Genomic DNA, 57,671 nt, shown 5'->3' with positions numbered 1-57,671 from the left:
AGACCAACGACGCGCTGAAAGATCCTGACCATCTCCATCAAATCTGGCTGTCGCCGAAAGTACAGGCGGATTTACAAAAAGTGCCGGCGCTACGTCAGCAAAACCCGGATCTAAAAGTCCTGCTCTCCGTCGGCGGCTGGGGCGCGCGTGGATTTTCCGGCGCGGCAGCCACGCCGGAAAGCCGGGCGGTGTTTATTCGTTCGGTTCAGCAGGTCATTAACCAGTATGGCCTTGATGGCATCGATCTTGACTGGGAATTTCCGGTTAACGGCGCCTGGGGATTAGTGGCTAGCCAACCGGCGGATCGCGATAACTTTACCGCGTTGCTTAAAGAACTGCGTGCCGCCGTTGGCACTAAGAAACTGGTGACCATCGCCGTGGGCGCTAATGTTGAAAGTCCAAAAAGCTGGGTCGACGTGAAAGCGGTCGCCCCGCAGCTGGATTACATCAATCTGATGACCTACGACATGGCCTACGGCACGCAATATTTCAACTCCAATCTGTATGACTCCCGCCACTGGCCGACGGCGGCCGCAGCGGATAAATACAGCGCCGATTTTGTGGTTAATAACTATCTGGCTGCTGGTCTCAAACCCAGCCAAATGAATCTCGGTATTGGTTTCTATGGCCGGGTACCGAAACGTGCCGTCGAGCCAGGCATCGACTGGAGTAAGCCGGATGCGCAGAAAAACCCGGCCACCCAACCTTACTTCGGGGCGCAGCAAATCGAGTTGTTTAAATCGCTGGGTTATGACCTGAGCAAAGATACCTATGTGAAATACAACGATATTGTCGCCAAACTACTAAACGATCCGCAGAAACGCTTTACTGAGCATTGGGATGATGAAGCGAAGGTGCCGTGGTTATCGGTAAAATCAACCGATGGCAAAGCGCTATTCGCCCTGTCCTACGAGAACCCTCGTTCGGTGGCGATCAAAGCCGATTACATCAAGAGCAAAGGGTTAGCGGGCGGCATGTTCTGGGAATATGGCGCAGATGATAAAAACCAGCTTGCCCGACAGCTGGCCGAGTCGCTAGGTATCAAGACGCAGTAAAGCGCGAGCCCCGGAAGCACGACGCGACCGGGGTGACTTAAAGAGCCGCCCGGTTAAACCGGGCGTTCAGTGCAGCAGATTACTGCGGTTTGAACGTCGCAATCGGCTTCGGCACGATTCCGAAATCCTCTTTCAATTGCTGTTTGCTCTTCATCACCATCTGACCGTTGGTGTCGATGGTCATATGCTGCGCATCCGTGTTGTTGCGCGCCTGCCACAACATCACCAGCTGCATGCTGTTTTCTTTTTGTTCCGGGGTCAGCGCAACGCCGTCCGGCCATTTTCCTAACTCCACCGCGGTGGCTAAACGTTGGTACAGTTCCGGCGTCATACTGGCAATAATTTGCTCGATATCCATCTTCTGCTCATCCGACTTGGAATAATTTGCTGAATCGTTTCTTAGCCTTTGGTTCGCTCGCCGTTTTGGTCATCGGTGAAGCTTAATGAGGCCGAATTGACGCAAAAACGCTCGCCGGTCGGCTGCGGGCCATCCGGGAAGACATGCCCCAGGTGCGCATCGCAATTGCCACAGCGAATTTCCGTACGCTGCATACCGTGGGAGTAATCATTGAGATAACGAATCGCGTCGTCGCTCACCGGCTCATAGAAGCTCGGCCAGCCACAGCCGGAGTCATACTTGGATTGTGAGTGAAACAGCGGCGCATCGCAGACCAGGCAGTGGTAGATGCCGTCTTTTTTGTTATGCAGCAACCGACCGGTAAACGGCGGTTCGGTACCGTGATTCTGCGTCACATAAAACTGCATCTCGCTCAATTCTTGTTTGAGCTCGTCAGGAGATGGTTTATTAGCCATGTGATTACTTCTCGCTTTGAAAGGGCAACTTTACCCGTCGATTCTAACAAAACATTAACAATGAAACCTGTACTTTTGTTCTAAACTTATCCGATGCCATCAGGCAGCCAGATAATTGTGATACTAATCACATTTTTATCTTATATGACCTTTAAAATTCCGGACGCAGTCCCCATATGGAATTGGGCTCAAAGGGAGAGTGAGGCAAATCAATCGCGCAAAGGTCTGCTCAGGATTGATTTGTCGCAATGATTGACACGATTCCGCTTGACGCTGCGTAAGGTTTTTGTAATTTTACAGGCAACCTTTTATTCACTAACAAATAGCTGGTGGAATATATGACTATCAAAGTAGGTATCAACGGTTTTGGCCGTATCGGTCGCATTGTTTTCCGTGCTGCTCAGAAACGTTCTGACATCGAGATCGTTGCAATCAACGACCTGTTAGACGCAGAGTACATGGCTTACATGCTGAAGTATGACTCCACTCACGGTCGTTTCGACGGCACCGTTGAAGTGAAAGACGGTCATCTGGTCGTTAACGGTAAAAAAATCCGTGTTACCGCTGAACGTGACCCGGCTAACCTGAAATGGGACGAAGTTGGTGTTGACGTTGTTGCTGAAGCAACCGGTATCTTCCTGACCGACGAAACCGCTCGTAAACACATCACCGCTGGCGCGAAAAAAGTCGTTCTGACTGGCCCGTCCAAAGACAACACTCCGATGTTCGTTCGCGGCGCTAACTTCGACACTTACGCAGGCCAGGACATCGTTTCTAACGCATCCTGCACCACTAACTGCCTGGCTCCGCTGGCTAAAGTTATCAACGACAACTTCGGTATCGTTGAAGGCCTGATGACCACCGTTCACGCTACCACCGCAACTCAGAAAACCGTTGATGGCCCGTCTCACAAAGACTGGCGCGGCGGCCGCGGCGCAGCTCAGAACATCATCCCGTCCTCTACCGGCGCTGCTAAAGCTGTAGGTAAAGTACTGCCAGAACTGAACGGCAAACTGACCGGTATGGCGTTCCGCGTTCCGACTCCGAACGTATCCGTTGTTGACCTGACCGTTCGTCTGGAAAAAGCAGCGTCCTACGAAGAAATCAAGAAAGCAATCAAAGCGGCTTCTGAAGGCGCAATGAAAGGCGTTCTGGGTTACACCGAAGACGACGTTGTATCTACCGATTTCAACGGCGAAGTTTGCACTTCCGTGTTCGATGCTAAAGCTGGTATCGCACTGAACGACAACTTCGTGAAACTGGTTTCCTGGTACGACAACGAAACTGGTTACTCCAACAAAGTTCTGGACCTGATTGCTCACATCTCCAAATAAGTTGAGATGAACAAGTAATTAATAAGAGCGGCTTCGGTCGCTCTTTTTTTTGCCTGAAAGAGGATGGCGTAATGATTAATAAAATTTTTGCTCTCCCGGTGATTGAACAACTTTCTCCTGCTTTATCCCGCCGCCAGCTGGACGATCTTGAACTTATCGTCGTTGACCACCCGCAGGTAAAAGCTTCCGTCGCCCTACAGGGCGCTCACCTGCTCTCCTGGCAACCGGCCGGTGAAGAAGAAGTTTTGTGGTTGAGCAACAATACCCCATTTAAAAGCGGCGTCGCCCTGCGCGGTGGCGTACCCATCTGCTGGCCGTGGTTCGGCCCATCAGCGCAACAGGGGCTGCCGTCGCACGGTTTCGCACGTAACCTGCCGTGGGCGCTAAAATGCCAGGACGAAGATGAAAACGGCGTGATGCTGACCTTCGAACTGCAGAGCAGTGACGAAACCCGCAAATACTGGCCGCACGACTTCACGCTGTATGCGCGCTTCAAGCTGGGTAAGACCTGCGAGATCGAACTGGAAGCCCACGGCGAGTTTGAAACCACTTCTGCCCTGCACACCTATTTCAACGTTGGCGATATCGCGGCGGTGAAAGTTAGCGGCCTTGGCGATCGCTATGTTGATAAAGTGCTGAATGCCGAAGAAGGCGTGCTGAAAGACGGCATCCAGACCTTCCCTGACCGTACCGACCGCGTTTATCTGAACGCCGAAGCCTGCAGCGTGATTCATGATGATGTCCTGAAGCGCAACATCGATGTGGTCCATCGCCACCACGGTAACGTCGTTGCCTGGAACCCGGGCCCGGCGCTTTCCGTCAGCATGGGCGATATGCCGGATGATGGCTACAAAACTTTCGTTTGCGTCGAAACCTGCTGCGTGACCGTGCCGCAGAAAGCCAGCGAAGAGAAACCCACCCGCCTGGCGCAGACCATTCGCGTCGTGAAGCGTTAATCAACGCGCAAACCCTGTACGAAAACGCCCGATAACCGTCGGGCGTGAGCGGGTAGCCTATGTGCGCCTGATGGCGCTTCGCTTATCAGGCCTACTTTAATGGGGCGACAGGGGGCGGCCAGTCGCCACCAACACCGGCAGTGTCAGTAACCATAGGTACGAGATAGAGATTTAAGCTCACAATGGCACGGACCGTAGGCCGGATAAGGCGTAGCCGCCACCCGGCATAAACGCGAATTGTCGTGGGAGTTCGCCACTTTCGCGCCACCGTATAGCAAAACAGGGCATAACGCCCTGTTTTGATGCACAAAAAAGTCTGTCGTAGTGCGCTGTTAGAAGGAGTAGGTAATCCCGGTCGAAATCAGGCCGCTCCAGGATTTGTCCACCATCGGGCTATCGGTGATTTCGTCAGACAAACGAGTGTAGCGGGCGATACCGTAAACGCTCCAGTCGCCGAGGAAACGATAGTTCGCCGCCAGCTCCAGATACGGGTTCCAGCTGCTGTCAGGATCGTAGCTGCGCATGCCGCTGCGATTAGACTCATGCTTCGAGACGCCGTAGTAGTATTCGTTTTGATTATCGCTGTTCCACTCCACGCCAATACCCGGCGTCAGGGTCAGGTTGCCGTTGGTATAACGGTACAGCCAGGCCAGATCCCAGGTGATACCGTTGCTGTTGTCCAGCGTATCACCGGCAAGCGTCGTACGCAGGAATCCGTACTGAGTGTTATGAACGTAGCTCAAACCCGCCATCATGGTGGATTTGCGGCGGTCCAGCTTGCGCATCTGCGAATTGTCGCTGTCGCCCGGCTTGAAATACATCGGCGACCAGTAAGCGGTCACGGACAGTTTGTCGTTGGTATCATTCCACAGGTAGTAACCACCACCCAAACCGTGGAACCAGAAATTATCACTTTCATAACTAATGACAGGTACCGGATAAACATCTGCATCATATTGTTTATAAGGATGCTCGACGACGCCCACGCCGGCCCCCAGCGTTAACTTCCCGTCAGCGTGCGCTGCGCTAGCTGACGTCGCGATGAACACACCCAGTGCCAGAAGTTTGATTTTAGTCACGATCCATATTCCTGTTGTCAAATAATTAGCGCGTGCAGTTTAACGTCGTAGAGGTCATGCCTCAAATGCTTTACTTGCTCTTACACTAAACCGAACAATTTCCCACTGCTTGATGACCGCCCTCTTGCAACTTCATGACGCATTGATGAACGGCTTTGGCAAGATATGCGAAAAATTGCCTGGTTTCCGGATGAGTTATTGATATGTCATTGAAATTGAGTTTTAGCGGCATGCAAGTTTTCTAAATGCATCTACGCTTAAATTTAGAAGGTGTAGTCGCAGAGCACGTTATCCAAATCGCTTCTGTAACCTGGCACGAGGGTTGCTGAGAAGTGAAGGATGTCGTTCAGCCTGCTCCTTCCGGGGGCCCCTACTATTCATATGAACGGCTCTCAACCTGTGCTAAAAAACGAAAGGACGGCATGCCATGAATATATTCGATCACTATCGCCAGCGCTATGAAGCTGCCAAGGACGAAGAGTTCACACTGCAGGAGTTTCTTACCATCTGCCGGCAAGATCGCAGTGCTTATGCCAACGCGGCTGAGCGGCTATTGACGGCCATTGGTGAACCAGTCATGGTCGATACGGCCCTGGAGCCGCGGCTGTCCCGCCTCTTTTCAAACCGGGTTGTTGCACGCTATCCGGCGTTTGAAGAGTTTTATGGTATGGAAGATGCCATCGAGCAGATTGTTTCCTATCTGAAACATGCTGCGCAGGGTCTGGAAGAGAAAAAACAGATTCTGTATCTGCTGGGGCCGGTCGGCGGTGGTAAGTCCTCGCTGGCGGAACGACTGAAATCGCTGATGCAGCGAGTGCCAATCTATGTACTGAGCGCCAACGGCGAACGCAGCCCGGTCAACGATCATCCGCTGTGCCTGTTTAACCCGCAGGAGGACGCGCAGATCCTCAACAAAGAATACGGTATTCCTAACCGTTATCTCGGCACAATTATGTCGCCATGGGCGGCGAAACGCCTGCACGAGTTCGGCGGTGATATCACTAAATTCCGCGTCGTGAAAGTGTGGCCGTCAATCCTCGAACAGATTGCCATCGCCAAAACGGAACCCGGTGATGAAAATAACCAGGATATTTCGGCGCTGGTGGGGAAAGTGGATATCCGTAAACTGGAACACTATGCGCAAAACGACCCGGATGCCTATGGTTACTCCGGCGCGCTGTGCCGCGCCAACCAGGGGATCATGGAATTCGTCGAGATGTTTAAAGCGCCGATTAAGGTACTGCACCCACTGCTGACGGCGACCCAGGAAGGCAACTATAACGGTACCGAGGGGATCTCCGCCCTGCCGTTCAACGGCATTATCCTCGCGCACTCCAACGAATCCGAGTGGGTAACCTTCCGTAATAACAAAAACAACGAGGCGTTCCTTGACCGTGTCTATATCGTCAAAGTGCCTTATTGCCTGCGCATCTCGGAAGAGATCCGTATTTATGAAAAACTGTTGAATAACAGTGAGCTGACCCATGCGCCATGCGCCCCAGGAACGCTTGAAACGCTGTCGCGCTTCTCTATTCTGTCGCGCCTGAAAGAGCCGGAAAACTCGAGCATCTACTCGAAGATGCGCGTCTATGACGGCGAAAGCCTGAAAGATACCGACCCGAAAGCGAAATCCTACCAGGAGTATCGTGATTACGCCGGCGTCGACGAAGGGATGAACGGTCTCTCTACCCGTTTTGCCTTTAAAATTCTCTCAAGGGTGTTTAACTTCGATCATGCCGAAGTGGCGGCCAACCCGGTCCATCTGTTCTACGTGCTGGAACAGCAAATCGAACGCGAACAGTTCCCGCAAGAGCAGGCCGAACGTTATCTGGAATTCCTTAAAGGCTATCTGATCCCGAAATACGCCGAGTTTATCGGCAAAGAGATCCAGACGGCGTATCTTGAGTCTTATTCCGAATATGGACAGAACATTTTTGACAGATATGTCACTTATGCGGATTTCTGGATTCAGGATCAGGAGTACCGCGATCCGGATACCGGGCAATTGTTTGACCGTGAATCGCTGAATTCGGAACTGGAGAAAATCGAGAAGCCTGCGGGGATCAGCAACCCGAAAGATTTCCGTAATGAAATCGTCAACTTCGTGCTGCGCGCCAGAGCGAATAACAGCGGACGTAATCCGAACTGGACCAGCTATGAAAAACTGCGCACGGTTATTGAGAAGAAAATGTTCTCCAATACCGAGGAGCTGTTGCCGGTCATTTCGTTCAATGCCAAAACGTCTACCGACGAGCAGAAAAAACACGACGACTTTGTCGATCGCATGATGGAAAAAGGCTATACCCGTAAACAGGTGCGCCTGCTGTGCGAATGGTACCTGCGGGTACGTAAATCGTCCTGATAGCGACAAACCCGGTAGCCGCGGCTGCCGGGTTTCAGCACCACGGCTCGTATAATGAAAGACATCTACCCTAATCAACATCAGGGTACAGTTGGCAAATGCAGTACAGGAGGGCATATGACCTGGTTCATAGACCGACGCCTGAACGGGAAGAACAAAAGCGCTGTCAATCGTCAGCGCTTTCTGCGCCGTTACAAGGCGCAGATAAAGCAGTCGATCTCCGAAGCCATCAATAAACGTTCGGTGACCGATATCGACAGCGGTGAGTCTGTCTCTATTCCGACGGACGATATTAACGAGCCGATGTTTCATCAGGGGCGCGGCGGGCTACGTAATCGCGTCCATCCCGGCAACGATCACTTTGTGCAGAATGACCGCATTGAACGCCCTCAGGGCGGCGGCGGCGGAGGCGGCGGTGGTCAGGGGCAAGCCAGCGCCGATGGCGAGGGCCAGGATGAATTCGTCTTTCAGATTTCCAAAGATGAATATCTTGACCTGCTGTTTGAAGATCTGGCCCTTCCCAACCTGAAGAAAAACCAGCAACGCCAGTTGAACGAGTTCAAAACCCATCGTGCGGGTTTTACCGCCAACGGCGTGCCGGCCAATATCAGCGTGGTGCGCTCGCTACAGAATTCGCTGGCGCGGCGAACCGCGATGACCGCCGGTAAACGGCGCGAACTGCGGGCGCTGGAAGACGATCTCGATACCATTGCCAAAAGCGAACCAGCGCAGTTGCTGGAAGAGGAGCGGCTACGTAAAGAGATTGCTGAACTGCGGGCTAAAATTGAGCGCGTGCCGTTTATCGACACCTTTGATTTACGCTATAAAAACTATGAGAAACGACCGGAGCCTTCAAGCCAGGCGGTGATGTTCTGCCTGATGGATGTTTCTGGTTCAATGGACCAGTCCACAAAAGACATGGCGAAACGTTTTTACATTCTGCTGTATTTGTTCCTCAGCCGGACCTATAAAAACGTTGAGGTGGTCTATATTCGCCACCACACCCAGGCGAAAGAGGTGGATGAACATGAGTTTTTCTATTCCCAGGAGACCGGCGGCACGATCGTTTCAAGCGCCTTAAAGCTGATGGATGAGGTTGTTAAAGCCCGCTATGACCCGGCGCAGTGGAATATTTACGCCGCGCAGGCGTCGGATGGCGATAACTGGGCGGACGACTCGCCGCTGTGTCATGAACTGCTGGCGAAGAAAATATTGCCGGTAGTTCGTTACTACAGCTATATCGAAATCACCCGCCGCGCCCACCAGACGCTGTGGCGCGAGTATGAGCATCTGCAGGCGACGTTTGAGAATTTTGCAATGCAGCATATTCGCGATCAGGAAGATATTTACCCGGTCTTCCGCGAGCTGTTCCATAAACAAGGCGCCACCAGTAATACTTAGTCTCATAAATCAGCCAGATAAATACCCATTCTGGCTGATTTATCTGTCACGAAAACACATTGCCAGGCAGATTCTGGCTCCGTACATTTACATTTTGATAATTGCCGAATTAATCCTTTACGCATCGGGCCTCCGGACGGCTAAAATAAAGGTTGCACTATTTTTTCTACTATGCGTTAATGGTTACGTCGATTTGAAAGACAGAAATATATTACCCAAGCAGTTACTCACACCTCCAGGCGCTATCGCTGATACCACCTTTCCTGAGTCTCTCCAATAGTATTAAGATTCTTCTGCAAATCAAATCCTGTATGCTTTGATACATTAAAAACTGGATAGAAGATGACTAATAAGAGTAATGGCTTAGTAAGACGGTTAAACGCTGGCTGAATTTGATGCGAACTTCTGATTTACGATAACGATGACGGCCTTGACCTGAGTAGATAAATAAGAAGCATCTCATTCAAATCAACACAAAATGGCATAAATTGATAACATAATTTGTCAGGCATGCTATTTTTAGTAGTAACGCAAACGATATTTCCGTTTTGCAGTTCAGCCCATCAGAAATTTACATATTCATCTGTGGGTCAGTGACAAAATGTAAAAAACATAATAATATAAAAGGATAAAATTATGATTAACAATATTCATTTCCGATGCCCGTGCTGCCATGGGTCACAGTACAGAACCTCACATTTTGATGTGAGCGAAAAAAACCCCTTCGGCGCGAAATGCATTTTTTGCAAATCCGACATGGTGACTTTTGACAATATCGAATCTATCGATGTTTATCAGCCTGTCATGTCACAAGTCGCCGGAAGCAAAATGTTTGCCTCCGCCGCCTCATGAGTGGCCTTTGGCCAGTCCTGCGCACTCTTCAGACACGCGTCATGAAGAGTGCCGCATTTTAGTTAGTCTGCCCTGCCTCGTTCTCCACACCTACACTATCTGTCAGCATAGTTAATCTGACCAGCCGTTCGTTCACCCACGCTCTGGTAGCCTGTTTATCCACTATGATAAAATCAGCTAAACGGGTAAGACGAATCCAAACATCATGAAATTACAGAATAAATTACTGCGACATGTTATTTCCGCAGGCGTTGTGGTGTTGACGTCTTCATTTCTTGTATACGAATTAATCGCTACCCATCGCGATATGTCAGGCTATATGCGATACATCATAGAAAAAGGAGAATCGACCTTTCTCTATGATAAGTATCAGAATCAACTCATCATCTCTCAATTTCTGCGCAAACTGGATACTCCCCCAAATCAAACGGAGCTAGAGCAGGTCTGCAATAGCGTACAACACAACGGGGATGTCAGTGGTTTGAATATCGCCGGATATACCTATCCCCAACTGCATGGCACGCTAAGCGCCGCGCATGCCGACTGCCGCAAGTGGCGTGGCGATATTCCTGCGCTCCAGGCATTCGATCGCGCGGTTGCCAGGAATGATAGCTGGCAGCCAGAGGTTCCTGCGACGCTCAAATCAGAAAAACGCTTTCGCTATTACATAGATCTGGTAAATAAATATATCTATTTTTATGCACCCGTCAGAATTAAAAGCAATCCGATACAGAACTGGAATTTTCTTCAGGACAGTAAACTGGGTATTAGCCAGGCCAGCCTCGATGGTTTAGAACAGGGTCGCTCGCTCATCTCAACCGTGTATGTTGATGCGATGACGGGAAAGAATATTTTATCGTTTTTAACGCCGGTGTATTTCAAGGATAAGCTAAAAGGCGTAGTGATGGTCGATGTGACCGCGCAAGAGATTGAGGCGTTGTTATATACCAGCGACCGGCCTTTAGTGTGGCGCTATCTGGATATTACCTTGAAGGATTCCGATACCGGCGCCCTCATTGAGGTACATCATAGTAAAACACATCTGTTGAATTACGCCCATTACACCCATCAGGTGGCAGAAAACTTACGGATAAGCTTATCTCTTGATATTATGTATTTTCTGCTCAGTTCGTGGAAACTCTTCCTGTTTTATTTACTCTCTACCGCCGCGTTACTGCATCTGGTGCGGGTTCATTTCCGCCTTTATAACTCGGTATCGAAAGAGAATATCAGCGATACCATGACCGGCCTTTATAATCGTAAGATCCTTACCCCGATGCTGGAGTCGCGCCTGCAACGGCTTACCGCGCAAGGGGTTAACGTGGTAACGATAGCGCTTGACTGCGATGGACTGAAAAAGATCAACGATACCTGGGGGCATAACGCCGGCGACGAAGCGATTATTCTTCTGGCGCGGGCTATTTCCGCTTCCATTCGTAGCAGCGATTATGGCGTGCGCTTAGGAGGCGATGAGTTCTTTCTAATTCTGATCGATTATCCGCACGATGAAGCGGAAAATATCCCGGCGAAGATCCGGCAATATCTGGCGATTCATGACCATCAACAGCGCGTCGATTTTTCCTGGGGCGGGGAACATCTCGCGCCAGAACAATCACTCAGCGACGCAATGAAAGCTGCCGATGCGCGCCTGTATATGAACAAAAAGCAGAAAAAAAGCCCCGACCTTCGCAGATAAGTTTTCATTGCCATCGCGCGGGGTTAAGCTTTGCCTTTTCTGTAGAGGAACTATCGCAACATGCAATCGCCAGAGACCGCAGACATACACCAGCGGTTATGTCGCCTCCTTGATCGGCAACAGGCTCGCTACCGGGTTATGGAACATGAAGCCGTTGGTAAATGTGAAGCCGTATCTGCAATCCGCGGTACCGCGCTGGGACAGGGCGCCAAAGCGCTGGTCTGTAAAGTGAAAGGTAATGGGATAAGCCAGCACGTGCTGGCTATCCTTGCCGCCGATCAGCAGGCCGATTTATCCCGCCTGGCGCAGCATATTGGCGGCAGTAAAGCGTCACTCGCCAGCCCGGCAGAAGTCGATGCCCTTACCGCCTGCGTATTCGGCGCTATTCCGCCGTTTAGCTTCCACCCTAAGCTAAAACTGGTCGCCGACCCGTTGCTGTTCGAACGTTTTACAGAAATAGCCTTTAATGCCGGACTGCTGGAAAAATCGATCATTATGAATACCGACGATTATCTGCGTATCGCCCGTCCTGAGCTGGTAGCGTTCCGTCGCGTCATTTAACGCATCGCCGGTATGCGACAAGGTTCACGGGCAGCGCTGGTAGTCTTATTTGCAGCAAATAAATTAAAAGCCTGTTTATTCACGCGATTATGCGTAGAGTAAGCAGGTTTTCTTTTTTTATTTTGGCAAGGATCTCTGGCATGTTCGATACAACCCTGTTTATTTTGCTGGGGCTGGCGGCGCTCGGCTTTATCAGCCATAACACCACTGTCGCTATCTCAATACTGGTGCTCATCATCGTGCGGGTGACGCCGCTTAATGTTTTCTTCCCCTGGATTGAAAAGCAGGGGCTGACCATTGGTATCATCATTCTGACCATCGGCGTGATGGCTCCCATCGCCAGCGGAACGTTACCGCCCTCGACGCTTATCCACTCTTTTGTGAACTGGAAGTCACTGCTGGCGATTGCCGTGGGCGTGTTCGTCTCGTGGCTTGGCGGACGCGGAGTCGCGCTTATGGGTTCGCAGCCTCAGCTGGTCGCCGGGCTGCTGGTGGGTACCGTGCTGGGCGTGGCGCTGTTTCGTGGCGTCCCGGTCGGGCCGCTTATCGCCGCCGGCATTATTTCACTTTTTATCGGAAAGGCTTAGATAAACTGGCGTGGTAGCGGCCAGGCGTTTGCCCTAATCCTTTTTTAAACATGGTGATAAAGGCGGTTGTTGAATCATAACCGAGCGTCTGGGCGGTTTGCTGTACCGTCTGTCCGCGCACCAGCATCTGCAGCGCCAGAATCAACTGCAGCTGATGCCGCCAGCGGCGAAAGCTAAGCCCGGTCTCCCGCACCACCAGCCGCGCCAGGTTGCGTTCGCTCATGGCGAACGCCGCCGCCCACTGCGACAGCGTCTGCCAGTGCGCCGGATCGCGGGCCATGGTGTCGGCCATCCGGCGGATCTTCGGATGTCCTGAAACCGGCAACTGCAGGTGCTCCTGCGGTTGTTGCGGTAGCTCATCAAATAATACCTGCACCAGGCGCTGCGTAGGCGGCGCGTCAAGCGCCTCCCTGCCGCGTTCGGCAAGGGTCATAATCAACTCTCGCACCAGGGGTGAGATTTTTAACGTGCAGCAATGCTCAGGCATCGGCGCCGCCCCCGGTTCGATGAACAAAAAGCACACCTGCGCCCCTGGCGTTGCACGATTGCTGTGTGGAAGCTGACCCGGTACCCACACCGCATACAGCGGCGGCACCATCCACATAGCGTTATCCACTTCGCAGGTTAAAGCGCCGTGCAGCGCGAGGATCAGTTGACCTTTGCGGTGCTGATGGCGCGGAATAAACTGCTCGTCGTCCACCACCTGGATGCGAAACGCCAGCGCCGCTTCATGGCCGCTGTCTGGTTCATAGCCGTCTAAACCCAGTCCAATCATCAAATTGTCCGATATTAGCGATAATCTGTCATTTTAGCTTGATTCAAACAGCGGTTAAACAGGCTATTGTTACGACCCTGTTTATTAGTCTGAGAACGTTATGAGTCCTGTTTCTTCCTCTGCCGACGGCAGCAAGCTGCTGCTGATTGTCGGCATTTTATTTATCGCCGCCACGCTACGGGTAACTTTCACCGGTATCGCCCCACTGCTGGATGCGATACGCGCTGAATACCAACTGACGACGGCGCAAACCGGGCTGCTCACTACACTACCTTTGCTGGCCTTCGGACTGGTCTCTCCGCTGGCGGCCGGCGTCGCCCGCCGTTTCGGCATTGAGCGTAGCCTGCTGCTGGCGATGGTGATTATTTGCCTCGGGATCGGATTACGTTCCCTCCCCTCAACAGCCTGGCTATATCTCGGTACAGCGCTCATTGGCTGCGGAATCGCGCTGGGTAACGTGCTGCTGCCTGGGTTAATTAAGCGTGATTTTTCCGGCCATGTCGCCCGTATGACCGGCGCCTACTCCATTACCATGGGCGCGGCGGCGGCGGCAGGTTCCGCAATGGTGGTGCCGCTGGCGCTAGTGGGTTTTGGCTGGCGCGGCGCGCTGCTGCTGCTGATGATTTTCCCCCTATTTGCGCTCTTTCTCTGGCTGCCGCAGGCCCGCCGCCAGGCTTCCACGCCGATGACCGGTTCGGGCGCCGCGCACAATCGGGGGATCTGGCGTTCGGCGCTGGCCTGGCAGGTAACGCTGTTCCTCGGCATTAATTCACTGGTCTATTACGTGATCGTCGGTTGGCTGCCCGCAATCCTGCAGAGTATGGGCTACAGCGAAGCGCAGGCTGGCTCTCTGCATGGTCTGTTGCAGCTGGCGACCGCTGCGCCTGGCCTGGCCATCCCGCTAGTACTCCATCGCCTGAAAGATCAGCGTGGCATCGCCGTTCTGGTCGCCTTAATGTGCGTGTTCAGCACGCTCGGTCTGTGGTTACTGCCCGGTCAGGCGGTGATCTGGACATTGATTTTTGGTTTCGGATCCGGCGCTACCATGATCCTTGGCCTGACGTTTATTGGCCTGCGCGCCAGCTCAGCGCATCAGGCCGCGGCGCTCTCCGGCATGGCGCAGACTATCGGTTATCTGCTGGCCGCCTGCGGGCCGCCGCTCATCGGTAAAATCCATGATGCTTACGGCGATTGGCATATACCGTTAATTATCGTCGCACTCATCGCAGTGATCATGGCGCTGTTTGGCGCCCTTGCCGGCAGGGCGCGGGAAATTCATTAATAACAAGGGTCGGCAGCCGGGGCTGCCGATTTTTTATTGTCGGGCTGCGTGCAGGAAAGCCTGTACCAGCGGCGCCGGACGCCCTTCCAGCGCGTTGCGCTCGTGCTGAAACAGCGTGGCGACGAAGAACGGATGGGTGGTTAACTCCACGGCGCGGATCTCGCCGTTCTCATCCCATCCGGTCACCCGCAGCGCGCCCTGCTCCAGCTCATGGGCAAAGCTTTCGGCAATGCCGTAGTTACAATGATATCCCTCTTCAATGCTGTCCCGGCCATAAGCGCGAGCAATCAGCGTGTTCGCGCGCAGCTCGATAGCGTCTGATTTCTCCACCAGCGAACAGCTTAACGGCGCAATGACCATTCGCCCTTCGCTATCGGTTTCGGCGTGCGCCGCATCCTGCCATCCCATTACATTACGGGCGTATTCGATAATCGCGTGCTGGAAACCGCCGCAGGTGCCGAGGAACGGAATACCATTTTCACGGGCGTAACGAATGGCGATAAATGCGCCTTCGGCGTTTTTATACGGGCTGGCGGGAACCACCCAGATAGCGTCATAATCGGTGAGCCGGTCAGCGCTGGTAATCTCGCTGGTGGCTATCCAGTCATAACTCACCGGTTGTTCCAGAACCGCGGCAGCGTCATCGATAGCCAGCGGAATCGCCTTATGGGCAATCACGTCAGGGTTGTAATCGCCAACAAGGGCAATGCGCAAAGGGGTGTTCATAGCAGGATCCTTATGTCTGTGGATTATCTGGCAACACAAGGAACCTCAGATTAGCGTTATCATTCGCGGAACACAATGGTTATTTATCGGTGTGCTGCAAGGGCTTGCCGCCAGATTGACATAACGACGGGAGAATAATGATGATTCAATGTAAACGCGTTTATGACCCTACAGAGGCCAGCGACGGTTACCGCGTGCTGGTCGATCGCCTGTGGCCACGGGGGATAAAAAAAGAGGATTTGCATTATGACGAGTGGTGTAAAACCCTGACGCCTTCCAGCGATTTACGCAAGGCTCTGCATGGAGAAGCGATTGACTTCCCTCACTTCCGCCAGCAGTACCACAAAGAACTGGAAAACCATCGCGATGAAGGGCTACGGCTCGCCAAATTGGCCAACCAGCAACCATTAACCCTGCTCTATGCGGCAAAAGATACGCAACAAAACCATGCGCTGGTGCTGGCGGAGTGGCTAAAGAGCTTAATCTAGCGGCGGCGAATTATTTTTTCGCCGGATGATCGCGCCGCCACAGTTCCCATTCATCGAGCGTTTCGCCACTGGGAAGTTTACAGTCGGTGCGCACGCCCTGAGGTGTCTGGACCGGAACCTGCTTACCGCCCTTCTGGTCGCAATAGACGGCGGCCGGATTGGCCATCCCGATCGAGTTTGGCGGCGGCGGCGCATCAGGCTGTTGTGACTGAGCGCAGCCCGCTAACGCCAGCGGCAACATCATTACTATCCACTTCATAATTGCTCCTGTTTTATTCAAAGCGACCTTTCGCCCTGAATCTCCACGGTTTCTCCATTTTAACTACACTTTTGCCCTTTAGAGTAGCGCTCGTTCTCGAATTGACCAGAGAACAGATCATTCCATAATCAATGAGTTTTGCCCCATCGCCCCCGATGGGGCTTTTTTTTACCGTCGCGATAGCAGATATCCCCCTGCTAAATGTGATACATTCGTTATAAATATGTTTGTTATTAGCTGTTCGCTGCGCCAGCTCGCAGTACTGCGCTAACGTCCGGGGGCCGTTTCATTCATGTCAGACTTCATTCTTGCCCGCGTCTCACAGACGCTTGCTACCGAACGAACGCTCGAAACGTTGGTGCGACAATTGCTGGAAATGCTGGAGCTGGTGACCCGCATGGAGTCAACTTATCTCACCCGCATTGACTTCGAAGCCCAGCGCCAGCTCGTCATGTATGCCCACAACAGCAGCGAAATGCAGATCCCCGAAGGGTTCTCCGTTCCCTGGGACGAGTCGCTTTGCAAACGCGCGATCGATGATAACTGTATATTTTGCAACGACGTTGGCCAACGTTGGCGCTCCTGTATTGCCGCGCAGGAGCTCGGTATCGCCACGTTCTTCAGTATCCCGGTCCATCTTGCCGATGGTTCCTTATATGGCACGTTGTGCGCCACCAGCCGCGTCAAGCAGCCCTTTAACCTGGAAGGCGAGCAGGTCATGATCCTGTTCGCCAGCCTGATCTCTCATTACGTGGAGAAAGAGACGCTGGTTCAGCAACTGCGCAGCGCGAATGCGGCGCTGGAGATGCACTCCTATACCGATGAGTTGACAGGTTTAGCTAATCGTCGCGCATTGTTTAAACATCTTAAGACGCTGTTTATCACTGCTGGCGCCCAACAACGCCGACTTCTGCTTATCTTCATCGACCTCGATGATTTTAAAGCGATTAACGATAAACTGGGCCACCCCTGCGGCGACAGTTTTCTCATCCAGATAGGCGAACGATTAAGTGCCAGCGTGCGTGACGAAGATACCGTTGGCCGCCTCGGCGGCGATGAGTTTTTAATCATCGGCCCGGCGCTTGAATCATCCGCGCAGGAGGCGTTTATTGCCCAGTTACGCCAGCAGCTTACCGGACGTTACCGCCTGGCCGGACACGGTATAGAATATCCTGGCGCCAGCTTTGGTGTGATCGAAGTCGATCCGCGAAATATGGATGTTGAGCAGGCGCTACGCGCGGCGGATGAGGCTATGTACCACGACAAAAACGCACGCCGCATGCTGACCCGGTTCGATATTGACCAAAAAGCATAACTTTCCAGTATGATAGATAACATAACGTTAATAGACAGGAACTGAGCATGAAATTGGGTATTCTTTTTCCGGTGGTGATTTTCATCGTCGCCGTGGTCTTTCTGGGCTGGTTTTTTGTTGGCGGCTATGCGGCGCCAGGGGGGGCATCATGAAAAAGACGACCATTATTATGATTATCGTCGCCATCGTGGTGGTTGCCGGTACCGAATTGGGCTGGTGGTAATCTCATTTCTCCCCTCCGCCCGGTATTGCAGAGTTGTCTTATCTACTCAATAAGTTAAGACGATACACTCACTTCATCAGCCGCTTCGCTGTATTTATTTGCTAAAGCGGGCATTAACTGGAGAAGTGAGTAATGAAAAAACCGATGGTGTTACCGTTGATTATTGCGCTGTGCACGCTGTTATCGGGATGTATCGTAGATGATGGTTATCATCATCGACACCACCACCATCATCATGACCGTGGCTGGTGACAGATAGGATCATTCAAAAAGGCGAACAAGAGTTCGCCTTGTTGCATTTAGTCCTGACGATCAGAACCTAAAAACAGAAAGCCCAGCGGGATAGCAAATAACACGGTGAACACGGTACTGTAAACCATCACCATCGCGCCTTGCAGGAAGAACATTGAAGTTGTCCACTCCGAGTACGGCATGTTGTACTCGCTCACCACGCCACCGAACGTTGCGCGGCCCACGACGGCAAGCGCAATAGCAAATACCGTCGCCATCGACAACAGAAACTTCTTGCCGTTTTTATTACTGAGGATTTTTTGCAGAATCATCCGGGTTCCCTTCTCTGTGAGCGATAATCGGCTGTATATGTAACACCAATGCAATAAAAATTGAAGGGTTTTTGTTACAACACAGCGATTATCGCTGGCAGATAGTTTCCGGGATCAGGACTGCAGCGTCGCCAGGCGTGCGGCAAAGCCGACAAAGACCAGGCCGATCAAGCTGTTGCCCAATTTCGCCAGTTTCTTTTTGGTTTTCACATAGCGCGTAACAAACGAACCAGACAGGATAAGGAAGCTCATGTAGATAAAACTAATGATCTCCAGCGTCAGCGCCAGGATAAAGAACGCGACGCCCGGCGATGTCGCATTAACGTCAATGAACTGGACGAAAAAAGAGACATAAAAAAGGATCGCTTTCGGGTTGGTCAGGCTCAGGGTTAACGAACGTTTGAGGATCGCGCTCCCCGGCTCAGCATCGGCGGCATCATGCCCCTCGCGCTGTTTAAATACCGAGTAGAGCATTTTGGCGCCCAACCAAAGCAGATAAATCGCGCCGAGATAGCGCACAATATTAAACAGCACCGGGGTCGTTTTGATAAGCGTCGCAACGCCAGCAAAAGCCAGGAACATCAGAACCGCATCGCCGATAAATACGCCAGCGGCGGCAAGGTATCCTTTCTTAACGCCGTGCGCGATACCGGTTTTCAGTACAAAAAAAGTATTGGGACCTGGTACGAGAATGATAAAAATAGCCCCGACCAGGTAGGTCAGATAATTCAAAACACCAAACTCAGCGAACACGCTGCACTCCTTCGCTTTCAACAAAAAGTATGATCCGGCTCACGTTAACGCAACTGCGGTCATTTTGAAAGCGTGGAGCGCAACTGTGGTACTAATATACCGAAGTTTCGCCAAGCGGGCGGGTTTTGAACCGGCGATGCACCCACAGGTACTGCTCCGGCGCACGCAGAATTTCGCGTTCAATGACCTTGTTGATATAACTGGCGGCAATCTGTTTATCTTCGCCGGGATAATCATTCATGACTTCACTGATATGCAGGCTGTAGCCTTTACGATCCAGCTTGCGCACCATACTGATACTCAGCATTTTTGAACCGGAGAGGCGCGACAGCACCCAGGTACCATTAGTCGTCGCCGCCTGTGGAACCGAGAAGAACGGCGCAAATACGCTGCCCTTCGGGCCGTAATCCTGATCCGGCGCAAACCACACCGCCTCACCGGATTTCAGCGCATGTACCAGCCCGGAGAGATTACGACGGTCGATCATCGCTTTATTCGAGCGCAGACGAGCGCGAGTCTGCACCCACTCCATAAGCGGGCTATTGTGCGGGCGATACGTCGCCATCATCGGACGACACAAGCCCATTGCGCGGCCACCCAGCTCCAGTGACATAAAGTGAATGCCAACAACCATCACGCCTTTATCGGCGCTGAGCGCGTTGTTCAGATTGGCGATGCCTTCGACGTCAAACCATTTTTTAACGCGTTCATCGCTCCAGAACCACGCCATACCCGTTTCGATAAGCCCCATGCCGAGAGACATAAAGTTCTCTTCCAGCAGCTTTTCGCGGGCAGCGCATGACATCTCCGGAAAGCACAGCTCAATGTTACGCCGGGCAATGTGTTCCCGACGTTTCAGAAAACGACGTGATAACCGCCCTGCGCTAGTACCGAGCGTATGTAACACGGGATAAGGGAGTTGGACGATTAACCAAAGAATGGCCAGGCCAAACCAGGTCACCCAATAGCGGGGAAGCAATAGATGTTTTTTAAAGGCGCAAGACATGGTTTTTCCTGTAAACATTAAAATATAGGGTAACGCTTAAGGAAAAAACGAGTCCCTTCATCCGTCATTAGGCGATACAGCAAGTCAGACAATAGTAATCCTTGTAAATTCACGGCAGCAAGAAAAAATTACACTTAATGCCAAAATACATAATAGATTCACAGATGTTACAAATTGTAAAGCGAAAATGAAGTCCGTTCATTCATATTCACGCTGATAATCATTTTCGCGCTAATGATTTTTTCTGATATAGGAATGGACTTAAACTGCTATCTGGCGATTTTACAGGCATGACATCACGCAGGCCGCTGTTGACGCCGCCTTCCGGCACATTAGGCCCTGAACGCGCACGGGCAAAAACATACATACATCAAATATAGTCAGCGCAAACAATCACTGTGGATAATAATATTTGCGACCGTGCTAGCCGATTAAAAATGTTAGCTATTAATAAATATAAATAAGAACAGGATTATTTATGCTTACTGATAAATACTGACAAAAGTATAACATTGCAATTAACTAATAGTCGCGTTCGCAGGACTCTCAACTATTCCCTGGTTGTTACTTTTTGCTGCACTCCTGGTAATTAAACCGCATTGCCGATGCCATCTCGCAAAATTGAGACTGACAACACATTATCGCTGATTTGGGTTTGTCAGTCCGCGCCTATCGCCTCCTGAAAGGTGATGTAAAAGCAATCACTCCTCATCGCAACTAGATATGAATCAAACTGTGAAAGGATTCATCAAGTGATTAGCAGAATGAAAGCGACTATGTGAGCTAAAATGAATTGTTTACGGAGCGTGGATGAAGCCTCAGATATACATCTCTTCACTCATGCAGCGTCCGGGAGGCATTTGAGCATGCTTTCGGATGTCACAGGATTAACGGCAACAGCGGTTTACATGGACGGAGAGAAAAATGCGTATTGCCTTAAAGTCGGCTTTAATGCTGGTCACGCGCGTCATTAACGCCATCAACCCAAGGTTGGATCTGCATTTACTGCGCACGGCGCTGATAAGCTACAAATTATCGCTGGCGTTGGAGCTTCCAGCACTCCAGCAAAAAACCATCTTTCTGGCCGCGCTGCTGCATGATATTGGCGTACTGGGTGATAAGCGGCGCATTGACTCACTGAATGCGATAGATAACCTTTATGACCCACACCAAATCCGCGGCGTACAGATGCTTGCTGGCCTGGACACTTTTACCCTTATCCGTCCTATTATTGGCGATCACCACTTTGATCCAACCCGCAAAGGCAATCTGGAGCAGCATATCGTCTATTTTGCGGACTGCTTTGAGCGTCTCCTTCCTACGCAAGGCGTCGTTGCTCCAGACCAACAAAAGGCGCTCGTCGCCCGCTTTGTCGATGACTATCGCGATATCGATCCACCACTTTGCGATACTCTGCGTGAACTAGCGCAACACCCTACCTTCTGGCGCCATATGCAAGCAGAGCATATTCAGCGGTTGCTGGAAATTGTGGGGCCGATTAACGACGTATATATTGACATCGATGGTCTGAAAGATATTTGTTTGCTGATCGCGAAAATTGTCGATACCTACAGTAGTTTCACCGCCAGCCACAGCATCATGGTTGGCGAAATTTCTTATGCCCTCGCCGTCTATATGAATTTACCGCCGCTGGTGTGCCGTAAAATTGAAATTGCCGGCTATTTGCATGATATCGGCAAAATATATATTCCACTGGCGATCCTCGAAAAACAGGCTGAACTTAGCGATGACGAAGCCGAATTGATTCGCGAACACAGCTATATGACCGGTGAAATATTACGAGATTTCACCGATCTGGCGGAAATCATCGATTGGGCCGCTAATCACCATGAAAAACTCGATGGCAGCGGCTATCCACTTCATTTGAATCATCGTTATTTGCACCTTCCAGACAGAATTATCGCCGTTGCGGATATCTTTACCGCGCTCGTAGAGGATCGCCCTTATCGGCTCGGTATGCCGTATCAAGAGGCGTTACATCTTATCGAAACTGATGTTATAAATGGCGCTCTGGATAACGATGTGTATCTTGTTTTGCGCCAGCATGCCGAGGAGTTACACCACCTCGTCACCCGCATACCGCGCCTCTGAATCTTCCGGTTGGCTGCGGGGTTCTATAATAAAAAGACGAATGTCTCATTCATCTGCCTGCAAGGAAATATTCGGTGAGAATCGCCACCATGACTAACTGGGCCTACGGGATCACCGTAGGCCTGACCATTGCATCCGGTATGGCGATGCTAATGGCTTCCGGCGCCGATCGCGCTGAACGCCAGGCTGTACAACAACGGGATGCGTTCGTTCGTCTTGCCGATGAGATAGAAAGCGACGCGTGGGAGCTTTCGGACCTCACGCGACTATACGTCATCGAAAAACAACCAGAGACCCTGCAACAGTATCGTCAGCAGATCCAAGCTCTCAAATCAATTGAAGATCGGTTGCTTAAACTAAAAGACATTGGCGCCAGCCAGCAGGAGTTGGCGCTGTTGCGCGACGGCCTGCGTATTGTCGATGAATTACAAGATGAACAGCAGGCCGCCATCGATCGCGTCGCTCGCGGCGAAGAGAAAGAGGCAATTTTGCAGGTTTACGGCAAGCCTTATGAGCAGGAGTTGGATCGGGTGCAAACGCAGATCGATCATTTCCGCCTGCTGCTGGAAGGCCGAACGAACAACGCCATGCAGCAAGCTACTGAAAAATCGCGCCTCTGGCGGACGCTTTCGGAAGCGATGGTCGGCCTGACCGCCTTAATGTTTTTATTTGTTCTCGGTTTTATTCTCAAACGCCGGGTACTCACCCCAGTGGTACGACTCAGCGATGTGGTACAACGTCTGGCATCACAGGATTATGCCGTCGAACCACCGCACTTCAAACAGATCGATGAAATCGGCGATATGGCGCAGGCAATCCGCATCTTTCGCGAAAATGGCCTTGCCCGCCAGCGCCTTGAACAACAACGCGATGCCGACTGGGCGGTTCGTGAACTGCTGGCGCGAATGACTCAACGCTTGCAGGGATGTGAGTCATTCGAGGATGTGGTGAAGGTCGCTGAACTTTTCGCGCCCAACATCGCGCCGGACGTTCCTGGCCGACTGTATATTCTGGATACCGATCCCTGGCAAATGCGCTGCGTCGCGCAGTGGCTTTCGCCACCTGACGAGCCCGCAGTCTTTTATCCTGATAACTGCTGGGCAGTACGCCGCGGTCTGAGCCATCCGCCGGTTAACGGCGAGCCGGACATCGCCTGCTATCATCTGCCGCAAGAATGTAACGAGCAATCATTGTGCGTCCCACTGATCGCCCAGGGTGAAGCCATTGGCCTGCTCTCTTTTCGTAATGTCACCAGTGAGACAGCCCCTTCCCGCGCCTATCTCGAACTCATGGCGGAAGCGCTGGGCCTGGCGCTGTCCAATCAGCGTCTGCGCAACGCGCTGCTGGAAAAAGCGTTGTTTGATTCTCTGACCGGGTTGCGAAACCGCCACCATCTTGAGGAAGCGCTGCATACGCAGATGAATCTGGCGGTGCGCAACAACAGTCCGCTGAGCTGCCTGATGATTGATATCGATCACTTTAAGGCGGTTAACGATAATTACGGCCATGAAGCGGGCGATCTGGTGATTAAAAACGTCGCAGCGATCATCCAGCGCGCGGTTCGCGATATTGGCATGGCATTCCGCTATGGCGGCGAAGAGTTTTTGGTGCTGCTTTCCGGCAGCGATGAGGCCAGAGCGGAAGCCTGCGCGACTGAAATCTACAACAACGTGAGAAATATGACTTTACGCTGCGGGCTGACGGACATAGGCCAGGTGAATGTCTCTATCGGTATCGCCAGCTATCCGCAACACGCGCAAAGCGACAGCCTGCTACGTGCTGCAGATGCCGCGCTGTATCGGGCGAAAGAGCTGGGACGTTCGCGGATTATCCGCTTTGATATGCTGAAATCAGCATAACGTGTCACGCCAACCGGGAGTATATTGGCTCCCGCTTGGCGCATTACACCGATTTATCCACCCGGGTATCATTTCCCGACGTCAGGATACGCACCTTATCTCCCTTGTTGAAGATAAGCCGACCGTCGTAACCCTGTAGCACCTGTATCACCTGGCCACTATTGGTTTTGATTAGCAGTTCAACCTGCTGAGCGCCCTGCTGCCGATCCTGGTGATAGCGTGAAGCGCCAGCTCCGGCCAGGGCGCCTGCGGCGGTCATCGCCGTCTGCCCTTTACCATTACCGAATTGATGGCCGACAACGCCGCCCAGCGTTCCCGCAGCCAGCGTGCGAAGCGGCTGGCGCTGATGCGGGTTGCTAATAATATGGCTTTCCTGTACGACGCCATAATCGACCAACGTTTTAGTCCCGGCGACCCCAGCCTGGCTAAACAACGCGGTCATTCCCAGCGCAATAAAGAGAAACTTCTTCATGATGGCACCCTTGTCTTTTCATTGCGGAAAGTCATTACGCATGTTCCGCCAAAGGGCGCAACATGCGTACATTGTTTAGTTTAGTGCCTGCTGCAGATCTTTTTTTACCTGCTCGCGCTGTTCAGCCGTCAGTACCTGATTAATACCGAAGTAATATTTCACTCGGTAATAACGCGTTTGCTGATCCAATTGCGCAAAAGCGGCTAACTGCTGTTTTACTTTCGCATCATCCCATTTGCCGGATTGAATCACATCAACCAGAGCCCCATCCTGGTAACCACCAATTTTGATATTTTTGAGGTTTGTTTCCAGCTCCTGACGCAGGGCCTGAATTTTGCTGACCTGATCGTTGCTCAGCTTGAGATGTTGCACCACCGGGTCCTGGGATAACGGCGGTACTTCGGTTGTCGTCGCGGCCTGAGCGGCAACGGAAAGACCCGCAGTCATCAACACGGCGGCCAGGGTGTTACGCAAGAAAGTATTCACGATAAATTGTCCTTAATACGCTTTATAAAGAGTGCGGATTATTACCTCCGGAATATGATCCATCTGTAACTAAGCGTTAAATTTAAATCTGGACAAATTTACAATAGATTTTATTTAATAGATAAAATAGCGGAGATGTCAGCAGCGGATCTTTTTTTAACTACACTTATTGTTATATTGGTTGAATATTCTCTTCGATTCATCAGGAACGCCTTATGCCACCTCGTAGCGCCAGCGATCTCTACGCCGAAATGAAAAATATGTCAGTAGAAGAGCGTATTCGCTTTTTCTCGCTTTCGCTTGCGGAAATGCATCGTGAGCTGCAAGAGAGTATCAGCGAGATTGAGTCGATGCAGCGAGCGCTGGCAGAAAGCGAGGAGAACCATCGACAGCTGGTTGAGACCGCGCAGGATGCGGTGATTACCATCAATCATGCGGGCGTAGTGATTAACTGGAATCAGGCCGCGGAAAGAATGTTCGGCTGGTCCGCAGGGGAAGCTATCGGCAACAACCTGGGCGAGATGATCGTGCCGGAAGAGTTTCGCGAGCAGCACGCACGAGGTTTAATGCGCTTTCAGGCGGCTCAGCCGTCGAATATCCTTAATCGCACCATCGAAATTACCGCCCTGCATCGCACTAAAGGCAAGTTTCCTATCGAGCTGTCAATCTGGCCACATCAACAATCAGGCAAGCAGATTTTCTCCGCGTTTATTCGCGATATCACCGACCGCAAACAGCGGGAGCAGGTGGTCTGGCTGCACGCCAACTTCGACGCGCTGACCGGATTGCCAAACCGCAGGCTGTTGGTTAATCGCCTGGAGCTGGCGATTACTCAGGCTATCGCCAATGAGACAGAGGTGGCGCTGCTCTTTATCGATCTCGACCGCTTTAAGCCGGTGAATGATGTTTACGGCCACGCCGTGGGTGACGAACTGCTGCGGCTGGTAGCATTCCGTCTACAAAGCGTTTTACGAGAAGGTGATACGGTAGCCCGCCTTGGCGGCGACGAGTTTATCGCCCTGCTCCCCGGATTAAAGGTAAACGATCCGCTCCCCCGACAAACGGCGGAAAAAATCAGCAATGCGCTGACTCAGTCATTTTTGATCCACGAGTATGTTATTACGATTTCCGGCAGCATCGGCATTGCGCTTTTCCCTCACGATGCCGCGGATGCCGATACATTGCTGAACAGTGCGGATAAAGCGATGTACAGTAGTAAGAAGGGGATGCCGCGAGAGAGGTAAGTAAGGTATTCAGCCGTTCAGCGTCAAAATACTGGCCCAGGAAGCGCAGCGGATACGGTCTGGAGTACTTATTCCTGAACACTGCCGAACAGCGCGGCCTACACTTTGTATTGTTGTAACCGGCTGCTAGTGTAAAATGGAAAGCACCCTATGTGGAAAAATCCAACAGAGTGCTATAAGTTGATTTAGTATATGAAAAAGCATTCTTTATTGAATTACACAGCCCTCATTATGAAAAAGTAATAAATGCATCGTTTTCCATATAATAATTTAATCCTGAAATAAACTCATCCACCGTCGCATTTGATTTTTGATTCAGTGCACTTTTGAGAACATCCATAAACTGATCGCCGTAAAAAAACAACTCCAATTCATTTTGCTCAACGTATTCAGGATAAATTTCTTCATCATCACTAACTTCAGGATAACGATCCAGATAGCAAACAAGTTCGGGGGTAGCAACAGCTTCATATTCCTTTGTGTAAAGGCAAAAATTGTCTTTTGTGTATCCCTGATGAACAATTTTCGTAATTAATTCTTTTAAGCTATATGGCTTTATATACTCGAGTTCTTTCATTAGCATCTCCCTCCTGTTCTATGTACTCTGACTGGTTTTGGATTGCCTGTTGCACCATCTAACTTACCACCGCCCCACAGCCGGCTGCCGGTATCAAAAATGTTCTGTGCCGCCAGAGGTTCGCGGGTGACGGTTACCGTTTCCCCCGCTAGCACGTCGCCCTGCCAGTAGAACCAGCGCGTCTCTTCCGCCGTCTGCTTGAACACCCGGCGCCCCAGCCCGTCGTAACCGTAGCGCACCAGGCGCTCGCCCTTGCGCACCGCCACCAGCTGGCGGTTATCGTCCCAGCTAAAATCCTCTTTCTCGCCGTTATGCCGGACATCGCGCCGCTGTCGCAGCTCGCCCGCGCGATCGAATACATAACGCACCCCGCGCTGCAGCCCCTCGCGGAACCAGCCCCCGACGCTCTCATTCATCGCCCGGGTCTGCGTCTGCAGGTGGCTGCCCGCCGCATCCTGCACAAACTGCCGCAGCGTACCGTCCGGCGCGGTATGTGCCGTCAAACGCCCCACCGGATCGTAAGCGTAACGATCGCTGCCCCACAGGCTGTTATTTAATTAGCTAATTCAGCGTGCAGGATAACGTTGTTCTTCATAACCATTAGGAAATACATTTTTAATGGTATCGATGATCGCATTTTTATACGAAAATACAACTTCAAATTCTGTAAAAGATGATTCTGCATGTTCTTTTTGCTGAACATATATTTTCTTAAGAATAGAGTCTTCATAAACATAATCAGATACACTGCACCCATACATCCCCCAATTGAAATCTTTTTCAATCAATCCATCATTGTATACTGACAAAGAGATGTTTCGCAGCATACCGGCACTGGTAAAATAAATCCTTTCTAAGTTATCACCTTCATAGATACAAAACTCTTTATTAATTATATTTGATGTCTGTCCAAATATTTCTATTAACGATATACGTTCCAGGCTATCAAAGTGATAGATGTGTGTATTTTTTACATTTGCAGGTAATTTATTAAGTTTCTTACCTATCTTAAATCCAGCCCGTTCGATTTCATAGGGTCGAAGATTATATAATGCACCTTTGCTAACTACTACTTTAGTTTCGTTGAGTCTAACACTATCACTATATGATATAATATAGCTTTCACTATCGGAACTAATCTTATTAAATTTATCTTCTAAATCTTTCAATGTAATCATTTATCATCACCGTAAAATTAAAACGTACCATTAGCAATTTCAGCATTGATTTTATTTAGCTCGGATATAAAATCACCACTATTGTTCTTTATACTTAAACGATCATATACTTTCTGCTTATAAGCATTAGTATGAATGCTAGCATGATTTGGCAATTTGTTTCCTGCTGGCACAATCACTTTACTATTTGAAGGTAAAAATATACCGTTTTCCGCAGTGTTGATATCTATTCCTAATTTACTCATTTGGTTCTGCAAAGCGACCATCCTCTGATCTTTAGAATTTGACATAACAATATGATGTGCTGAATTTTTAAAACTTGGCTCACTTTTTCCTGCCGCAACCATATTCGCTCGAAGAGCTCTTGCATCACTTGAACAACTCAGCCCCCACGGATCCACCCATCCCAGCGGGTTCGGCGCATACTGATAAACATTCAGCCCACCGGCTAATCCAATCGGATCCTGACTAATAAATCCCGCAAATTCAGGATCATAGTAACGATGTCGATTATAGTGCAGCCCCGTTTCAGCGTCAAAATACTGTCCCTGGAAACGCAGCGGGTTGCTGATACGATCGGCGTAGATCTCCCCTTTTTCTCCCCATACGCCCGTCTTCTCTGACCACACTATCTCGCCCTGTAATGACGTCAGGCGGACCGGCGCGCCGTTCGGGTCACAATGATAGTGCCAGCTCTCCTTCCTGCCCGCTTCCTGCGTCAGCAGCGCCAGCGGCTGAAAACTTCCCGGATAGTACACGTACTCGCGCATACTGCTGAACAGCGCGGCCTGCGCTTTCTGCCGCTGCAGCCGGCTGCCGGTATCAAAAATGTTCTGTGCCGCCAGCGGTTCGCGGGTGATAGTGACCGTTTCCCCCGCCAGCGCGTCGCCCTGCCAGTAGAACCAGCGCGTCTCTTCCGCCGTCTGCTTGAACACCCGGCGCCCCAGCCCGTCGTAACCGTAGCGCACCAGCCGCTCGCCCTTGCGCACCGCCACCAGCTGGCGGTTATCGTCCCAGCTAAAATCCTCTTTCTCGCCGTTATGCCGGACATCGCGCCGCTGTCGCAGCTCGCCCGCGCGATCGAATACATAACGCACCCCGCGCTGCTGCCCCTCGCGGAACCAGCCTCCGGCGCTCTCATTCACCGCCCGGGTCTGCGTCTGCAGGTGGCTGCCTGCCGCATCCTGCACAAACTGCCGCAGCGTACCGTCCGGCGCGGTATGGGCCGTCAAGCGCCCCACCGGATCGTAAGCGTAACGATCGCTGCCCCACAGGCTGTCATCGCGCCGGGTCAGGTTACCCAGCCTATCCCAGCTGAAGCCGCTGGTGAACAGCGGTAAATCATTCTGCAACACCTGCTGCGACGTCAGCTGGCCGAGCCGGTCGTAGGTGAAATGACGCGTCACTTCAGCCGACAGCTGCTCGCTGACCCGCCGCCCGGCCTCATCGTAACCCAGCACGATCGGCGCATCGTCATTCAGCTGGATCTGGCTCAACCGGTCATACTCATCCATGGCGTAACGCACCTGATGACCGCTGTCGCTGCGCCGGGAGACCAGCAGGCCGCGCTCGTTATAGCCATAATGCAGCTGAAAACCGTCCTGCTCCTCCAGCAGCACCCGCCCGGCGTCATCATAGCGCCACGCCAGCCGCCGCCACGGATTCTCACACAGCACCATCCGCCCGCAGGGATCGTAATGATACTTCGCCTGCAGGGTATCGCCGCTGCGCCGCTCGCTTAGCCGCCCACCGCGGTCGTAACCGTAGCGCACCAGCCGCCCCAGCGGATCCTCACGGCCGATCAGCCGGTTGCCTTTATCCCAGCCATAACGGGTCACCTGTCCCCAGTAATCGGTCTCCGCGGCGATGCGCCCCAGCGCGTCGCGGGTCAGCTGCCAGCGCTGACCGTTCTGGTTGATCACCGCCAGCAGGCGATCTTCCAGGTCGTACTGATAGGCAAGCGTCGCGCCATCCGGCGTCTCGCAGGCGGCCAGCATTCCGGTGCGGTTATAACGAAAACGGGTTATCTGGCCGGCTTCATCGGTGAAGTGAAGCGGTGAATCTTCCCGGTCGTAAGCGACGCGAATTTCGCCGCCCTGCGGATTGACCATCGCCACCAGCCTATCCTTGCTGTCCCAGTGGAAACGGCTGCTACCGCCACTGGCGTCAATACGCTCCAGCAGCGTGCCGCGCGCGGAATGCCGCAGTTGAGTGGTTCCCGCGCCGGCCTGGCTCAGCGCCTGCAAAAAACCAAACCGATCATAGTGATAACGACTCTGCCCGGAACCCGGCACGTCCGCCGCGCTCAGTTGTCCGTACTCATCATACTGATAGCGCGTGGTGACGCCGGTAGGGTCCGTTCCCGCCAGCAGGTTGCCGCGTTCGTCATAGTCCGAACGCCAACACGCGCCTTTCTCATCAATCAACGTCAGCACATCGCCGTCTTCATTGTAGGCCGCCTGAATCTGGCTACCGTCCGGCAGATGTTCGGCGATCATTCGCCCCTGTTCATCATACTCCCAGCGACGCGCGCTGCCGTCCGGCTCAATGAGTTCGACGGTACGGCCAAAATCATCGTAGTGGAAGACGGTATTGCCGCCGATCGGATCGATCTCCGAAACCGGCAGGCCGTTATCATCAAAGCTGACAGACGTTACATGGCCGTTGGAATCGGTGATTTCCACTTCGTTGAGCAAGTCGTGCCAGGCGAAATGGTAATCCCATACGCCGCCGTCGCCCCAGGCGTGAACCACCCGCCACTCGTCATTGAACTGGTAGTGAAAGCCCTGGCCGTTACGGTCGACATGGCTGGTCATATGGCGCTGTTGATAGTAGAAGCGCCGCGGATGCGAAAGCGCATCGATCTCCGCGCTCAATTGATTATCGGTATCGTATTCATAGCGGGTCAGCGGTGTGATCTCGTCATCCAGCGCGTTGCGCAGGCGTAGCGCCCACAGGCGGCCATCCTGCCAGGTGACGAGGATCTCCCTGCCGCTCATGCCGCGCGTGCTGAACTCGCGGATGCGCTCAAGTTCGCGTCCCTGCCAATCGAACTGCCAGCCGTTACCGTTACGGTCTGCCAGCCGGTAAATCGCCAGCGGCCCGCGCTTACCGCGAAATTGCAGCCGCGCGCTCCCTTCCTGCTCAACATGCCAGAAGCATTCGCCATTGCGGGTTTCCCGCCACAGGCGGCTACCGTCCGGCAGGCCGACAATACCCTGATCGCGGCCGTCGGACTGCGGCAGCGCCGCAAACAGCGTCATCCCTTCCGGCTGAGTCAACACCGCGACGCCTTCATCGGCCAGTATTTCAAGGCGGGTGTCCGCCGGGGTTGACCAGCCGTAACCGCACAGCCCTTCTTCATCGAGATCTGCCGACGAGTAGCTTCGCGTCCACGCCAGCGGCAGGCGGCCGGGTAACAAAAAATCCTCATGCTCCAGGCTCACGCTACCGTCGCGGATATCAACCGGTTCGGCGCGTAGCACCCGGCATTTCAGGACGCCGGGATCCATGTTGCGAAACAGCTTCTGGCGCAGCTTTTTAAACCGCCGCATAAACAGCCGCCACTGCGGCGTTTTTTTAACTTTCTTCAACCCCTTGCCCAACCCGCTTAACCCGGCGCGCATCAGCAGCGCCATCAGGTTGATGGTTGGCGGCCCGCCGACAATCACATTGTTGGGAATCGCGAGGTTAAACGTCAGCGGCAGCGTTAGCGAGAGCGGCTTTGGTTTGCTCAGCCGCTTCAGGCGGAACGGCGGCACCATCCCGAGGATGTTACAGCTCAGCACCGGCATGCCGATGCGGGAAAACGGCTCACCGTCGACGGCGACGGTTTTACTGCCCATAAACAGCTCGTCTTCCATCTGCGGGCCGCCGGGCGCGCGCAGCGGCGGTACCCACACGCCGCCGACCGGAATATGCACCGCAATACCGCCGGTCCCCGCGCTGGCGCGTTTGATGCCGTTGACGTGTACGGTAGTGCCCAGCAGCGGCAGATAATCAAACACGTCGAAAACGATGCCGATATGCGGCGTCGGCAGCGGCCAGGGATAAGTATGGATATCCAGGCCAAGCTGCGGGTCGAAGTGAGCGCCGGAGTGCATCAGACGCGCCTCAGAACATGGCGCGCAGCAGCGCGCGCAGGAAGGTGCGCACTTCGGTGGCGAAACCGCCGTCCGAGAGGCTTAAAAACAGGATTGCCAGCAGCGTCACGGCAACAATAATAATAATCCGGGTCTTCATAGCGGGTTGCTCCCTGCAGTTTCAGTGGATGATGCATCGGTATTTCCCCAGGCAGGCAGGCTTTGCCATTCACCCGGCGGGGCATCAAAGGGGTGGGCGATCTCCGGCAGGCCGTTCCAGTGCGGATGCAGCGTCTCCCGCGCCAGACGGATCACGCGGCGAAAGCTGTCATCGCCGCCGCGGATCAGTTTTTCCCGCGCTTCGCGGATCAGCGCGAACGCGGCTTCCAGCTGTAGCTGTAACTGCCGGTCCACGCGTTTTACCTGTTCGACGACGGGTTCCCGCGGCAAGCGGTCTTCCGCCTGCTGGATTAAGCGCTGTTTTTCGCTTTGCCAGCGCGTCGCGCAGGCTTCAAGCGCCTCGGTTCGCCGTTTATCATGGATGCGCAGCAGATCCTGAAATGCCAGCGGCAGCGTGGTCTGGGCGCGCTCTTGCCGTGGGATCGGCTCCGCCGCCTGGATGGCGTGGGCATACTCCTCCATCGCTTTTGCCCGATGCCCGGCGAGGTTGAGACAAAAACCGGACATCCGCCAGCCTTCTACGGCAAATACCGGATGTGGAATGGCTTGCGCTTCACCCGCCGCCCGGCGATAGCCTTTCGCCGCCTGGAGATACTCTTTGCGCGCAAACCAGGCGCCGGCCTCGCCAAAAGTGCTTTGGGTACGCAGTTGTCCTTTAAGCGCCGGATCGGCAATTTCGCCGCTGATGTTTTGCGCCTGGCGGTAGTGTTCGACGGCCCGTTGATGATCGTTACCTTTCAACCAACCGCCGGCGATCAGGTTATGCATCATCGCCTGCTGGTCGGCCCAACCGCAGCGCTGGGCGACGCCGAGCGCCATGCCGCCGCGCGCGGCCACCTGCGCGGCGCTGCCTTTTTCCAGCAGCAGCATGGCGTCAGCCAGATAGCGGCGAAACAGCAGGCGATCGGGATTCGGATCGCTCTGCCCGCGCGCGGTTTGGTGCATCACTTTCATACTGTCGACATCATCGGTCAGCAGCCGTACCCTGCGCGGATGCGCCTCATACAGCGGCTGCCAGATCGGTTGCTCAAGGGTGTCGATCAGTAACAGTCTGGCGTTGCACGCCTCCTGCGCCAGCCAGCCGTTCAACCAGCGGTTCAACGCCTTTTCATCGCTGACGGCGGAGGGTTTCAGCACCAACACCAGATAACGTAAATCGTCATGAAATGTCGTCGCAAAATCCTGCAGCAGCTGCCGCAACTGCGCCGGGCTATAGGTCGGAAGAAAGCGTTCGGCATCCCATATAGCGGCATCCGGCGTCGCTTCGTAATGTTCCACAAACTCGCGCCCGAGCGCGTCGCTGTAGCCATAGCTGGTCTCAAACGGCGTGGTTAGCCCCAGCAGCAGATCCGGCAGCGAGCGCCCTTCGGGGTGCTGCTGCAGCGCGATAAAACCATCAAGCAGCGACTCGCCGCCGGCAGGCACCCGCCAGATAAATAAGCGGATCTGCTCCGCCTGCTCGCTGGCGTCCAGCCAGCTAAGCTCAAGCTCGCTCATCACTTTTTCGGTCGGATTCTTCGCCGCGTTCATTCCTTTTCCCTGTCAGGCATTGAGCTCAATCTTCTTACCATTCACCATCACGCCGGCGGCGTTAATGGTGATCGTCGACCCGCCAGCGGTAATCTCCACGCTGCCGTTGCTTATCAGAATGCCGCTTTCACCCACGTTGATATGTACGGTATCGGTAGCGCTGTCGGTTACGCTCCCTTGCGTAAAGCGGGTATCACCGCCGGTGATGCTCAGGGTACGCCCGGCGCCGATCGTCACCTCTTGCTTGCTGGCAATGGTCTGCGTTTGCTTACCGGTCACGGAAATATCGTGATTGCCGGTCACTCCCAGCGTCTGATTGCCGGTGACCTGCACGTTACGGTTCTGCTGGACGCTGACGCTTTCGTTACCCTGCACCTGACGGGTGCGATCCTGTACGACCGTCAGAGACTGCTTGCCTTCGACGGTCGCGGTATGGTTGCTTTTCACCGTGGTGGTATGGTTGCCGCTAATAGTTTCATCGCGGTTCTGCTCAACGCTTAGGGTCTCATTCCCCTTCACGCTCTCGGTACGGTTCTGCTCAACGGTGGTGGTTTCATTACCATTGATGGTTTTGCTGCGATCTTTGCCGACGGTAACGCTTTCATTGCCATCCACCGTGCGGGTTCGATTCTGTTTGATATGACTGGTTTCGTCTTTGCCGACGGTTTTGGTGCGGTTATTGCCGACATCATGGGTCTCGTCGTTTTCGACTTCAGTATCCATGTTGCGCTCGGCGTGCAGCCAGAGCTGCTCTTCGCCGGGTTTATCTTCAAAACGCAGGGCGTTGGCGTTGTCCGGCGAACCATCCTTTGAGCGGCTCATAAAACCCATCTGCGTGGCTGCCGCCGGTAGCGCCCACGGCGGCATACTGGCTTCGTTATAGACGCGGCCAATGACAATCGGCCGGTCCGGCTCGCCGTTAATAAAGTCCACCACCACTTCATCACCGACGCGTGGGATCTGCACCCCGCCGTAACCCTGGCCGGCCCAGGCGCTGGAAACGCGCACCCAACAGGAGCTATTTTCATCGCCCTGGCTTTCGCGGTCCCAGTGGAATTTCACCTTAATCCGGCCATATTTATCGGTCCAGATCGATTCTCCTTTCGGCCCTACCACGCGAGCGGTTTGCGGCCCGTAGGTGCGCGGCCAGTCGGTTTTTGAAGCGGGGACAAATGGCGTTGCGGCGGGAATGACGGTGAACGCGATGCGGTGCTGCGCGATATTTCCACCGCCGGAGGCATACTGATTCTCTTCAAAATCATAGCGGGCGCCCACCACCAGCCATTTAGCGTTATCAGCCATATTGGGCGCATGCGTCAGCGTAAACGTGTGTCCCGGGACGATACCGGTCGCGGTGGCGATACCCTGCGTTTGCTGCTGTTCGGCCTGCCAGGACTGCTGACGAATGCGGGCGTAGGCTTCGCCGTCGCCGTGCTCCATAAAGCGCCCCGGCCAGTCGTAAACGTCGATTTTGCCCGGCGTCGGCGAGACCGGGTTCTGCAGCGTTTGCAGCATCCAGGCGTGGGGCTTGCGAAAATCATAGTCATCGGTGCTGTAAAGCCCCGGCGTGACGACGTGGCTCGCCATCAGCTGGCTGATGCCCTCTTCGCCGACCGCGCCGCCGCCCGGCTGCGCATGCCAGGGAATAGTTTCATAACCGGGGAAGGATTCAGCCTGCTGATAGTCATCCATCAGCACCAGGGTATGGCCGTCTTTATCGTGGCGGAACAGATAGCTAATACCTTCCAGCTCCAGCAAACGGCTGATGAAATGGAAGCTGCTTTCCGCGTACTGCACGCAATAATCCCACTGCCGGTAGCTACGCGTAAGTTTGTCCTCAAACTTAACGTTATGCTCGCTAAACAGTTTGGCCACGATATCCGGCACCCGCTGCTGCTGGAAAATACGGAAGTTGCGGTCGCGCATCATCGGCCAAAAATCGGGTTCCAGCGTGGTCTGATAGACGGCGTAGCGCGTCTCGCCAAGATCTTCGGCGCGCACGGTAACGGCGGTGATTTTGCCGGAAAGATAACGCTCCTGCCCCCATTGGCCGGGGACCGCCACCGTCATGTTTTTGCCAAGCATGGCCTGACGGTCGATAGCAAAATCCTGGCTGAGTAAATCGACCTGAAAGTGGAAAGGTTCGGACAGTTTCTCCTGCCCGCTGAATTTCCAGAATAATAACGAGGAGCTGTCGACAGATGACAGGATCGATATCCGATTAACCATATGGATTCCTTTATGGTACAGGCAGCCGCGGGGCAAATTCCTTAAGATTGATAAATTATCCTGAATATTTATCAGAAGTCATCTCTCTGCCCGATAATTCCCCCAGGAATACTCTTAATTATTCAACTCTGTGCTTTTGTTCATCTTTATACCGTCATTATTAGTAGTGGAGCTTTCTTAACAGGCGTTAATTAGTGGTTTGACTTATTAGCAACGGTAATGAGGTAAGTCTGAAAATAGCCTCCTGGCGCGAAGAAATATGTTTAAACCTGCGCGGACGCTTTAAAATAACCGCGGCTGCGAACTGCCATCACAGCCATTTGCTCACCGGCCAGCTCTTGCATACGGTCGGCCGGTGAGCAATCCCAGCGCGTTAATCGCGCAGACATCCCGGTCTCGTTAATATCAGATCCTTTACCCAGTCATATTCAGATTCTTTTTACATAAAATCGCCGCGCTATTTTCGCCAGCTAAACGGCGAAGTCGTTAATATTAGCGATGAGGTAATCTATTGTTTATCAACCGGCTTCAGACATAAAACCCCCGCCAGCCGGGCGCTGGCGCAGGTTTTGATAAGGTACGCCCCTCTTGATCTCTGCCACCGATCTACAATACTGTATATACATACAGTAAAAATAATCGGTGATCATCATGCAGTTTTTCACACTAACCGAACTACGCCAGATCGTGGCATTACCGCTGTTCAGCGACCTTGTTCCCTGCGGTTTTCCTAGCCCCGCACAGGATTATGTTGAGCGGCGTATCGACTTGAATGAACTGCTGATTCAGCATCCAGGCGCCACCTACTTTGTGAAATCAAGCGGTGACTCAATGATTGGCGCTGGCATTGGCGATGGTGATTTACTGGTGGTGGATAGCTCCCGCAAGGCCGTCCATGGCAGCATCGTTATTGCCGCAGTGGATGGAGAATTCACGGTTAAGCGCCTCCAGTTACATCCTGTTGTCATGCTCAAACCTGACAATCCCGCCTATCAGCCGATTATGCCAGGCAGTGAAGAGTGTCTGGAAATTTTTGGCGTGGTGACCTACATCGTGAAATCGGCGGGCTGATCGTGTTTGCCCTGTGTGATGTGAACTCGTTCTATGCTTCCTGTGAAACCGTCTTTCGCCCGGACTTACGCGGCCGCCCGGTGGTCGTTTTGTCCAATAATGACGGTTGTGTGATTTCACGTTCTGCGGAAGCCAAACCGTTTGTGAAAATGGGTGAACCGTACTTTAAACAAAAAGATATCTTCAGACATCATGGCGTGGTTTGCTTTAGTAGCAACTATGAACTCTACGCCGATATGTCCAACCGGGTAATGACGACGCTTGAAGAGATGTCGCCTCGCTGCGAAAAATACTCCATTGATGAAGTTTTTTGCGATCTTACCGGCGTGCGTAACTGCCGCGTTCTTACCGAGTTTGGACATGAGCTCAGAGCCACGGTGCGGCAACGCACGCACCTGACGGTAGGCGTCGGTATAGCCCAGACAAAAACGCTGGCTAAACTGGCGAATCATGCGGCAAAACGCTGGCAACAGCAGACAGGAGGCGTGGTTGACCTGTCGAATGCGGAGCGGCAAAGAAAATTGATGGCGGCGCTACCGGTGGAAGAGGTTTGGGGAGTGGGTCGACGCATTGCGAAGAAGCTTGAAGCGATGGGGATCCGGACGGTATTGCAGCTGGCTGACACGGATATTCGATTTATCAGAAAACACTTTAATGTCGTACTGGAAAGAACCGTCCGTGAATTACGCGGCGAGCCCTGCCTCGAGCTGGAAGAGTTTGCCCCGGTAAAGCAAGAGATCGTCTGCTCCCGTTCGTTCGGCCATCGCATCACCGAGTACGAAGAAATGCGCCAGGCCATCTGTAGTTACGCCTCCCGGGCAGCAGAGAAACTTCGTCAGGAACATCAATACTGCCGGTTTATCTCCGTCTTTGTAAAAACCTCACCCTTCGCGCCTGACGAACGGTATTACGCCAATAATGCCTCGGTGGCCCTGCTTACCCCAACGCAGGACAGCAGAGATATTATCGCCGCCGCGACGCGTTGTCTGGATGCCATCTGGCAAAGTGGCTGCCGGTATCAGAAAGCCGGGGTAATGCTGGGCGATTTTTATAGCCAGGGCGTCGCGCAACTTAATCTGTTTGACGAAAATGCGCCGCGAAAAAACAGCCAAAAATTGATGGAGGTGCTGGACCGCCTGAATGCAGAAGACGGACGTGGGACGCTTTACTTCGCCGGCCAGGGTATCCAGCAACCGTGGCAGATGAAGCGGGAAATGCTCTCCCCGCGATACACCACCCGATATAGCGATCTGCCCACGGTTAAATGATTCCCCAACAGGCCAAACCTTAAATAAAATCAGGTTTGGCCATCATGGCAAAATGTTGTTGTTTATTTTTTCGACCGCGGTTTGTCGATTCTTTTTGCAATCAATGGTTCGTTAGCATAAATTTCATTTAAATTATTTTGTTGTTCAAAGCGTAACATTGGGCTTTGCATCACGGTAATCGAACTATTTTCATAAGCATAAGGTAATGGCTGAATCAAATGTGGATTCTGTTTATCATAAATACAGACAGGTCTCCCCCCCAAGAGATCAACAAAAATAACCTTATCAAACATAGAATTAGACTTAGATATTAAGTATTCAGACCATTGTCGCAGCCCATTTTTGAAAATAACATTGTCAGTTCCTATTACTTCACTAAAACAGATAAGCACAACCTCTTTAAATACCCCGGCGCAGACGTAGTCATTGAACTTGCTATTCTTTCTGACAACCCCCTCATATATATAATCAACAGGAATTTTAACATCGACCTTTTTATTTGGGGTTTTACTATCTATCCCATGAATAAAATCATTAATTTGGTTATCGACCTTATCTTTGCCAAATTTATCATCCTTTAAATAGCCAAGATCACCACACTTATCGCAAGTAGTAATTTCGATTCCTACCCTAAATGGAACTCGTGATTTACAAAATGCCCTGTGCGGTTTTTTAACATAAATTGCAGCATCCGGTCGGTCAATCTGACTTTTATCAATGCTGTATCCGCCATAAATTTTATGTAGTAATGGCCGGGAAAGTTCCAGTACATGAACTTCAGTTTCTCTTTTATCCATCATGATATCCTTGACATTATTTATTGAAAATAAAAATTGCGCAGCGCGTTTCTCACTTGTCCTTCTGCGGTTGCAGAACAAGTTGATGATGGCTGGCCTCAATGACGCGCGCGCGGTCCGGGTCAAGATCCTCACGGGCAAGCACCAGCTTCCAGTCGTTTTTCGTCAGATCCGGCGCCCGGAACAGCGCCACCACGGCGACATACTGCGCCTGTTCATCCAGCGGCATGGTGAGACTCATCGCCGTTCCCGGTTTGAGCACCAGGCCGCGGCTGGCCAGTTGGTCGTCTTTTAAAATGTCCTCTCCTTCCGCCGCCAGTTGCTGGTACACCGTCTTATCGAAGGTCTTGCGATCTTTCAGCACATAGACCCGCACCATTACCGGCTGGGAGGCGCTGTTATCCTCGCGGTTATCAGTGTTTAACGCATTGCGCGCGCTAAAATCCAGACGCAGCGTTTTCACCTGGCGATAAAATACTGACTTTACGGCGGATGAGGCGCCGTCGCTGATTTTCTGTGTTAGCCCGCAGCCCGCCAGCATGAACGGCAAAATAATCAGTGCGGATAGTTTAAGTGAAGTGATATGCAACACGTTGGTTTCCTTGTGATAATGGTGCAAGCGGCATGCCGCGGTAGCCGCCCAGTTCCGTGGTAAACGTGGCCGGTAAATCCGGCGGAACCGCGTCCCCCTCGATGCCCAGAACGCCGGTGATACCGAGCATAAACGGCGTTTCGCCGAGCACCGGCGCGGGTAACAGCGGCGTGGGAAGCGTTAAGGTGATTTTGGCCTTATAGCGCCAGCCGAGATAAACCCGCAGCAGAACCAGAAAGTCCGCATAGATTTGCCCTTCCGGCATCCAGCCTGCGGCTTCGGCGATATCATCGGTATACAGCGCGATCAGCAACTGGCTGGCAATCTCGCTAGTTTCATCGCCCAGTACCGTATAGCCATCAAGCAGGAAATCGTTATCGCCGTAAAAACCCAGCGGCTGCGCCGGGCACACCGTCCGTGGGCAGTGCGGCGACGCTTCCGCCCGCGTATGGGGCGCCAACAATCGTACCAGCGCCTGAATCCCCTCTTCAGTGCGCGCGGGCAGGCGCATCACGCTGAGTAATGCCAGAAAGCGAGATACCGGCGCGGCAATATGCTGCGCGGTGCCGGGAATGCCCAGCCCGATCAGCCCCAGCAGGCTCTGCGAAGTACGGTCGCGACCGCCGTCTTCAAAGGTTGCCGGATACGAGTATTTGCGCCAGATGCGATAAAACTGGCTCAGAATGCGGTGGTTGAAAATATCGAGAAATGCTTCCTGCGCCTCATGCCCTTCTCTTTGCTGCGCAATATCATCCAGCCAGGCGGTAGGCAACGGCGAATCGACACCGTATAGCCCCATAAAGGTGGTGCGCAGCGTCGGCGGCGCGTCGGGATGCACCTCATCATACTCCACCGCTTTGAGCTCGCTGACCGGAAAACCCATCCCCGGATGCGGGCGAAAGCGTATCGGATCATCCGCCGGGTTCAGCGTGCTGCCTAATGCCGGCGCGCCAGGTCGCGATTTTTCCAGTAGCTGACAGAAGCGGTAAAAGTTGATGCGCTGAATATCCCGCTCAAGCCGCGGGCTCAGCCGGGAATGCGGCGTTTGTGGTTCTCCTGCCATTCGAGACGCTCTCCGGTAGGTTGCAGAATCAGAATCAGACGATTAAACAGGTGGATGTCGGTATACAGGGCAAAGAAGCGGTTGAGCATCTCGCCAAACAGACAGATGTCGCCGTGCCCGGCGAAGCCGTTACCGTCGAGCGTCACTTCTATCTGCACGCCGCGTAGAAAATGCCCCTCGGCAAAACGTTCCACCTCACAGTGGCTCACGTCGACGATCGCCTGCAGGCGACGGCGGTTCATTTCGTTATCCGTCCAGTCATACAACGCCAGCGCGCCGCGCAACACCTCGGCGTTATCCATCATCCACAGGAAGCTGCTGCCGAGATGACTCAACACCCGCCAGTGAAAACGGTCGCGATCCGGTGGATAACACGGCAACGTCGGCGCGGTGAGATTACGCACCTGGAGGCGCGACGTCGTGGATTTGACCACCGTGTCCAGCAGCGTGCTTTGCAGCGCCCGGCGCGGCAGCTGGCCGTTGGTGCCGATCAGGCTCAATGACAGGGTTTCATTCTGCGGCACGCGATGCTGGTCAAACGCCTCGCCGCCCAGCGTCAGCCAGGTATCATGTAGCCCGGACGGGCCACGTTTAACGCGCGTGTGGTAATAATATTCCGGCGCATCATGGCGCAACATGCCGCCTTTGTGGCGAAAACTGGTAAACGGCACATACGCCTGGGTGCCGGAAAGGTGAGAAGAGGTGACGGACTCCACCGAATAGATTTCGGTGTGTCCATCCTGGACGCGCATGGGGCGCAGCAGATACTCACTTTGTAGTGAATCCAGATGCAGCGGGTCCGACTCCAGCGGGAACAGGTTAATAACCGGGGTGCAGTGTAAGCGCAGATGTTTCTCTGACAACGCGTATTCCTGCGGCCACGATTTATCCAGCACCACGTCTATCTCAAACCATCCCGGCGCATCAGGAAACGTCATATTCTCCAGCCCGCACAGCGCGACCGACATAAATTTTTCACGAAAGCTGAAATACTCCAGCAGCAACTGGTAGCCGCTGAACCCGCCGCTTTGAGGCAGCAGCGCCTCATCGTTGGCAAACCCGCAGACGGCAAAATGGGCCGCCAGCGGCCTGCTATCGGCCTCCCCCGCCAGACGTATGCCGATGTGCGCCACGTTCAGGGTCAGCGCTTCATGCAGCGCGCAGGCCAGCGGCGCATCGGCATTCAGGTATAGCGGGATACGGCGCAGGTCGAGCGTGCTCCAGTCAACCAGCTCGCCACAATCAAAACGCAGACAAATCGCCTGGCGGCCATCCGCCAGCGTCCTGATACTGGCGCGGGAGAGCGCGAGCGGCTGTAAGGTTAGCGGCTGGGTCGTGGTGTAACGGCAGCGGGTGCCCGTCTCGCCGATAGGCCGGGAGATCACCTCCGTCCCCTTCTCCAGCCGCTGTGGCTCTTTCATCTCCCGCCAGTCGATGCTGAACTCCACCATCGCCAGCGACGGAATGGTACGTAGATAATGCGGCCAGATCATACTCACCAGCCCGCCGGTCAGCTCCGGCAGGTCGTCGTCGAGCTTTTCGCGCAGCCGCCCCATCAGGAAAGCAAAGCCCTCAAACAGCCGCTCAACATAGGGATCGCGGGCGCCGGCTTTATCGAGGTTTAACGCCGCGGCGCGATCGGGATGGGCGCGGGCAAACTCCTCGCCAGCCTCGCGCAGATAGCGCATTTCAGCGTCAAAATAACGCAGAGTTAAATCGTCCATGGAATATCTCAGATGTCAGAATTAGAAAACTCGCTGCTTGTAAAGCAGCGCTTGCAGAGTGAATGTCGGCCCTTATTCCTCTACGTCACCGTCGGCAAACGGTTCTGCTCGGGGGGCCTCCACGATGAAAATCTGTGTCGGCAACGTGAAGTTTCGCAGTTTCAGCAACGCCAGCGGGCCATCGCCGAGTTCCGTACGCAGTAACCACTGCAGTTGCCGGCTATCCGGCGTATTGACCGTCAGGCGAAACAGCCCATCGCCGATCTGCTGGCGCTTCATTCTCTCCAGCATACGCAGCGTGCCCCACGGGCCGCTGTCGTTCGCCAATAGCCGGGCGCCCGCCGCCGTTGAGCTCCAGGTCAGCATCGCGCCGGGTTTGTTGAACGTCCCCGGCCAGCGGAAACTTTTCCATTCGGCAAGCTGGTTAAAGTAGTGCATATTCTGGCCGTCGAGGGTGAGCTGCGTTTCAACAATACCCGGCGTCGCCACCCCCCGTAGTTCAAACCCCATCCCCTGGCTGCCGTCGGTAAACAGGATGTCGGACAAGGAACTCAGTTGATTAATCGCCTTCAGGAAGGCCGGGTTAAACGTCAGCCCCTGACTGTGCGTGCTATCGGCCACCCAGCGGCTGCCCTCGCGGTTGAGCACGCCACCCAACTGGCTGGTGAGAAACCGATCGATCCGCCCGCTGTCGCGGCGGATAAATGCCGCCAGCATCGGTAGCGAGACATCGTTTTTACCCGCGGCAAACGGATAGCGGCCGTCAAAAGCCGAATGCCAGTTGGCGACCACAGAACGCTGCCACGCCTCGTTGAGGCTGGCCGCCGATGGCTGCAGCACCGTCTCCCAGGCCTGCGTCAGCGGCTGGACGAACATGGTCTGGCCAAAACCGCTCCACTCTTCGCCGAGGCTGGCCGCCACCAGACTGCCGTATTCCTGGGTGTCGGTCAGGTCGACGCTTTTGCCCTGGAACACGGTCTGCGCCAGCTGCTGCATCATCGCCTGCGGGTCGGGGGCGTTTGCCACCTGCTGGAGCCAAAGGCAACTTAAAATAGACATTAAGCAATATAAATCAAATGGTTATACTGCTTTTTGAGACTTGCTTACGTTAAAGATTAACAATATATAACCTCTTATAATTTCAAGAGGTTATATATGAGTTTTGGAGAAAAGGTTTTTAGTGAACTAACTATATTTTTGTTCAAAACCAGCCGTCGCCCTCCCGGTAACTGTTGCATACGGTTACGGGGATCCCAGCGTCGGCATGCATGTAAATTTGATAATGCTTAGTGATTATGTTGCATAGAGGCAAGTTATGTACTATTTTCCCTTATGTCTTCCATGGCCGGATGGGCAATCATGTCAAAAATTGATCTTCTTATTCTTGTTTTTACCTTTGGCATTTCGGCCTTGGGTTATTCCATCTGGCTTCTGATTGAGCATTCACTGAGTTTAATATCAAAAAAAAGTCTGGATAAATGAGATATCTAGTTATTTGCTTGAACTACAACCAGATTCGAATTATAGCCATTACTGCGTAGGAACACACAGCAATGTCAATGATGCTTAAGTTTTTCTTTTTATGGATATTTCTTGTCTTAATAGTTAAAGCTACTATTGAGGCTGGTTTTCTCGATGCGCTGATCATTTGATGTAATCAACTATCGCGCAAATTATCCAGGCGCAGATTTGTTAAATAGTTAAACCATCCTAAGCCTTCACACATTACACCTAGTAACTCTTGCATATGGTTACTGGGTGGTAGCATGTCATTAAATGGCATTATTTGTTGTCTCTTAGACCTGATCTGACACTCTAAAGTCACAGATCCAAACATAATCTGAAAGTCCGCTCCGTGCCAGAAGCGGATGTTACTAACGCCAAGCCATGTTGATTTATGGGGCGTTGGTCACCTTGCGTCGCAGTCTTCAGAAAAGGATTAACTTGTGCTGAATAGTATAGGTTTGTCCGTATATCCGCATATGATTGTTTTCTTTAGAGCATTGTAGTAAAACTACAGATGAAGCGTATTACACCTACCATCTTTTTTGAAAGAACAAGGATTTTTCATCATGAATTATTATCATATTATCGTTGAGACCATTGACAGGGACGCAAATAAAAGATTTATCAAAATAATAGAGTGTGATAGGACGGACTTAGAAGAAATTAAGTCTGAAGTAATAAAGCCATACTCTCAAAAAAAAGAAGTCTACATTGATGGTGCATATTTAAAGTTTGCTACCATTCGCTCGCTTAAAATTAAAAAATCAGATGAGAGTTCTTCTGAACTAACTACTAGAGCAAACAATAATATCCCAGATAATGTCTTTATGTTTATTACGGCTGAAGATGTCATATCAGGCGATGGCTATACCACAGATATAACCAGAGAGTTAATCAAAGAGGTCACTGAAAAAAGTGAAACCACTTCTGGAAAAGAAGTTTCCCCTTTGAGTATTCATGCTGATAACAAGAAAGTTTTCGTGGTACATGGTCAGGATAATGCGATTAAATCAGAAATGGCTAGGTTTCTTGATAAAGCGGGTCTAGAACCTATCATATTGCACGAGCAAGCCAGTTCAAGCAATACAATAATCGAGAAAATAGAAGCGAATAGCGATATCGGTTATGCAGTGGTGCTCTATACACCCTGCGATATTGGGGCAAGGAAAGTTGATAATCCTGACCTCAAATCAAGAGCAAGACAAAACGTGGTATTTGAACATGGTTATTTTATTGGTCGCTTAGGAAGATCCCGAGTCTCTGCTTTGCTAGTAGAAGGTGTTGAAGCACCTAATGATATTAGTGGAGTCGTATACATTGACTTAGATACCCGAGGTGCGTGGAAGATTGACTTGGCTAAAGAGTTGATTGCTGCTGGATATAACATTGACTCTAAGGCATTTATGTAAATAATCACCTCATTTATAATTAAATAACGTATAAATATTTGATGAGCATTATGCTGTATTATCAATAATGCTCATCTATATTATAGTTTCAATTATTCATCATTACTTTATCTTATCCTTGGTGGTAAGAATAGTTATAAACTTCCGTTTATCGCTAACAGAAGACCTTCAGCTCAGTCAGCAAAGTCCGCTTTGTGCCTGAAGCGGACGTGCTGAATATGGTTATAAAAAGGCCGCCAATGCGCCTTTTTACTATCTCTATTTCTTTTTCCGCATTTTAGATACTAGCGTAGTTCTGTTCAAATGAACTACCTAGAAAGTGCAGTTGGGAATTATGCATAAGCTGATAGGCTAATCCCTATCGAAACTCAGCAGTCCAATGTAAAATTTAAGTACCACTTTATTGGGTCGATGAAATATTTTATTAAAGCGTTCTCATCGATACCGGCATTTCCAGATCAATTATATTACCAGTTTGTCTAAAGGTAGGCTCATAAGTTACCAAGAAATCGTGCGTATAAGCATGCATACCTTCAAATGTGAACTGGCCAGTAATTCGACTTCTCACACTATTCCCATTAGAAAGCATCAGCTCGGTATTTGCAGTAAGAATAAGTGCACCGTCTACCTGACGGGAAAAATATTGTGTGTACGGTTCAATACTTATTACGTCTAAAGGAATCCCGTCTGTAAAGCCATTAATAAACGTATGATAGTTTATTCCTTGCTCCGAGAGTGTCGCTGTTCCAACTTGGGTGAGGATAGTTCCAGGGTAGTCAGGAAAGGTGTAGATACGTGCAGAGCGAATTATTCCATTCCCGCCTGCTAAAGAAAAAAAATTTCTAGCCGCCTTGTTTTTAGATATTGCGAAGCTAGAGGATTTAGTACTTGCATTACTAAGTGACAAAAGTTTTGGTGAGAAGCCTGAGGGGCATTGTGTGGTAATGAACTGGCAGCGGAGAACCCCATCAGAACCAAACACTCCTCTTGTTTCAGACTCGTATTGCTGTCCATTAATTAGCCCTTCGTTACGGCCATCAAATCTGTAGTTCTTCCCACTCAGGTCAGCCAACAAATTGGCTGCCTGGATTCCATGCATACTGAACATATTCGCCATTCTGATATCTCCTGTAGCAAAGACGCCGATCTAACAATTTTATGTGCAGTAATTGTAGTAGCACATGTTTGAACCGGATACTCCAACAATAAGATTTATATATAACTCTATGTTTGCGTTGTGGTTTGGGTAACGAAGAAAGTCTCACTGGCGACCCATCGGGACTTTTTCATTTACGTAGCTAAAGAAAAATCCTCCGGTATTAACAAAAGGCTTTTGAAGTTGGTGGCGATCCAACATCCCACTCTGAATACTCAATCTGATTCTAAACCTTTGCACTGAAACACAACGAAGGGGGACGTGAGTCCATCTTGTCATGAGATCTCACCTGACATGTCGATTCTGATACATTACGCTTATATCATGAGCGTCGTTGAGAGGATCAGGCGTCAATGAACAAAATAATTCTAACTCTGGTTGTTGCTATTATCTCTTTTTATGCCCTGCCTGCATTCTGTGAGCAGGGTCTTGAACTGGTTCCTACGGGTTATAAAACAGCAAAGGGTAGCACCCTTGAAATAACAAATTTACCTAAACTAAGATCGCAAGACTCGGAGCCAGAGACATAATGTCCGCTCCTCGCTCAAAGCAGACCCAATGACCACGTAGCCTGTCCGTTGCGTGCCAAAACCGAACCTTGTCGGATTCAAATTCGCATCCTTATTTTTGGAAATAGCATTATTTGTTCATCTAAAAATGCGACTGTTCAATATATACCCAACCTCGAATTAAACGAGTTTATGACTACATTTAATTAGTGAAAAGTTGTGTCTTACCGCCTCAAACAGTCTGAAATGAACTTAAATCAGTATACACATAACTAACAAATGTATATCTATATTTTCCAAAAGCCTATAATTATCAATATGTTCATGTCTTCCCCTTGCTGAATGTAAATTTTTTGTTATATTCATTTGTAGATGTAAATGCACTTAACCCATCACATGATTTTGATGTCACATCCGATGAGGAATTTATGAAATTGACCCCCGTAGTGAAAGGATTAGCCATTGCCGGCTTGCTATCATCGATTAGCTTGTCTGCATGGGCGGAAGTCGTGGCAAAAGAAGCGACCGCCGCCACCAAACAAGCCAACGACGCCCTCTATAACCAACTCCCCTTCTCCGACAACACCGATTTTACCAATGCTCATAAAGGTTTTATTGCCGCACTACCGACCGAAGTGATTAAAGGTGAACAAGGTAACGTCGTGTGGGACCCGCAGCAGTATTCTTTCATTAAAGAAGGTGAAAAAGCCCCGGACACCGTCAACCCGAGCCTGTGGCGGCAGTCGCAGCTGATTAACATCAGCGGCCTGTTTGAGGTGACCGACGGCGTCTACCAGATCCGAAATCTGGACCTTTCCAACATGACCATCATCGAAGGTAAAGAAGGCATTACCGTCGTTGACCCGCTGGTATCAGCGGAAACCGCAAAAGTGGGCATGGATCTGTATTACAAAAACCGCGGTAAGAAACCCGTTGTCGCCGTTATCTACACCCACAGCCACGTTGACCACTACGGCGGCGTGCGCGGCGTGGTTGATGAAGCGGATGTGAAATCCGGCAAAGTAAAAATCTACGCGCCGGCCGGCTTTATGGAAGCGGCTGTAGCGGAAAACATTATGGCCGGTAACGTGATGAGCCGCCGAGCCAGCTATATGTACGGCAACCTGCTGAAACCGTCGGCTACCGGTCAGGTCGGCGCCGGCCTTGGCACCACCACATCGGCGGGTACCGTTACCCTGATTGCCCCAACCAATATCATTGAAAAAGACGGGCAGAAAGAAGTCATTGACGGTCTGACCTATGACTTCATGCTGGCGCCAGGTTCGGAAGCGCCGTCGGAAATGCTGTGGTTCATTGAAGAGAAAAAACTGATTGAATCCGCGGAAGACGTGACACACACCCTGCACAACACCTATTCGCTGCGCGGCGCGAAAATCCGCGAACCACTACCGTGGTCGAAGTACATCAACGAAGCAATTGTGCGCTGGGGCGACAAGGCCGAGATTATTATGGCTCAGCACCACTGGCCGACCTGGGGCAACGAAAACGTAGTCAACCTGCTGAAGAGCCAGCGTGACCTGTATCGTTACATTAACGACCAGACTCTGCGTATGGCTAACGAAGGGCTGACCCGCGATGAAATCGCCGCTAAATTCAAACTACCGGATAGCCTTGCCAACACCTGGGCTAACCGCGGTTATTACGGCTCTGTCAGCCACGACGTGAAAGCCACCTACGTGCTGTATCTCGGCTGGTTCGACGGCAACCCGGCCACCCTCGACGAACTGCCGCCGGAAGAAGCGGCGAAGAAATTCGTCGATTACATGGGCGGCGCCGATGCCATCATGAAGAAAGCGAAAGAGGATTATGACCAGGGTAACTACCGCTGGGTAGCCCAGGTCGTCAGCAAAATCGTCTTCGCCGATCCGAAAAACCAGGATGCGCGTAATCTGGAAGCGGATGCGCTGGAGCAGTTAGGCTACCAGGCGGAATCCGGCCCGTGGCGTAACTTCTACCTGACAGGCGCGCAGGAACTGCGTAACGGCGTGGTGAAAGGTCCTACCCCGAACACCGCCAGCCCGGATACCGTGCGCGCAATGACACCAGAAATGTTCTTCGACTATCTGGCGGTGCACATCAACGGCGAGAAAGCGGGTAACGCGAAATCGGTCTTTAATATCGATCTCGGCAGCGACGGCGGCAAGTATAAGCTGGAGCTGGAAAACGGCGTACTGAACCATACCGCCAACGCGGAAGCGAAAGATGCCGATACCACTATCGCCCTCAAGCGCGCCACCCTGAATAAGATCATCCTCAAAGAGGAGACACTGAAACAGGCCGTCGATAGCGGCGACGCGAAAATCACCGGTAACGCCGATAAGCTCAATGAAATGCTGGGCTATATGGACAAGTTCGAATTCTGGTTCGATATCGTTACTCCATAACTGATTTAACGCCTAAATTGGTATCTAAGTCCAGACATAAAGTCTGGACTTTTTTTGCCATAAGATTTGCATACCCATTATTTTCCCACCCCTTCAGGTTTAAATTTGAACGCAATCTGAACGGATTCAACCCTGACGAAATGTTCGCATAACGAAAATTCTCGCTGTGTATTGATTTAAGTGTTGAACTTGGTATGCGGTGGTTGTGGGATTGCGCTTTGCTTCATTTACAGGACGTTAGAGAGTAGTTAGCGGTGAGAAATGGATGGCGGTCATACAACGAGAAGAACTGACCAACAAGTTGGCAGGTATGACTAAGTAGTTTCTACTCTCACATTTGTGAGTATGACCTTCAACAATAGAATCTGGACAAATGATCACTATGTCATTGATATATAGTGCCCATGAAATAGGCACTATGTTATAGTGGTCAAATTATCAGTTCCTAAAGGAAAGGGGTTGGAGTGGAACTCAAACATAATACAAGAAACTTAAGTTTCGATTTTTTCAGAGGTATTATGGCTATACTTGTAGCCATAGGACACTTTTACTATTGGAATAACAATTATAATTTCCCACACTCATTTATATTAGCCGTGGATTTCTTCCTGGTTTTAAGTGGTTTCGTTCTCGCTAAGTCGATTCTAAACAAAGATACTTTTTGCTCTATAACATTCGCAAAGAAGCGTTACATCAGATTGGCCCCAGTTTATCTTTTTTGCGCTCTACTTACAGCGTTATCGGCCATCATTTTAAAAGGAACTCCAATACCGACCTTCTCTGAGATAGTAAAAATAATTGGAATAGCACAAATCATTCCATTTGATTCAAAGGAAGGTTTTGCATATATTGGAAGCTTAGCAATTTCTTGGACTATTTCCGCAGAACTATGGTTGGGAATAGTCATATTCCCAGCGGTATATTTTTTACATAAGCATGCAAAACCGCTACTATTCCCATCACTTTTAATTGCAATACTTTATTCATTTTTGGTCATAAATAAAGAATCTCCAAACTACATGGACATTCAATATGATAACTATAACCGTTATATAATGTTTGGTTTAATCCGCACATTACTTGACTACTCACTTGGAATATTATCATTCGTTGTACTAGACAAAATAAAAATTTTAAAATATGACAAAGTTAATTCAGCATTACAAGTGGCGGTGATTATTTTATATTTAAGCCTATTCTCTGACTTAGGATATGAAAGAGCAAATGAAATTTTTGCCCCTTTTATATTTTCAATATTCATTTGCTCGCTTGGCACTGAAAAGGGGATTATATATCGATTGCTGTCAGGAAGAATAAGTGCTTTCCTAGGCGATATCTCTTACCCTAGTTACATGATACATATTCTATTACTGTATGTAATGACAAGAACTTTATCCATGCCGCTCAACTGGTTAACAACAATAATTTTTGTCACTCTATTAATAGTAATATCCAAGCTAATAAACATATGCATTGAAAAGCCTTTTATGCGTTTTTTATAAAAACGAACTTGTTATTACATCACTACTATTTAGTCTGGCCTTACAGGCCAGACTATTTCAGGCGCATCATCGAAATTTATTCTACTCACCAAAACCCTGAATTTTTTCCATTCCCTTAAAGATTCCAAATCATGTTCTGTTGCTATATTTAAATCTACTGCATCTTGTAGGGGAGTGATTTTTTCATTAGCAACACCTAATAATTCTGCAACCTTCTTTTTTGCTTCACCGATATGTTGTTCTTTCGTTAGTGGCGGAAGATCCACCCACACAGGAAAACCGTTGTAGTCACACCCTCTCTGTTTTCCTTTTGGTGGTATCGCTGTGTATTTTAAAAAAACACCTTCACTTACATCTACGCCATCTTCTGGCCAAACTCCCGCTTGTTGATATTCGGGCTTCATTTCAATTGGGTAAAAACTATTCGTGTTCCCATCATAAACATATCTCATGCGTATTCATCCATTTCAATAATTATTTAGTACCCTACCGCGATATAGGTTGCGGTAACACTTCCTGCTGAATTGCTTTGTAACTTAAACCCCCAACGACTCCGGTTAGAAGCGCCAGTAGCCCAGGCTGCCACTCCAGAATCGCTAGCAGCTACCGCCGTACACGAGTTTGGAAATGCTATTGGAAATGTAATGTCTGTACCTGAAACTCCGGATATAGTTCCCCACTGAGTAATAAACCCAGTTACAGAATCCTTAAACCAGCCACTGGTAGACTTATTTACCTGGTTCCGCATATTACCAATATAGTTACTCAGTGAACCATTCCATAATGGTCCCTGAATGTCACCCTGAATAACAGCATCGCCATTATCTCTGAACTCAAACCATTTATCGTTAACTGCACCTACCACATGAAACGATAATGCGTAATATTGACCAATTTGTTCTGTAAAACCTAAATCAGCAGACGTATTGTTAACTCCAGTAATTCGATATCCACGTGTAAATCGTGAGTTATTAGCAACAGGCCCAACTCCACTTTTAATGACATACTCTTCACTGGTATTGGCTATACTACCTGTTGCCGTTAATTTAGCTACTGTAGTATTCCCCTTGAGTAGCGTAATTCCACCTACAGTTAAACCTTTATTATCTAATATTGATTGCGTAATAATTCTGGGGTTAGCTCCCTGATTTTCCTGTTCACCGTAGCAAAGGTCTCCTTCAAGATTGATTCCAAGGCGTTTCGTACTCATCCCCTGAAGTTGAAACCCGATCGATAAATTAGCATTAGCTGAAGGGCGACGGAGCACCAGAGGCGTATGCTGTACCCCTGAGATATCCAGCGTAACATCCGTCGTTGCATTGCTGGAATTATTGATTGACTGCTTGGCCCCCCATGTATTGCTCACGTTTAATACAGGAACTTTATCCCCACTGGTGCCGGTATCCTTTATCGCCGCACTACCCAGCCCGAGGTTCTTACGCGATTCTGCCTTATTATTAACATCATTAAGATTGGCATCCTGCCGCAGGAAAAGCCCATCCCCGGTAGCAACCTTAAGTTCTATATCAGCGGTTTCATTCACCGCCAGGCGAAACTGTAACCGGACACTCACCCCACTTTCGGGTTTCTCGATGGCTGCACAGTTCCCGACGGCATACAGTTCTCCGCTGTCTGTCAGAAGACCCACTTCACGGACGGTAAAACCGCCGATATCAGCAGGCAATACCAGCTGCGCAATAAACTGATTATCCTGCTCAGGGGAAACCGCCAGCGAGGATATTGCACCTCGATAAACCTCATGAACAAGGGTAGTGTTTGCCGGGTCTGGCGTAACCGCTTGCCCGCTCCCGTCGCCAATCACAAAATCCTTCAGGATAACCGGCTTCCCGCTGGCCGCGGATTCGGCCTCAAGCGCCTTTCCACGGTTTGTCAGTATGCTGTAATATTTCTCAGACATTTTCTGTTTTTACCTCAATCACAATATCGATATAGCTGGTCACGGCGCCACCCGCATAGAAGTTCCCGTTTGAGCCTAAATCCGCGATGACGTCGATCCCGCTCATCCAGCTGCGCAAGTTTTTGGCTTTATCCACCTGCCGGCGGATCTTGCTGTAAAGCGCAGCATCAATTTCCTGCTGGCTGTAAACCTCTATCCTGAAGGTGTAGGGAGCCTTACGGGGCGTTTCTTCCCACCATTCAACAACGGTGGTTGGCAGACTGACGGCACTCAATGACCGCCTCACTGCACCGGCGGTCCCCCTGTGCTGGTGTACATAGGCTGCATCACGGATAACCTGTCTTTTTTCCTGCTCCGTCCAGCTGTCATCCCAGAAATCCACGGCAAATTCCCAGGCCAGCCACGGCAACAAATGGAGCGGGCAGGTGTCCGGATTTTTCACTTCCCGGACCATATCAGTGTCGAGGGCCCGGATCTGTTCCCGTCCGGCCTGCTCCTGTGCCCTCTCCTGATGAAGTGATGCAGGAGGAAGCAGGGAGCGAAATTTATCGGCCACCTGTTGCCTCCTGTTTTCGGGTCACATTGATGGCAGTACACCATGGTGCCTTCCCTGCTTCCGGTTCGATATCCGCAACCGGGCTGCTCAGCCGTATCCTGACCACCCCCGCCTGTCTCAGTGCGGCATAAAATGCATCCAGCGACACCAGCATTCTGATTCTGTGCGAAAGTTCGGTGTACGACGTCACCACCCTTATCGCATTCTGAAGCACAGTCTGCGCGTCAGGGCCATCCGGGATTTCCAGCTCAGCCGTAACCTCATAAGGAATATTCACGGCACTTTTCACGCTGACAAAATCCGTCAGCGGGCGTACCTCGTCGGCGTTCAGGGTATCCGCAACCTTGTCCAGCAGGGCTTGCGGTGCAATGTCATCACCCGAACGGGAAAGCACATACACATCCACTTCACCCGGCCGGCCATGCGTCTCCGGGCCATAGGCATCCGCATCCAGAACGTCAGCGCCCGCAGATTTGGCAAAAAAACGGTAAGCATTACGCGCGCCGGCAGTGTTCAGTTGCGCCCAGGACAACTGGATACGCTCACGAAAAGCATCATCATCTTCCAGTACCGCTTCAACGGGAGGTACCGCCCCGGGATCGGCTGGCGTGGTAACAAACCGCTGGACGTTAAAAGCCGCGCCAATCTGATCCAGATCGCTCCCCTGAGCACTGGCAAGAAATACCGCTCTGACCGCATCGTTCACGCGCTGGAAAGCGAGAGTCAGCTGATAAGCATTAACCTCGCCCTGTTTGTACGTCGGGTCAGACTCCACCAGCGCATCAAACGTCGAATCGAGTGCCCGAAGACGTGCCAGCCAGCGAGAAAAAATAGTGGCCGCATCCGGTACCACAATGGCATCAGGAACGGCCAGTTCAGACAGGTTAATCACGTCATAGCTGCTTGCCATAAACGGGTATGCCTCCAGTGGTTACAGGTGAAAGATTCTCTTTATTGATCCCCTCTATATCGACGATGCACCCGGAATCATTATCCGGAAAGGAGACCACAACGCGGGTGACTTTCAGCCGTGGCTCCCATCTGGCAAGCGCCGATGCCGTCGCGGCAATGATCCGTAACCGGGTGAGGTCATCACGTGGATTGTCCACTAAGGCAAACAAATCACTGCCGTAATCCCGAACCAGCACCCGGCTACCGACTGGCGTATTCAGTATGTCGCTCACCGACTGGCGCAAATGCGCCGCACCGGACAGACGTTTGCCAGTCCGGCAGTTCACACCGTTCATCATGATTTCCCGTATGGTTTCGCCGTCAGGCGGAGAGTTAGCCGAAGTAATCCGGGCCGGTCTTACCTTTGCCGCCGGATTTTTTTGCTGGTTTGGCCGGTTTATGAATATCCACCACCAGATTCCAGGTATAACTGAGCCCGGCGGAAGTGAGGGAATACACCAGCGATTCCACCACCCAGGCCCTGTCTTCACGGGAACCAAATCCCGATGTGGTGACCGATGATTCAGCAGTCAGGGGAATGTGCTTCGGGCGACACGGCCCGGTCACCGTCATTTTTTGTTCATTTCGCCTGGCCTGTGTTTTTCTGGCTTTTGCCTGTTGATCGGCGGTGGATTTCGCAGGTTGGGTAAAGGGGTTGGCGAGAGACGGCCCATCGTGATCCACGGTGGTGGTTTTGGTTTTACCATCCACTTCATCGTAGTAACGCACGCAGATCTTGCCGGCAGGCTTGCCACTCTTGCCCGTGGCTTTTCCTGTCGAGCTGCCACGTTCCCCTTCGCTGTATGACCAGTTTGAGACTTCTTCCGGTGTCACGGTCACACCGCCAGTCTGCTCCCCTGAAACGTTTGCCGTCGCGCCCTGCAGCAGAAAGAGCCAGTATCCTCCTGAAGGTTTGCTGACGGCATTACAGGTGCGGGCCAGCCTGGACAGCAGATTCGCATCCGATTCAGCCACCTGATCCACATGGTCAATATGGATGTCGGCCAGCTCACTGGCCACGCGGGCAATCAACCCGTTATCCGTTGCCACCGTTTTAACGATGTCGGCCAGACGCAGGTTATCCCAGCTGCGGGTCTTCTGGCTGAGTACATCGCCGGGTTGCTTCTGGGCGTTCATCGGTGCAGCCGTCGCATAGATTTCAATACGCCGCGGTGGGCCACTGCTGCCCACCCCCGCAACAACAAACCAGCCTTTGTCGGTAAGCTGGTCATTAAACCCCAGCCCCACCCGCAGGCGGGCACCTTTGGCCGGCAGTGCCATGGTTTCCGAATGAATGGTAATCTTCAGTTCATCCGCTTTCGCGGTGGCACCGCCATAATCGGTCAGGGTGAGCTCCACCAGTCGTTCCTGCAGCGCTCGCGTAATATCTTTCCCTTCCGCGCTGACGCTGAACGCCGGCGCATATTCGGGTGAAACACTCTGCGCCATATCACTAGTCCCACAAACTGAAAGGTGAATCATCAACAGGCGGTACCAGATCGGGCAAGATGATCATTATCCCTGCCGGATAAATTGCGTCCAGGTCCGCCAGTCCCCGGTTAGCTTCAAGTACCTGAGTGACCGTAAAGGAGAGGTTCCCGGTGCCGTAATGTCGCGCGCAAATTGCATCCAGCACGTCACCATCACAGGTCTGATAAATCGTCTGCATAATGTTTTAACGTCATATTCCAGTTTTTATTGCGGTGACCGCCGCCCGGCAGAAATTTATTCGTCGAGTCAGAAAATTCGGTCACCACCCACCAGCCCAGCACATCCCCTTCACCGCTGACCAGCTGTTGCGGTTTTGCCTGGTCGCTAAGGTCATGGAGATCGTTTACCGCATCCACGCCTTTGCGGAACATGGCATGCGCCTCCCCCTCCAGCCTGACCGTCCGGCCAGGTTTGCCGGTATACTGCAGAAGATCCTGTTTACCGATACGTTCCTGCTCACTCCAGCGCCAGCTGGCTTCCCGGGTCAGCTGGTTGTATGCAGTGGAGTCTATCGAGAACGCGAAGTCGCCAAGCATCATCATCACCCGGGCAGCCTGACCTCCCCGAATGGAAGAAGACTGCGCCTGCCCGAAATCTTCAAAGACAGGAATAATTTCACTCACCAGTTAAACCCTCCATCCTGCATGCTGCTGTTTCCCGCAAACGCCGGGGCCGTTTTAGTGACGCCGACAACGGCATCAGCAATCCCCTGCTCGCTCTGTCCGGGCGCACCATTAATGGTGAAACTGTAATTTTTGACACTGTGATCGTTAAATTGCGGTGTCTGGCTGCTTTTATCAGCCTCGGACAACTGCTGCATCAGCACATCCCATTCCCCGCCAGATGACCCACTATCTGATTGATTAGCTGCAGCGCCGCTAGGGCCTTTCAGTGTCTCGTTCCAGTCGGGTAAACCATCTGACTGAGCCGTCATATACGGTTCCAGTGACTGGTTAAAGGCGGCATCATCATCACTGAAGTAACCGCGGGTTGAGAGGTATGACTGCTTTACTTTCTCCGGTAAGTCGGGATGCTGCTGAAGCTGCTGTTCGAACCACTCTCCCTGACCCTTTCGCTGTGCTGTCATTCTGGCAATATCGACAGATCCGGTCCGCGCCAGAGAATTGAGAACATCTTTCTGATCGGCACGATCATCAGGGAGTAGCCATGACAGTTTTTTCGCCAGTGCGTAAATAATCTTCCCGACAAAGAAAACCCCCTGACCGAATGTCAGCACTCCGGGGTAGAGGTCATGGCGCAGAAAGTTCACGACACGCCGGATCCCACCGCCCTTAAACCAGTCAGCTAAATCATCCGTGAGTTTGCGAATATCAGGGGACAGCTCATTACCCAGTTGCCCGGAAATCTCCGCCATGGCGGAAGACAACACGGTCTGCAGATCGCTGATGGCCCGGCTGCCGGTGATCGCCCCGTCCGCGCCCTCTTTTGTGACCAGGTTATATCGCCGTTGTTCGTCCATCAGATCGCGATAACTTTTCCCGGACAGCTTCAGGAGCATCAGCAACTTACTTGCCTCTCCACCAAACAGGGAGTCCAGCGCAAAAGATGATTTCGAATCATCCTTAAGGGTCAGCGCCCGCTCAATAATTTTGTCAAACTGAGCCATATTACTGAGCCCGGCAAAATCCCCGGCTTTAAACCCGAGGGTCTCAAAAGCATCCTGCAGGCTACCCTGCTTCCCGTTCTGCTTATACTCG

Annotated in this window: 54 protein-coding genes and 2 pseudogenes (2 of these 56 cut by a window edge); 23 read left to right on the top strand and 33 right to left on the bottom strand. The window is 51.6% G+C overall.

Annotated elements, in window-relative coordinates:
• A protein-coding gene (locus PGR23_RS03780; protein ID WP_396279600.1) for a glycoside hydrolase family 18 protein crosses the window boundary here: on the top strand, positions 1–1,055 show its 3' portion. The gene continues 202 nt to the left of window position 1, outside the view; the window shows 1,055 of its 1,257 coding nt (coding positions 203–1,257); its start codon lies off the left edge, out of view; the stop codon is at positions 1,053–1,055.
• 79 nt (positions 1,056–1,134) lie between these two features.
• On the opposite strand, the gene PGR23_RS03775 is transcribed toward PGR23_RS03780, so the two are convergent.
• Positions 1,135–1,413, bottom strand: a complete 279-nt coding sequence (locus tag PGR23_RS03775; protein WP_015366149.1) for a YeaC family protein — start codon at positions 1,411–1,413, stop codon at positions 1,135–1,137.
• A 41-nt stretch (positions 1,414–1,454) separates the two neighbouring features.
• A complete protein-coding gene (gene msrB, locus PGR23_RS03770; RefSeq protein ID WP_045393286.1) occupies positions 1,455–1,868 on the bottom strand; it encodes a peptide-methionine (R)-S-oxide reductase MsrB in 414 nt (137 codons plus the stop codon).
• 338 nt (positions 1,869–2,206) lie between these two features.
• On the opposite strand from msrB, the gene gapA reads away from it, so the two are divergent.
• Both gapA and PGR23_RS03760 read left to right on the top strand, forming a co-directional pair.
• Complete coding sequence (gapA, locus tag PGR23_RS03765) at positions 2,207–3,202, top strand: glyceraldehyde-3-phosphate dehydrogenase (protein ID WP_004203784.1); 996 nt, start codon at positions 2,207–2,209, stop codon at positions 3,200–3,202.
• A gap of 71 nt (positions 3,203–3,273) precedes the next feature.
• Positions 3,274–4,158, top strand: a complete 885-nt coding sequence (locus tag PGR23_RS03760; protein ID WP_213797711.1) for a D-hexose-6-phosphate mutarotase — start codon at positions 3,274–3,276, stop codon at positions 4,156–4,158.
• Positions 4,159–4,490: 332 nt separating this feature from the next.
• On the opposite strand, the gene PGR23_RS03755 is transcribed toward PGR23_RS03760, so the two are convergent.
• A complete protein-coding gene (locus PGR23_RS03755) occupies positions 4,491–5,237 on the bottom strand; it encodes a MipA/OmpV family protein (protein ID WP_045393290.1) in 747 nt (248 codons plus the stop codon).
• Positions 5,238–5,664: 427 nt separating this feature from the next.
• Here PGR23_RS03755 and yeaG point away from each other — a divergent pair, with 427 nt between their 5' ends.
• The 6 genes from yeaG to PGR23_RS03725 all read left to right on the top strand — a co-directional run bounded on the left by yeaG (position 5,665) and on the right by PGR23_RS03725 (position 12,696).
• Positions 5,665–7,599 carry a protein kinase YeaG gene (yeaG, locus tag PGR23_RS03750; RefSeq protein WP_015366145.1) on the top strand — a complete coding sequence of 645 codons (1,935 nt, stop codon included), beginning with the start codon at positions 5,665–5,667 and terminating at the stop codon, positions 7,597–7,599.
• Positions 7,600–7,716: 117 nt separating this feature from the next.
• Positions 7,717–9,000, top strand: coding sequence for a YeaH/YhbH family protein (locus PGR23_RS03745; RefSeq protein WP_015366144.1), 1,284 nt, complete (start codon positions 7,717–7,719; stop codon positions 8,998–9,000).
• 636 nt (positions 9,001–9,636) lie between these two features.
• Complete coding sequence (locus tag PGR23_RS03740; protein WP_047077931.1) at positions 9,637–9,852, top strand: hypothetical protein; 216 nt, start codon at positions 9,637–9,639, stop codon at positions 9,850–9,852.
• Between the two features lie 205 nt (positions 9,853–10,057).
• Complete coding sequence (gene dgcJ / locus PGR23_RS03735; RefSeq protein WP_396279599.1) at positions 10,058–11,548, top strand: diguanylate cyclase DgcJ; 1,491 nt, start codon at positions 10,058–10,060, stop codon at positions 11,546–11,548.
• Positions 11,549–11,608: 60 nt separating this feature from the next.
• The gene (locus tag PGR23_RS03730; protein ID WP_047077929.1) at positions 11,609–12,109 is read left to right on the top strand and encodes a YbaK/prolyl-tRNA synthetase associated domain-containing protein; all 501 of its coding nucleotides are present in this window, start codon (positions 11,609–11,611) and stop codon (positions 12,107–12,109) included.
• A 140-nt stretch (positions 12,110–12,249) separates the two neighbouring features.
• Entirely contained in the window at positions 12,250–12,696 is a 447-nt protein-coding gene (locus tag PGR23_RS03725; RefSeq protein WP_045393296.1) for a DUF441 domain-containing protein, read from the top strand.
• On the opposite strand, the gene PGR23_RS03720 is transcribed toward PGR23_RS03725, so the two are convergent.
• Positions 12,680–13,474 (bottom strand): AraC family transcriptional regulator, encoded by a 795-nt coding sequence (locus PGR23_RS03720; RefSeq protein WP_163351358.1) that lies wholly within the window; start codon positions 13,472–13,474, stop codon positions 12,680–12,682. The genes PGR23_RS03725 and PGR23_RS03720 overlap by 17 nt on opposite strands.
• Positions 13,475–13,571: 97 nt before the next feature.
• Here PGR23_RS03720 and PGR23_RS03715 point away from each other — a divergent pair, with 97 nt between their 5' ends.
• Positions 13,572–14,753: a CynX/NimT family MFS transporter gene (locus PGR23_RS03715; protein WP_213797709.1), complete on the top strand. Its 1,182-nt coding sequence runs from the start codon at positions 13,572–13,574 to the stop codon at positions 14,751–14,753.
• Between the two features lie 33 nt (positions 14,754–14,786).
• Here PGR23_RS03715 and PGR23_RS03710 read toward each other — a convergent pair whose 3' ends face one another.
• Positions 14,787–15,479: a CTP synthase C-terminal region-related (seleno)protein gene (locus tag PGR23_RS03710; protein WP_047066927.1), complete on the bottom strand. Its 693-nt coding sequence runs from the start codon at positions 15,477–15,479 to the stop codon at positions 14,787–14,789.
• A gap of 140 nt (positions 15,480–15,619) precedes the next feature.
• On the opposite strand from PGR23_RS03710, the gene PGR23_RS03705 reads away from it, so the two are divergent.
• Positions 15,620–15,967: a DUF488 domain-containing protein gene (locus PGR23_RS03705; protein WP_047045364.1), complete on the top strand. Its 348-nt coding sequence runs from the start codon at positions 15,620–15,622 to the stop codon at positions 15,965–15,967.
• A 10-nt stretch (positions 15,968–15,977) separates the two neighbouring features.
• Here the strand turns inward: PGR23_RS03705 and PGR23_RS03700 are convergent, their stop codons facing one another.
• Positions 15,978–16,226, bottom strand: a complete 249-nt coding sequence (locus tag PGR23_RS03700; RefSeq protein ID WP_045374851.1) for a putative hemolysin — start codon at positions 16,224–16,226, stop codon at positions 15,978–15,980.
• A 292-nt stretch (positions 16,227–16,518) separates the two neighbouring features.
• Here PGR23_RS03700 and PGR23_RS03695 point away from each other — a divergent pair, with 292 nt between their 5' ends.
• The 4 genes from PGR23_RS03695 (at position 16,519) to PGR23_RS03680 (ending at position 18,016) form a co-directional block, all read left to right on the top strand.
• Positions 16,519–17,541 carry a sensor domain-containing diguanylate cyclase gene (locus tag PGR23_RS03695; RefSeq protein ID WP_047045139.1) on the top strand — a complete coding sequence of 341 codons (1,023 nt, stop codon included), beginning with the start codon at positions 16,519–16,521 and terminating at the stop codon, positions 17,539–17,541.
• A gap of 47 nt (positions 17,542–17,588) precedes the next feature.
• On the top strand, positions 17,589–17,693 hold the full coding sequence (locus PGR23_RS03690) for a YoaK family small membrane protein (RefSeq protein WP_045374857.1): 105 nt from the start codon (positions 17,589–17,591) through the stop codon (positions 17,691–17,693).
• On the top strand, positions 17,690–17,764 hold the full coding sequence (gene yoaJ, locus PGR23_RS03685) for a protein YoaJ (protein WP_100279139.1): 75 nt from the start codon (positions 17,690–17,692) through the stop codon (positions 17,762–17,764). Before PGR23_RS03690 ends, yoaJ begins: the two co-directional genes overlap by 4 nt.
• A gap of 132 nt (positions 17,765–17,896) precedes the next feature.
• A complete protein-coding gene (locus PGR23_RS03680) occupies positions 17,897–18,016 on the top strand; it encodes a hypothetical protein (protein WP_072201265.1) in 120 nt (39 codons plus the stop codon).
• Positions 18,017–18,063: 47 nt separating this feature from the next.
• On the opposite strand, the gene PGR23_RS03675 is transcribed toward PGR23_RS03680, so the two are convergent.
• The 3 genes from PGR23_RS03675 to lpxP all read right to left on the bottom strand — a co-directional run bounded on the left by PGR23_RS03675 (position 18,064) and on the right by lpxP (position 20,086).
• Positions 18,064–18,327: a DUF2534 family protein gene (locus tag PGR23_RS03675; RefSeq protein ID WP_015366132.1), complete on the bottom strand. Its 264-nt coding sequence runs from the start codon at positions 18,325–18,327 to the stop codon at positions 18,064–18,066.
• Positions 18,328–18,441: 114 nt separating this feature from the next.
• Positions 18,442–19,080 (bottom strand): leucine efflux protein LeuE, encoded by a 639-nt coding sequence (gene leuE, locus PGR23_RS03670; protein ID WP_047045141.1) that lies wholly within the window; start codon positions 19,078–19,080, stop codon positions 18,442–18,444.
• A 91-nt stretch (positions 19,081–19,171) separates the two neighbouring features.
• Positions 19,172–20,086: a kdo(2)-lipid IV(A) palmitoleoyltransferase gene (lpxP, locus tag PGR23_RS03665; protein WP_047045144.1), complete on the bottom strand. Its 915-nt coding sequence runs from the start codon at positions 20,084–20,086 to the stop codon at positions 19,172–19,174.
• A gap of 924 nt (positions 20,087–21,010) precedes the next feature.
• Between lpxP and PGR23_RS03660 the strand changes: the two genes are divergently transcribed.
• Both PGR23_RS03660 and PGR23_RS03655 read left to right on the top strand, forming a co-directional pair.
• Positions 21,011–22,198, top strand: a complete 1,188-nt coding sequence (locus PGR23_RS03660; RefSeq protein WP_045397987.1) for an HD-GYP domain-containing protein — start codon at positions 21,011–21,013, stop codon at positions 22,196–22,198.
• 74 nt (positions 22,199–22,272) lie between these two features.
• The gene (locus PGR23_RS03655) at positions 22,273–24,057 is read left to right on the top strand and encodes a diguanylate cyclase (RefSeq protein ID WP_396279597.1); all 1,785 of its coding nucleotides are present in this window, start codon (positions 22,273–22,275) and stop codon (positions 24,055–24,057) included.
• A 43-nt stretch (positions 24,058–24,100) separates the two neighbouring features.
• Here the strand turns inward: PGR23_RS03655 and PGR23_RS03650 are convergent, their stop codons facing one another.
• Together PGR23_RS03650 and PGR23_RS03645 are read right to left on the bottom strand one after the other, a co-directional pair.
• Entirely contained in the window at positions 24,101–24,529 is a 429-nt protein-coding gene (locus tag PGR23_RS03650) for a glycine zipper 2TM domain-containing protein (protein WP_047045152.1), read from the bottom strand.
• A 75-nt stretch (positions 24,530–24,604) separates the two neighbouring features.
• Positions 24,605–25,015, bottom strand: coding sequence for a Spy/CpxP family protein refolding chaperone (locus PGR23_RS03645; RefSeq protein ID WP_072251527.1), 411 nt, complete (start codon positions 25,013–25,015; stop codon positions 24,605–24,607).
• 215 nt (positions 25,016–25,230) lie between these two features.
• On the opposite strand from PGR23_RS03645, the gene PGR23_RS03640 reads away from it, so the two are divergent.
• Positions 25,231–26,259 carry a diguanylate cyclase domain-containing protein gene (locus PGR23_RS03640; protein WP_047077923.1) on the top strand — a complete coding sequence of 343 codons (1,029 nt, stop codon included), beginning with the start codon at positions 25,231–25,233 and terminating at the stop codon, positions 26,257–26,259.
• A gap of 229 nt (positions 26,260–26,488) precedes the next feature.
• On the opposite strand, the gene PGR23_RS03635 is transcribed toward PGR23_RS03640, so the two are convergent.
• The 7 genes and pseudogenes from PGR23_RS03635 to PGR23_RS03605 form a co-directional block, all read right to left on the bottom strand.
• Positions 26,489–26,836 (bottom strand): DUF7716 domain-containing protein, encoded by a 348-nt coding sequence (locus PGR23_RS03635; RefSeq protein ID WP_224108373.1) that lies wholly within the window; start codon positions 26,834–26,836, stop codon positions 26,489–26,491.
• Between the two features lie 77 nt (positions 26,837–26,913).
• A pseudogene (locus tag PGR23_RS03630) lies at positions 26,914–27,387 on the bottom strand (RHS repeat-associated core domain-containing protein); the annotation flags it as partial.
• A gap of 15 nt (positions 27,388–27,402) precedes the next feature.
• Positions 27,403–28,014, bottom strand: coding sequence for a hypothetical protein (locus PGR23_RS03625; protein ID WP_396279596.1), 612 nt, complete (start codon positions 28,012–28,014; stop codon positions 27,403–27,405).
• Between the two features lie 17 nt (positions 28,015–28,031).
• Positions 28,032–32,117: an RHS repeat-associated core domain-containing protein gene (locus PGR23_RS03620; RefSeq protein WP_396279595.1), complete on the bottom strand. Its 4,086-nt coding sequence runs from the start codon at positions 32,115–32,117 to the stop codon at positions 28,032–28,034.
• Positions 32,118–32,127: 10 nt separating this feature from the next.
• A complete protein-coding gene (locus PGR23_RS03615; RefSeq protein ID WP_015366119.1) occupies positions 32,128–32,256 on the bottom strand; it encodes a hypothetical protein in 129 nt (42 codons plus the stop codon).
• Positions 32,253–33,806 (bottom strand): hypothetical protein, encoded by a 1,554-nt coding sequence (locus tag PGR23_RS03610; RefSeq protein WP_320482671.1) that lies wholly within the window; start codon positions 33,804–33,806, stop codon positions 32,253–32,255. The genes PGR23_RS03615 and PGR23_RS03610 overlap by 4 nt, the downstream gene beginning before the upstream one ends.
• 12 nt (positions 33,807–33,818) lie before the next feature.
• Positions 33,819–36,035 carry a type VI secretion system Vgr family protein gene (locus PGR23_RS03605; RefSeq protein ID WP_396279593.1) on the bottom strand — a complete coding sequence of 739 codons (2,217 nt, stop codon included), beginning with the start codon at positions 36,033–36,035 and terminating at the stop codon, positions 33,819–33,821.
• A gap of 651 nt (positions 36,036–36,686) precedes the next feature.
• Here PGR23_RS03605 and PGR23_RS03600 point away from each other — a divergent pair.
• Entirely contained in the window at positions 36,687–37,106 is a 420-nt protein-coding gene (locus PGR23_RS03600) for a translesion error-prone DNA polymerase V autoproteolytic subunit (protein ID WP_015705808.1), read from the top strand.
• A 2-nt stretch (positions 37,107–37,108) separates the two neighbouring features.
• The gene (locus PGR23_RS03595; RefSeq protein ID WP_047066916.1) at positions 37,109–38,374 is read left to right on the top strand and encodes a Y-family DNA polymerase; all 1,266 of its coding nucleotides are present in this window, start codon (positions 37,109–37,111) and stop codon (positions 38,372–38,374) included.
• Positions 38,375–38,436: 62 nt separating this feature from the next.
• On the opposite strand, the gene PGR23_RS03590 is transcribed toward PGR23_RS03595, so the two are convergent.
• The 5 genes and pseudogenes from PGR23_RS03590 to PGR23_RS03570 form a co-directional block, all read right to left on the bottom strand.
• Positions 38,437–39,174, bottom strand: coding sequence for a hypothetical protein (locus PGR23_RS03590; RefSeq protein ID WP_430915605.1), 738 nt, complete (start codon positions 39,172–39,174; stop codon positions 38,437–38,439).
• Between the two features lie 49 nt (positions 39,175–39,223).
• Positions 39,224–39,763 carry a type VI secretion system lipoprotein TssJ gene (gene tssJ, locus PGR23_RS03585; protein WP_348876458.1) on the bottom strand — a complete coding sequence of 180 codons (540 nt, stop codon included), beginning with the start codon at positions 39,761–39,763 and terminating at the stop codon, positions 39,224–39,226.
• The gene (gene tssG, locus PGR23_RS03580; protein WP_396279591.1) at positions 39,741–40,826 is read right to left on the bottom strand and encodes a type VI secretion system baseplate subunit TssG; all 1,086 of its coding nucleotides are present in this window, start codon (positions 40,824–40,826) and stop codon (positions 39,741–39,743) included. The genes tssJ and tssG overlap by 23 nt, the downstream gene beginning before the upstream one ends.
• Entirely contained in the window at positions 40,790–42,550 is a 1,761-nt protein-coding gene (gene tssF / locus PGR23_RS03575; protein ID WP_396279590.1) for a type VI secretion system baseplate subunit TssF, read from the bottom strand. Before tssF ends, tssG begins: the two co-directional genes overlap by 37 nt.
• 72 nt (positions 42,551–42,622) lie before the next feature.
• A pseudogene (locus PGR23_RS03570) lies at positions 42,623–43,591 on the bottom strand (type VI secretion IcmF C-terminal domain-containing protein); the annotation flags it as partial.
• 1,031 nt (positions 43,592–44,622) lie between these two features.
• Between PGR23_RS03570 and PGR23_RS03565 the strand changes: the two are divergent.
• On the top strand, positions 44,623–45,465 hold the full coding sequence (locus tag PGR23_RS03565; RefSeq protein ID WP_142470325.1) for a TIR domain-containing protein: 843 nt from the start codon (positions 44,623–44,625) through the stop codon (positions 45,463–45,465).
• A 424-nt stretch (positions 45,466–45,889) separates the two neighbouring features.
• Here PGR23_RS03565 and PGR23_RS03560 read toward each other — a convergent pair whose 3' ends face one another.
• Positions 45,890–46,582, bottom strand: a complete 693-nt coding sequence (locus PGR23_RS03560) for a hypothetical protein (RefSeq protein WP_142470324.1) — start codon at positions 46,580–46,582, stop codon at positions 45,890–45,892.
• A gap of 976 nt (positions 46,583–47,558) precedes the next feature.
• On the opposite strand from PGR23_RS03560, the gene PGR23_RS03555 reads away from it, so the two are divergent.
• Both PGR23_RS03555 and PGR23_RS03550 read left to right on the top strand, forming a co-directional pair.
• Positions 47,559–49,535 (top strand): alkyl/aryl-sulfatase, encoded by a 1,977-nt coding sequence (locus PGR23_RS03555; protein WP_430915604.1) that lies wholly within the window; start codon positions 47,559–47,561, stop codon positions 49,533–49,535.
• Positions 49,536–49,999: 464 nt separating this feature from the next.
• The gene (locus PGR23_RS03550) at positions 50,000–51,037 is read left to right on the top strand and encodes an acyltransferase family protein (protein ID WP_430915603.1); all 1,038 of its coding nucleotides are present in this window, start codon (positions 50,000–50,002) and stop codon (positions 51,035–51,037) included.
• Positions 51,038–51,066: 29 nt separating this feature from the next.
• Here the strand turns inward: PGR23_RS03550 and PGR23_RS03545 are convergent, their stop codons facing one another.
• The 9 genes in view from PGR23_RS03545 to PGR23_RS03505 are tightly spaced (at most 37 nt apart) and all read right to left on the bottom strand, a layout consistent with a single transcriptional unit that may run on beyond the window.
• On the bottom strand, positions 51,067–51,489 hold the full coding sequence (locus PGR23_RS03545) for a tail fiber assembly protein (RefSeq protein WP_430915602.1): 423 nt from the start codon (positions 51,487–51,489) through the stop codon (positions 51,067–51,069).
• A gap of 26 nt (positions 51,490–51,515) precedes the next feature.
• Positions 51,516–52,955, bottom strand: a complete 1,440-nt coding sequence (locus tag PGR23_RS03540; RefSeq protein WP_430915601.1) for a phage tail protein — start codon at positions 52,953–52,955, stop codon at positions 51,516–51,518.
• Positions 52,948–53,511, bottom strand: a complete 564-nt coding sequence (locus PGR23_RS03535) for a phage tail protein I (protein ID WP_430915600.1) — start codon at positions 53,509–53,511, stop codon at positions 52,948–52,950. The genes PGR23_RS03540 and PGR23_RS03535 overlap by 8 nt, the downstream gene beginning before the upstream one ends.
• Positions 53,501–54,421 (bottom strand): baseplate assembly protein, encoded by a 921-nt coding sequence (locus tag PGR23_RS03530; RefSeq protein WP_430915599.1) that lies wholly within the window; start codon positions 54,419–54,421, stop codon positions 53,501–53,503. The genes PGR23_RS03535 and PGR23_RS03530 overlap by 11 nt, the downstream gene beginning before the upstream one ends.
• The gene (locus tag PGR23_RS03525; RefSeq protein ID WP_430915616.1) at positions 54,405–54,758 is read right to left on the bottom strand and encodes a GPW/gp25 family protein; all 354 of its coding nucleotides are present in this window, start codon (positions 54,756–54,758) and stop codon (positions 54,405–54,407) included. Before PGR23_RS03525 ends, PGR23_RS03530 begins: the two co-directional genes overlap by 17 nt.
• A 37-nt stretch (positions 54,759–54,795) precedes the next feature.
• Positions 54,796–55,911: a contractile injection system protein, VgrG/Pvc8 family gene (locus PGR23_RS03520; RefSeq protein ID WP_430915598.1), complete on the bottom strand. Its 1,116-nt coding sequence runs from the start codon at positions 55,909–55,911 to the stop codon at positions 54,796–54,798.
• 4 nt (positions 55,912–55,915) lie between these two features.
• Positions 55,916–56,131: a tail protein X gene (locus PGR23_RS03515; protein ID WP_430915597.1), complete on the bottom strand. Its 216-nt coding sequence runs from the start codon at positions 56,129–56,131 to the stop codon at positions 55,916–55,918.
• On the bottom strand, positions 56,106–56,567 hold the full coding sequence (locus PGR23_RS03510; RefSeq protein ID WP_417116801.1) for a phage tail protein: 462 nt from the start codon (positions 56,565–56,567) through the stop codon (positions 56,106–56,108). The genes PGR23_RS03515 and PGR23_RS03510 overlap by 26 nt, the downstream gene beginning before the upstream one ends.
• A gap of 5 nt (positions 56,568–56,572) precedes the next feature.
• Positions 56,573–57,671: the 3' portion of a hypothetical protein gene (locus PGR23_RS03505; protein WP_430915596.1), read on the bottom strand. Its footprint extends 593 nt past the window's final position; the window shows 1,099 of its 1,692 coding nt (coding positions 594–1,692); its start codon lies beyond the right edge, outside the window — the gene reads right to left on this strand; the stop codon is at positions 56,573–56,575.

This window comes from Klebsiella sp. 141162 (assembly GCF_050600755.1).
Lineage (GTDB): Bacteria > Pseudomonadota > Gammaproteobacteria > Enterobacterales > Enterobacteriaceae > Klebsiella > Klebsiella aerogenes.
This window is presented reverse-complemented; position numbering and strand designations above follow the sequence as displayed.

What these genes read in the sequence shown, in the direction of transcription:
- PGR23_RS03775 (WP_015366149.1), bottom strand. Translation starts at nt 1,413, where the DNA reads ATGGATATCGAGCAAATTATTGCCAGTATGACGCCGGAACTGTACCAA.
- msrB (WP_045393286.1), bottom strand. Translation starts at nt 1,868, where the DNA reads ATGGCTAATAAACCATCTCCTGACGAGCTCAAACAAGAATTGAGCGAG.
- gapA (WP_004203784.1), top strand. Translation starts at nt 2,207, where the DNA reads ATGACTATCAAAGTAGGTATCAACGGTTTTGGCCGTATCGGTCGCATT.
- PGR23_RS03760 (WP_213797711.1), top strand. Translation starts at nt 3,274, where the DNA reads ATGATTAATAAAATTTTTGCTCTCCCGGTGATTGAACAACTTTCTCCT.
- yeaG (WP_015366145.1), top strand. Translation starts at nt 5,665, where the DNA reads ATGAATATATTCGATCACTATCGCCAGCGCTATGAAGCTGCCAAGGAC.
- PGR23_RS03745 (WP_015366144.1), top strand. Translation starts at nt 7,717, where the DNA reads ATGACCTGGTTCATAGACCGACGCCTGAACGGGAAGAACAAAAGCGCT.
- PGR23_RS03740 (WP_047077931.1), top strand. Translation starts at nt 9,637, where the DNA reads ATGATTAACAATATTCATTTCCGATGCCCGTGCTGCCATGGGTCACAG.
- dgcJ (WP_396279599.1), top strand. Translation starts at nt 10,058, where the DNA reads ATGAAATTACAGAATAAATTACTGCGACATGTTATTTCCGCAGGCGTT.
- PGR23_RS03730 (WP_047077929.1), top strand. Translation starts at nt 11,609, where the DNA reads ATGCAATCGCCAGAGACCGCAGACATACACCAGCGGTTATGTCGCCTC.
- PGR23_RS03725 (WP_045393296.1), top strand. Translation starts at nt 12,250, where the DNA reads ATGTTCGATACAACCCTGTTTATTTTGCTGGGGCTGGCGGCGCTCGGC.
- PGR23_RS03715 (WP_213797709.1), top strand. Translation starts at nt 13,572, where the DNA reads ATGAGTCCTGTTTCTTCCTCTGCCGACGGCAGCAAGCTGCTGCTGATT.
- PGR23_RS03710 (WP_047066927.1), bottom strand. Translation starts at nt 15,479, where the DNA reads ATGAACACCCCTTTGCGCATTGCCCTTGTTGGCGATTACAACCCTGAC.
- PGR23_RS03705 (WP_047045364.1), top strand. Translation starts at nt 15,620, where the DNA reads ATGATTCAATGTAAACGCGTTTATGACCCTACAGAGGCCAGCGACGGT.
- PGR23_RS03700 (WP_045374851.1), bottom strand. Translation starts at nt 16,226, where the DNA reads ATGAAGTGGATAGTAATGATGTTGCCGCTGGCGTTAGCGGGCTGCGCT.
- PGR23_RS03695 (WP_047045139.1), top strand. Translation starts at nt 16,519, where the DNA reads ATGTCAGACTTCATTCTTGCCCGCGTCTCACAGACGCTTGCTACCGAA.
- PGR23_RS03690 (WP_045374857.1), top strand. Translation starts at nt 17,589, where the DNA reads ATGAAATTGGGTATTCTTTTTCCGGTGGTGATTTTCATCGTCGCCGTG.
- PGR23_RS03680 (WP_072201265.1), top strand. Translation starts at nt 17,897, where the DNA reads ATGAAAAAACCGATGGTGTTACCGTTGATTATTGCGCTGTGCACGCTG.
- PGR23_RS03675 (WP_015366132.1), bottom strand. Translation starts at nt 18,327, where the DNA reads ATGATTCTGCAAAAAATCCTCAGTAATAAAAACGGCAAGAAGTTTCTG.
- lpxP (WP_047045144.1), bottom strand. Translation starts at nt 20,086, where the DNA reads ATGTCTTGCGCCTTTAAAAAACATCTATTGCTTCCCCGCTATTGGGTG.
- PGR23_RS03660 (WP_045397987.1), top strand. Translation starts at nt 21,011, where the DNA reads ATGCGTATTGCCTTAAAGTCGGCTTTAATGCTGGTCACGCGCGTCATT.
- PGR23_RS03650 (WP_047045152.1), bottom strand. Translation starts at nt 24,529, where the DNA reads ATGAAGAAGTTTCTCTTTATTGCGCTGGGAATGACCGCGTTGTTTAGC.
- PGR23_RS03640 (WP_047077923.1), top strand. Translation starts at nt 25,231, where the DNA reads ATGCCACCTCGTAGCGCCAGCGATCTCTACGCCGAAATGAAAAATATG.
- PGR23_RS03635 (WP_224108373.1), bottom strand. Translation starts at nt 26,836, where the DNA reads ATGAAAGAACTCGAGTATATAAAGCCATATAGCTTAAAAGAATTAATT.
- PGR23_RS03625 (WP_396279596.1), bottom strand. Translation starts at nt 28,014, where the DNA reads ATGATTACATTGAAAGATTTAGAAGATAAATTTAATAAGATTAGTTCC.
- PGR23_RS03620 (WP_396279595.1), bottom strand. Translation starts at nt 32,117, where the DNA reads ATGCACTCCGGCGCTCACTTCGACCCGCAGCTTGGCCTGGATATCCAT.
- PGR23_RS03615 (WP_015366119.1), bottom strand. Translation starts at nt 32,256, where the DNA reads ATGAAGACCCGGATTATTATTATTGTTGCCGTGACGCTGCTGGCAATC.
- PGR23_RS03610 (WP_320482671.1), bottom strand. Translation starts at nt 33,806, where the DNA reads ATGAACGCGGCGAAGAATCCGACCGAAAAAGTGATGAGCGAGCTTGAG.
- PGR23_RS03605 (WP_396279593.1), bottom strand. Translation starts at nt 36,035, where the DNA reads ATGGTTAATCGGATATCGATCCTGTCATCTGTCGACAGCTCCTCGTTA.
- PGR23_RS03600 (WP_015705808.1), top strand. Translation starts at nt 36,687, where the DNA reads ATGCAGTTTTTCACACTAACCGAACTACGCCAGATCGTGGCATTACCG.
- PGR23_RS03590 (WP_430915605.1), bottom strand. Translation starts at nt 39,174, where the DNA reads ATGATGGATAAAAGAGAAACTGAAGTTCATGTACTGGAACTTTCCCGG.
- tssG (WP_396279591.1), bottom strand. Translation starts at nt 40,826, where the DNA reads ATGGCAGGAGAACCACAAACGCCGCATTCCCGGCTGAGCCCGCGGCTT.
- tssF (WP_396279590.1), bottom strand. Translation starts at nt 42,550, where the DNA reads ATGGACGATTTAACTCTGCGTTATTTTGACGCTGAAATGCGCTATCTG.
- PGR23_RS03565 (WP_142470325.1), top strand. Translation starts at nt 44,623, where the DNA reads ATGAATTATTATCATATTATCGTTGAGACCATTGACAGGGACGCAAAT.
- PGR23_RS03560 (WP_142470324.1), bottom strand. Translation starts at nt 46,582, where the DNA reads ATGGCGAATATGTTCAGTATGCATGGAATCCAGGCAGCCAATTTGTTG.
- PGR23_RS03555 (WP_430915604.1), top strand. Translation starts at nt 47,559, where the DNA reads ATGAAATTGACCCCCGTAGTGAAAGGATTAGCCATTGCCGGCTTGCTA.
- PGR23_RS03545 (WP_430915602.1), bottom strand. Translation starts at nt 51,489, where the DNA reads ATGAGATATGTTTATGATGGGAACACGAATAGTTTTTACCCAATTGAA.
- PGR23_RS03540 (WP_430915601.1), bottom strand. Translation starts at nt 52,955, where the DNA reads ATGTCTGAGAAATATTACAGCATACTGACAAACCGTGGAAAGGCGCTT.
- PGR23_RS03530 (WP_430915599.1), bottom strand. Translation starts at nt 54,421, where the DNA reads ATGGCAAGCAGCTATGACGTGATTAACCTGTCTGAACTGGCCGTTCCT.
- PGR23_RS03525 (WP_430915616.1), bottom strand. Translation starts at nt 54,758, where the DNA reads ATGAACGGTGTGAACTGCCGGACTGGCAAACGTCTGTCCGGTGCGGCG.
- PGR23_RS03520 (WP_430915598.1), bottom strand. Translation starts at nt 55,911, where the DNA reads ATGGCGCAGAGTGTTTCACCCGAATATGCGCCGGCGTTCAGCGTCAGC.
- PGR23_RS03515 (WP_430915597.1), bottom strand. Translation starts at nt 56,131, where the DNA reads ATGCAGACGATTTATCAGACCTGTGATGGTGACGTGCTGGATGCAATT.